The organism is Sphingomonas sp. (genome assembly GCF_003248515.1).
Classification (GTDB): domain Bacteria; phylum Pseudomonadota; class Alphaproteobacteria; order Sphingomonadales; family Sphingomonadaceae; genus Sphingomonas_I.
In genome coordinates, this window is record NZ_QFOB01000022.1 from 1 (window position 1) to 43,143 (window position 43,143).

At 62.1% G+C, this 43,143-nt stretch carries 40 protein-coding genes; 11 read left to right on the top strand and 29 right to left on the bottom strand.

What is annotated here, in order from left to right; all coding sequences use genetic code 11:
• Window positions 1–18 precede the first annotated feature (18 nt).
• The 7 genes from DI605_RS20410 to DI605_RS20440 all read right to left on the bottom strand — a co-directional run bounded on the left by DI605_RS20410 (window position 19) and on the right by DI605_RS20440 (window position 4,324).
• Complete coding sequence (locus tag DI605_RS20410) at window positions 19–729, bottom strand: hypothetical protein (RefSeq protein ID WP_293977479.1); 711 nt, start codon at window positions 727–729, stop codon at window positions 19–21.
• Window positions 730–797: 68 nt separating this feature from the next.
• Window positions 798–1,154, bottom strand: coding sequence for a hypothetical protein (locus tag DI605_RS20415; RefSeq protein ID WP_293977481.1), 357 nt, complete (start codon window positions 1,152–1,154; stop codon window positions 798–800).
• 53 nt (window positions 1,155–1,207) lie between these two features.
• Window positions 1,208–1,414, bottom strand: coding sequence for a hypothetical protein (locus DI605_RS20420; protein ID WP_293977482.1), 207 nt, complete (start codon window positions 1,412–1,414; stop codon window positions 1,208–1,210).
• Window positions 1,411–1,758 (bottom strand): hypothetical protein, encoded by a 348-nt coding sequence (locus DI605_RS20425; protein WP_293977483.1) that lies wholly within the window; start codon window positions 1,756–1,758, stop codon window positions 1,411–1,413. The genes DI605_RS20420 and DI605_RS20425 overlap by 4 nt, the downstream gene beginning before the upstream one ends.
• A gap of 49 nt (window positions 1,759–1,807) precedes the next feature.
• Window positions 1,808–3,475, bottom strand: coding sequence for an ATP-binding protein (locus DI605_RS20430; protein ID WP_293977484.1), 1,668 nt, complete (start codon window positions 3,473–3,475; stop codon window positions 1,808–1,810).
• Window positions 3,472–3,873 carry a hypothetical protein gene (locus DI605_RS20435; protein ID WP_293977485.1) on the bottom strand — a complete coding sequence of 134 codons (402 nt, stop codon included), beginning with the start codon at window positions 3,871–3,873 and terminating at the stop codon, window positions 3,472–3,474. The genes DI605_RS20430 and DI605_RS20435 overlap by 4 nt, the downstream gene beginning before the upstream one ends.
• Window positions 3,863–4,324 (bottom strand): hypothetical protein, encoded by a 462-nt coding sequence (locus DI605_RS20440; protein WP_293977486.1) that lies wholly within the window; start codon window positions 4,322–4,324, stop codon window positions 3,863–3,865. Before DI605_RS20440 ends, DI605_RS20435 begins: the two co-directional genes overlap by 11 nt.
• Window positions 4,325–4,650: 326 nt before the next feature.
• On the opposite strand from DI605_RS20440, the gene DI605_RS20445 reads away from it, so the two are divergent.
• A complete protein-coding gene (locus tag DI605_RS20445; protein WP_293977487.1) occupies window positions 4,651–5,802 on the top strand; it encodes a helix-turn-helix transcriptional regulator in 1,152 nt (383 codons plus the stop codon).
• Between the two features lie 54 nt (window positions 5,803–5,856).
• Here the strand turns inward: DI605_RS20445 and DI605_RS20450 are convergent, their stop codons facing one another.
• The 14 genes from DI605_RS20450 to DI605_RS20515 all read right to left on the bottom strand — a co-directional run bounded on the left by DI605_RS20450 (window position 5,857) and on the right by DI605_RS20515 (window position 18,159).
• Complete coding sequence (locus DI605_RS20450; RefSeq protein ID WP_293977489.1) at window positions 5,857–6,318, bottom strand: nuclear transport factor 2 family protein; 462 nt, start codon at window positions 6,316–6,318, stop codon at window positions 5,857–5,859.
• A gap of 50 nt (window positions 6,319–6,368) precedes the next feature.
• Window positions 6,369–7,187 (bottom strand): DUF6065 family protein, encoded by an 819-nt coding sequence (locus tag DI605_RS20455; protein ID WP_293977491.1) that lies wholly within the window; start codon window positions 7,185–7,187, stop codon window positions 6,369–6,371.
• 90 nt (window positions 7,188–7,277) lie between these two features.
• Window positions 7,278–7,877 carry a DUF1772 domain-containing protein gene (locus DI605_RS20460; protein ID WP_293977493.1) on the bottom strand — a complete coding sequence of 200 codons (600 nt, stop codon included), beginning with the start codon at window positions 7,875–7,877 and terminating at the stop codon, window positions 7,278–7,280.
• Window positions 7,878–7,920: 43 nt separating this feature from the next.
• Window positions 7,921–8,373 (bottom strand): nuclear transport factor 2 family protein, encoded by a 453-nt coding sequence (locus DI605_RS20465; protein WP_293977495.1) that lies wholly within the window; start codon window positions 8,371–8,373, stop codon window positions 7,921–7,923.
• A 38-nt stretch (window positions 8,374–8,411) separates the two neighbouring features.
• The gene (locus tag DI605_RS20470) at window positions 8,412–12,023 is read right to left on the bottom strand and encodes an autotransporter outer membrane beta-barrel domain-containing protein (RefSeq protein WP_293977497.1); all 3,612 of its coding nucleotides are present in this window, start codon (window positions 12,021–12,023) and stop codon (window positions 8,412–8,414) included.
• A 233-nt stretch (window positions 12,024–12,256) separates the two neighbouring features.
• Window positions 12,257–12,448, bottom strand: coding sequence for a hypothetical protein (locus DI605_RS20475; RefSeq protein ID WP_293977499.1), 192 nt, complete (start codon window positions 12,446–12,448; stop codon window positions 12,257–12,259).
• Window positions 12,449–12,512: 64 nt separating this feature from the next.
• Window positions 12,513–13,031, bottom strand: a complete 519-nt coding sequence (locus tag DI605_RS20480) for a hypothetical protein (protein WP_293977501.1) — start codon at window positions 13,029–13,031, stop codon at window positions 12,513–12,515.
• Window positions 13,032–13,043: 12 nt separating this feature from the next.
• Complete coding sequence (locus DI605_RS20485; protein WP_293977503.1) at window positions 13,044–13,730, bottom strand: hypothetical protein; 687 nt, start codon at window positions 13,728–13,730, stop codon at window positions 13,044–13,046.
• A gap of 73 nt (window positions 13,731–13,803) precedes the next feature.
• The gene (locus DI605_RS20490) at window positions 13,804–14,301 is read right to left on the bottom strand and encodes a sigma factor-like helix-turn-helix DNA-binding protein (protein WP_293977505.1); all 498 of its coding nucleotides are present in this window, start codon (window positions 14,299–14,301) and stop codon (window positions 13,804–13,806) included.
• An 85-nt stretch (window positions 14,302–14,386) separates the two neighbouring features.
• Window positions 14,387–15,259 (bottom strand): hypothetical protein, encoded by an 873-nt coding sequence (locus DI605_RS20495; protein WP_293977506.1) that lies wholly within the window; start codon window positions 15,257–15,259, stop codon window positions 14,387–14,389.
• Between the two features lie 74 nt (window positions 15,260–15,333).
• The gene (locus DI605_RS20500) at window positions 15,334–15,540 is read right to left on the bottom strand and encodes a hypothetical protein (RefSeq protein WP_293977508.1); all 207 of its coding nucleotides are present in this window, start codon (window positions 15,538–15,540) and stop codon (window positions 15,334–15,336) included.
• Between the two features lie 91 nt (window positions 15,541–15,631).
• Window positions 15,632–16,243 carry a hypothetical protein gene (locus DI605_RS20505; protein ID WP_293977510.1) on the bottom strand — a complete coding sequence of 204 codons (612 nt, stop codon included), beginning with the start codon at window positions 16,241–16,243 and terminating at the stop codon, window positions 15,632–15,634.
• Window positions 16,244–16,253: 10 nt separating this feature from the next.
• Window positions 16,254–17,450: a DUF932 domain-containing protein gene (locus tag DI605_RS20510; RefSeq protein ID WP_293977512.1), complete on the bottom strand. Its 1,197-nt coding sequence runs from the start codon at window positions 17,448–17,450 to the stop codon at window positions 16,254–16,256.
• Between the two features lie 241 nt (window positions 17,451–17,691).
• Window positions 17,692–18,159 carry a MarR family transcriptional regulator gene (locus DI605_RS20515; RefSeq protein WP_293977514.1) on the bottom strand — a complete coding sequence of 156 codons (468 nt, stop codon included), beginning with the start codon at window positions 18,157–18,159 and terminating at the stop codon, window positions 17,692–17,694.
• A gap of 61 nt (window positions 18,160–18,220) precedes the next feature.
• Here DI605_RS20515 and DI605_RS20520 point away from each other — a divergent pair, with 61 nt between their 5' ends.
• Window positions 18,221–19,723 carry an FAD-dependent oxidoreductase gene (locus tag DI605_RS20520; RefSeq protein ID WP_293977515.1) on the top strand — a complete coding sequence of 501 codons (1,503 nt, stop codon included), beginning with the start codon at window positions 18,221–18,223 and terminating at the stop codon, window positions 19,721–19,723.
• A gap of 451 nt (window positions 19,724–20,174) precedes the next feature.
• On the opposite strand, the gene DI605_RS20525 is transcribed toward DI605_RS20520, so the two are convergent.
• Together DI605_RS20525 and DI605_RS20530 are read right to left on the bottom strand one after the other, a co-directional pair.
• Window positions 20,175–20,879 carry a hypothetical protein gene (locus DI605_RS20525; protein ID WP_293977516.1) on the bottom strand — a complete coding sequence of 235 codons (705 nt, stop codon included), beginning with the start codon at window positions 20,877–20,879 and terminating at the stop codon, window positions 20,175–20,177.
• Between the two features lie 48 nt (window positions 20,880–20,927).
• Window positions 20,928–21,587 (bottom strand): hypothetical protein, encoded by a 660-nt coding sequence (locus DI605_RS20530; RefSeq protein ID WP_293977517.1) that lies wholly within the window; start codon window positions 21,585–21,587, stop codon window positions 20,928–20,930.
• Between the two features lie 167 nt (window positions 21,588–21,754).
• Between DI605_RS20530 and DI605_RS20535 the strand changes: the two genes are divergently transcribed.
• Window positions 21,755–22,717, top strand: a complete 963-nt coding sequence (locus DI605_RS20535) for a MucR family transcriptional regulator (protein WP_293977518.1) — start codon at window positions 21,755–21,757, stop codon at window positions 22,715–22,717.
• Window positions 22,718–22,773: 56 nt separating this feature from the next.
• Here DI605_RS20535 and DI605_RS20540 read toward each other — a convergent pair whose 3' ends face one another.
• The 5 genes from DI605_RS20540 to DI605_RS20560 form a co-directional block, all read right to left on the bottom strand.
• Window positions 22,774–27,066, bottom strand: coding sequence for a strawberry notch-like NTP hydrolase domain-containing protein (locus tag DI605_RS20540; protein WP_293977519.1), 4,293 nt, complete (start codon window positions 27,064–27,066; stop codon window positions 22,774–22,776).
• A gap of 133 nt (window positions 27,067–27,199) precedes the next feature.
• The gene (locus DI605_RS20545) at window positions 27,200–27,589 is read right to left on the bottom strand and encodes a hypothetical protein (protein ID WP_293977520.1); all 390 of its coding nucleotides are present in this window, start codon (window positions 27,587–27,589) and stop codon (window positions 27,200–27,202) included.
• A gap of 100 nt (window positions 27,590–27,689) precedes the next feature.
• The gene (locus tag DI605_RS20550) at window positions 27,690–29,834 is read right to left on the bottom strand and encodes a ParB/RepB/Spo0J family partition protein (protein ID WP_293977521.1); all 2,145 of its coding nucleotides are present in this window, start codon (window positions 29,832–29,834) and stop codon (window positions 27,690–27,692) included.
• Window positions 29,716–30,720 (bottom strand): toprim domain-containing protein, encoded by a 1,005-nt coding sequence (locus DI605_RS20555; protein WP_293977522.1) that lies wholly within the window; start codon window positions 30,718–30,720, stop codon window positions 29,716–29,718. Before DI605_RS20555 ends, DI605_RS20550 begins: the two co-directional genes overlap by 119 nt.
• Window positions 30,721–31,007: 287 nt before the next feature.
• Window positions 31,008–31,616, bottom strand: coding sequence for a TetR/AcrR family transcriptional regulator (locus DI605_RS20560; protein ID WP_293977524.1), 609 nt, complete (start codon window positions 31,614–31,616; stop codon window positions 31,008–31,010).
• Window positions 31,617–31,722: 106 nt separating this feature from the next.
• Here DI605_RS20560 and DI605_RS20565 point away from each other — a divergent pair, with 106 nt between their 5' ends.
• The 8 genes from DI605_RS20565 (at window position 31,723) to DI605_RS20600 (ending at window position 42,089) form a co-directional block, all read left to right on the top strand.
• On the top strand, window positions 31,723–32,442 hold the full coding sequence (locus DI605_RS20565; protein WP_293977526.1) for an SDR family oxidoreductase: 720 nt from the start codon (window positions 31,723–31,725) through the stop codon (window positions 32,440–32,442).
• Window positions 32,443–32,565: 123 nt separating this feature from the next.
• On the top strand, window positions 32,566–33,867 hold the full coding sequence (locus DI605_RS20570) for a carotenoid oxygenase family protein (RefSeq protein ID WP_293977528.1): 1,302 nt from the start codon (window positions 32,566–32,568) through the stop codon (window positions 33,865–33,867).
• A gap of 71 nt (window positions 33,868–33,938) precedes the next feature.
• Window positions 33,939–34,709, top strand: coding sequence for an alpha/beta hydrolase (locus tag DI605_RS20575; RefSeq protein WP_293977529.1), 771 nt, complete (start codon window positions 33,939–33,941; stop codon window positions 34,707–34,709).
• A gap of 411 nt (window positions 34,710–35,120) precedes the next feature.
• Window positions 35,121–35,471 (top strand): hypothetical protein, encoded by a 351-nt coding sequence (locus DI605_RS20580; protein ID WP_293977531.1) that lies wholly within the window; start codon window positions 35,121–35,123, stop codon window positions 35,469–35,471.
• A gap of 166 nt (window positions 35,472–35,637) precedes the next feature.
• The gene (locus tag DI605_RS20585) at window positions 35,638–36,294 is read left to right on the top strand and encodes a sigma-70 family RNA polymerase sigma factor (RefSeq protein ID WP_293977532.1); all 657 of its coding nucleotides are present in this window, start codon (window positions 35,638–35,640) and stop codon (window positions 36,292–36,294) included.
• A complete protein-coding gene (locus tag DI605_RS20590; RefSeq protein WP_293977533.1) occupies window positions 36,287–37,348 on the top strand; it encodes a FecR family protein in 1,062 nt (353 codons plus the stop codon). The genes DI605_RS20585 and DI605_RS20590 overlap by 8 nt, the downstream gene beginning before the upstream one ends.
• A 98-nt stretch (window positions 37,349–37,446) precedes the next feature.
• Window positions 37,447–40,044: a TonB-dependent receptor gene (locus DI605_RS20595; protein ID WP_293977535.1), complete on the top strand. Its 2,598-nt coding sequence runs from the start codon at window positions 37,447–37,449 to the stop codon at window positions 40,042–40,044.
• Complete coding sequence (locus tag DI605_RS20600; RefSeq protein WP_293977537.1) at window positions 40,044–42,089, top strand: Atxe2 family lasso peptide isopeptidase; 2,046 nt, start codon at window positions 40,044–40,046, stop codon at window positions 42,087–42,089. The genes DI605_RS20595 and DI605_RS20600 overlap by 1 nt, the downstream gene beginning before the upstream one ends.
• A gap of 20 nt (window positions 42,090–42,109) precedes the next feature.
• Here DI605_RS20600 and DI605_RS20605 read toward each other — a convergent pair whose 3' ends face one another.
• Window positions 42,110–43,012 (bottom strand): asparagine synthase-related protein, encoded by a 903-nt coding sequence (locus tag DI605_RS20605; protein ID WP_293977539.1) that lies wholly within the window; start codon window positions 43,010–43,012, stop codon window positions 42,110–42,112.
• Between the last annotated feature and the right edge of the window lie 131 nt (window positions 43,013–43,143).

A 43,143-nucleotide genomic window follows, 5' to 3' on the forward strand; every position in this document is an offset into this window, starting at 1 on the left:
CAATGGCCTCGGATCGTCTCAAACGGCGGATAATTTTGTAGCCCATAAATAAAGGGTTGCGGTGAGACGAGACACCATCTGCAAACATAACAGCCAGCAAGCTGATTTTATCGGCACCGGCAACCCTTCGGCACGGATACGGGCGATGCAGGCTTCCCGGTCCCATTCCCATTCGCGCAAAGGATAGCGATAATCGTACAGGTCGCTGACATGGCCTTCGCGATGGGCATAGCGGCGGCTGTCGGCAGGCGAATTGTCATAGCCGATGAGCTTGACAACCCGCCCACCGCGAGCCCATATTTCCTGTGCTGGAGACCAACTGGCAACCCATTGATCTTGCGGCTGAATTTTCCATTTTTGACTGCATGAATGGCGCCCGAAACTGATCGAGGGCAGCGTTGCATTGGTGAGGCAGTTCTCGAGCAGTGAAAAGTAGGGCGGCCAGTGCTTGAAGCGCTTGGGCACATAGCGCACGATATGATGTTCGATATGATGTCGGTCCATCCAGCGCTGGAAGATCGGCTGATAGGCATAGGTTTCCTCGCGCTCGATGCCCGTGTCCGCGGTCAAGACGGCCGACAGGGGCAGGCCTCGGCTGACCCATTCGATGATCATCGCTGTGCTGTCGACGCCCATGCCCCAGGCGGCGACCACTGGAACGCCGAACAGGCCGGAACGGCAGGCATCGTCGTTCGCGGGCGCTGGCGACGTGCGCATCAGTGCAGACATGGTCGTTCTCCGGAAGAGGTTGCCCGAAGGATTTGCCGGACGCTGGCGCGTGTAACGGCAAAGGGGGTTCAGGGGTCGAGCGGGACGCTGACGGTCATGTTCGAGGGGCAGCACCGCTCGGTCACGAGGTAGCCGAGACGATTGACGACATGCATGCCGTCCGTGATCTCCAGGCCGTCGTCACCCTCGACGATCGTCCAGACCCTTGCGGGAGGCTGCACGCGGATGAAAGCGAGTTCGGCGCCCGAGGCCTCGAACAGGCACCCGCCTTCCCCGAAATCGAACCCGGCCGTGTCCGAAAGAGGATTCGGAACCGGACGAAAGCGATCGAGGAATTCGTCTTCGGCAAGCTCGAGATAGGACACGTCCTTCGGTGCCGGTGGCTCGGTCCCCGCGCTGGACGGAGACGGGTCGCTGTGGATCATTTGCTGTTCCTCTCTGGCTGTGGCGGAGCCGGTGGCAGCGTGGAGCTCTTCCATCAGGCAATGAGGGTCATCAGCGACTGGTCCCGCTTCGGCCCGGTGGCGGAGACCCGGAAGGGCTGGAGCGCATCGCCGGTGCGCAGCACGAATTGGGGCCGTCCGGTTTCGCGCCGCTTCTGAACCGCGACCGCATAGGCACGGTCATAGGTCGCGAGCGTTGCTGGCGTGGATGATCGGCTCGGTGTCGGGGTGGCGGCGATCATGACAGATGCTCCTCGCGTGTTTCGGGATCAGGAAAGACAGGAAGTGCGGGCGACACAGGCTCGTCGCGATCGAACAGGACCCAGGAGATGTCGCTATCGAATGCCGTTGCGAGTATCGCCCAGAATTCGGGACTGATGTCGTCGGTTCGTTCGGCACCGCATCCCACCACACAGGTGTGGACGAAGAAGCCATAGGCGTAGGGCTCGATCACGAGATCAGGATGGCCGACATCGATACGCCCGTCCTCACCGCGGGATGCGGTGGCGATCAGGTGATCGATATGGTCACGCTCAGCCGCCGGCAGGTGGGCGGACGAACAGACAAGGAGCGCGGAACGGCGCATGGTAATTCTCCCTTGGTGACGGGCGAAGAGGCGTTGCGCGGTGATCGCCTCAGGCGGCTTGGGCGAGGGTGAGCGAGAGGGCGTTGCGGTCTGCGCTGACCGTCAGGGAGCGCCCTGCCGGGATAAGCCACTGGACATGTTCGAAGACCGCCGCGCGCAACTGGGCAAGGAGTGCTTCGTCCTCGCCGAGCAACAGTTCATTGGCGAGGTTGAGGGCCTGCCGCTGGAATGCAAGCGACTGCGTGTCCCAGCTGTCACTCTCATGATCATCGGAGTCGCAAAAGAGGCTCGCATAGATCAGGTCGGCGAGTGCCCCCGGCTGAACGTCCGCTGAGCTGTCGAAGAGGATGGTCGCCTCGTCGAGTGACCATGCGGCATTATTACAGGCCAGCATCTCGGCCGGCAGACTATGGACGATGGCCTGGGAGGCGCCGACGGCACCGGGATGCAGAACGATCTCTGCGGTCAGCGCGTCGACCGGCCCGGACAGGAAATCCTCAGGCAAGGCGACATCGTCGGCATAGCGATATGAAACGCCGTCGCGATTCATGACGAAGGCGCAGGAGACGAGACGTGGAAGGGCATCATACCAGCGATAACCTTCTAGACCGCGTTCCTCATGAACGAGCACGGCGCCAAGAGGAGACTGCTTCTTGAGCGCGTGATCGAGTGCCTGCTCAACATCCGGCTCATGCTCGGCCATGATGATCATCGGCCCCGATCGAACCGGTTCGCCCATATATCTGTTGTCCGTATCGGCGACGTTCGGTTGCCAGGCGCGGAGCCAGCACTCGGCTTCGCGAAGGTCTACGCCGAGATCACGGGCACGCGCCCAGGCCTTATAGGGAAGGCGGTGAGAGGCCTCGAGCGCCACCGCCCGGTAAAGAGCGGTCTCGGCTGCTTCTCTGAGACGGCACAGCGCCTCATTTTCCACCATTTCCTTGCGGGCAGGCAGTACAAGCTGCAGGGCTGGTGCCTCGCCGATATCGACCCGCACCCGCCAGTTATGGGGATCGCCGATTTCGCTCAGGGTGGGAAGCTGGCAAGGCACTGTCACGCCGTGGAAATTGATCCGGTGACTGTGCGTGGCCTCATGGGTGCCGTCATGGAAGACACCGATGCGGCAGCCTTCCCAATCCTCGATCCGGCAGGCGCCGGCAAGAAAATCCGCGCGCGGCAATTCGCCGCCGGCATAGTGGACGGGCAGCGGGAAGAAATGGGCGGCGGTTCGCAGCGCTGCGTCGAGTTGCTTCTCCCAGGCAGGTGGCAGCTGGATCTGAAACTCGGTGCCGCGGACAATGCCACAAGGCTCGATCGCAAGCGGCACGGCTCCTTCCCAGCCATCGGCCGGGATATGAATCGCCCATCCCCGCCCGGCGTCGGGCGACCAGGAGCGGACCCGAACATCCCGGCCGGCAAGGCTGAAGACGCCCATGCCGGCGGGATCTTCCCGGTCCAGAATATCGGCGTTCCAGCCCGAGTCGCCGAGCGTCAGCAGTTTGACTGGGTCGTTTATGCCACGGCCATCGTCATAGACGGATAGCGCCGGACCTTCGGGCAGATTGTAAACGGCGACATGAATGCCTTTGGCTCCGGCGCGGCGTGCATTCTGGAACAATTCGTGGAGCACGTCGGCCACCGTTCCGTTGTAGAGGCGCGAGACCTTGGAGATCAGCGTCTGGCCGACTGCCGGGCGGATGGTAGATGGAAAGATCATGGGAGCAGCTCCTGTTCGGCGGAGGGCCATTCCGCCGCCGCGCCTGCATCCCTTCCCCCTCCCCTCGACAGGATGGCCGGCATCATCGGGCTGGACCAGTCGACATGGTCGATGATCCAGCCGGGAACGAAATCCCAGTCGAAGCAGAGGGCATAGTCATCCTCGACGTCCCGCCAGGCAGCCTCGACCGCTTGCGTCCAGCGTACGACCATCAGCCGTAGCGAGGCGGTGCCCAACGCATCGCATGCCTTTCGGATCATCAGGGCCAAACCGATTGAATCGGGATCGGAGCGTGGATTGTCACGCAGGTCGAGAACGGCCTCCCACAGGCAGGCGGCGGTTTCGAGGCTGGCTTCGCCGTAGGCGGTCGCGTGCGCCTCAGCGGGATCACGCGACATGGCGGTCAAAGCCCTGGAAGAGACCGAGATCCGCTGCCATCAGTGTGTCGATGCCGGGCGCGAAGCGATCGAAGCAGGCGTTGAGGTCGGCGATCGCGATCCGGTAGCTCGCCTCGCCCGGATCATGATCCAAAGCGAAGGAAAGAGGCGGTAAGTAGCTGGTCATCTCCGGGAAAACCGAACGAATGACCAGCGCCTCGATGCGCTTTGCGACCAAGGTGAGACGGCCTGCCAATCCGCAGGGGATAGCGAGATTGCGCTCGAACCAGGTGTCGGGCGCGATGACATCTGCGAAGCGTGTCGCGGGCACCCGCACGGTGCCCAGCATCGCACGAAGGATGACACAGCGCTGGCGCCTTTCGAGGGCCACCTCGCTCAACGGCACCAGTCCGCGATAGTGATAGAAGGGGATGGTTCCCGCGATGCGGGACCGGGAGACGATGACGTCCATTGCGATATCCTTGAAGTCGGAAGGGGATGGGCCGCGCGCATTGAACCGCAGCGGCGCGCCAGACCCTGCCCGGCGCGACCGTCTCCCTCCCCCTTCCCTCCGGTCAGGGCGTCACGCAGGAAGTGGAGAATAGGACGTCGCGGTGGACGGAACTCTCAGGCGTGGGGAGAGTCAGCGAATGCTAAACGACGGATGCGTCGCCATTCCCCGAGCAATAGACAGAAACATATGACATGGTGGCGTCTGGCTCGCGTCCATCAACTGGTGGAAACGTTCGGGACTATTGTGCGTCACGGTTCTTGCGGCTGAAGCCAGGGAGTATTTGCGTGATTCCTTCCGTTACGACTGCGGCGTTTTCCGAGCTGGTAGGACTGATCTACGACGCGGCGATCGATCCGGGTCGGTGGCGGGAAAGCATCGAGGCAATCCGCATTTCACTTCGATTCGAGAACGCGGTGTTTGGACTGCAATCGCTTCCCAGAGGTGACGTGCTCGTCAACGTCGCCACCAATATTCCCGCCGAATATGTGATGCGGATGCCGGACTATGGTTCCGATATCGTGGAGCTCGTCGGAACCCCCGCGGAGATCCAGGCGCTTCCAATGGACGAACCCATCGTGCTGAGCCGGATCAATCCACGAATGGTGAATCCTGCGACGAGTACGAACCGTTATGTCCTTGAATGGGCGCGTCCCCAGGGACTGGCCGACGCCATGACGCTCGCGCTGGCGCGCGATGAGCGCGCGGTGGGATCATTGTCGCTTGGCCGGCATCTCGAGGCTGGGCCTATCGGCGACGCGGAGGTCGAGGCGGCTCGATTGCTGTTGCCGCATCTGCAACGCGCAGCGACCATCAATCGGTTGCTCGATATGGCGGCAGTAGAGAAATCCACGTTCGCCGGAGCATTGGACAGCCTGACCGTGCCCGTTTTCCTCGTAACCTCGGCTCTGGGCGTCGTGCATGCCAATCCGGCAGCGGTCGACCTGATGGCTGCGGATGATCTGCTCCGTGTGCAGGATGGAAAGCTGGAGAGTCGCGTGGCACCCGTGTCGCGAGCCCTGGCGGTCGCCGTCGAACAGGCTATCCGGGATGAAGCGACAATGGGACGAAAGGGGCTTGGGATTCCCGTCCGGCGCGATACCGCCCCTCCCGGAGCGCTGCATGTCCTGCCACTGAGATCCGGACGCTATTCGGCGGGCGTCGGTCCGATGGCGGCGATTTTCGTCGCCAGATCTGACACGCCGTTCGTGGCGCCTACCAGACTGGCGGCTGCCCTGTTCGCGTTCACGCCGGCCGAGGCGCGCGTGTTCGAGCAAATTGCTATCGGTCGCACGGTGACGGAAGCTTCAGAAGCTCTGGACGTAGAGCGCAGCACCGTTCGCACGCATCTCCTGCGCCTGTTCGAGAAGACCGGGACAAAGCGGCAGGCCGAACTGATCCAACTCGCCGCATCGCTGAGCATGCCCATCGCGTCCTGATATCAAGCAGCTCGGACGCACCGATGGGCGCAGTGCCGCCGCAAAGCCAGTACCTCAGGGAACCAGCGATTCGTGCGCAAGGACGATCCGCCATCCCTCGGGAAGCTTCCTCCAGACCGATGTGATGACCAACAGGGCCGGCTTGCCGCCCTCGCTCCTGTTCCCGACGGTCATCCACTGAATGGAGGTGACGACATCGGTCCCTTGCGCGACGATTTCGGCTGGTCGTTGCTCGGAAAAGCTGATGCCGGCGTTCTTGTCGCGCCACCACTCCCGCTGTTGATCGAGGATATGCTGCCAACCCCGCATCGTTTGACCATCAAAGGTTATCGTGAGCGTGGGAGAATTGCTGTACCAGATCATGAACCGGTCGGCGTCCAGGTTATCCGCCGCGTCTTTCATATCAGCGATCGCCATACGCACCTGAGCCTCGGCGGGCTGCGACGGCGATTCGGCAGCATGTGCAATGCTCGAAGCCGATAGCAGAAGAATAATCGCGGCGGTTGTAGATCTCATGGGGGTCTCCTCATTCTATGCTTTCAGGCCTGGCTTACTTGCCTGAGGCGCTACCGCGGCCTGCCAGGCGGGCTGGGGGACCGGGCGTTGATCGGGCAACCTGTCGACGGAGCTGCTCCGGCGGGATCCGCGCGGTCGACGAACTGTTGCGGGCGGAGCTTTATCTGGTGGTCGCTCGCGCCCGGCTGCCCATCAGGTTGTATGCCACGGTAGTAAAGCTTCTGCCATTTCTCGGCCGGATCTTGCGGCGGGGTTTCCCGCATCTGCCGATGAAAGGCGTCCCGCGAGATGCTCCAGGCCTCGAACATCGCCTTGAGTTCAGGCGCGTCCTCGATCGCGTGGAAACTGGGCTCGGTGGCTTCGATCGCTCTGCGCGAAACCAGGAAGAAGAAGGCGATCGCCTCATCCGGCTCAAATCTGACCCAGTGGCCGGGCCGGGTGAAACGCCAGTTCATCGTGAAGCTGTAAGGCGACCAGTCCGTCTCGATGATGCCGGACAACGGGGCGATCCCATCCTTCGCCTGGTTGGGCGGACCGCCGATCCAGAGGTTCCAGCCCGGTTCGGTCCGGAACAGGCCGGCGACGTGGAAGGTCAGCGTCCCCTGCCCGAACAGCGACACGGGCGCCTCGACGACAGTGTGACCGGGATCGTCGAGCACGATCTCCACGTCGGTCACATCACGTCCCCCGTTCCAGCGTGCGGAGAAACCGACGGCGTTGCCGATCTCCCAGCCATGAGCATTGGCGATCGCCAGCGGCAGGCAGCGATAGGCAAAGGACTCGGGCGTCTCGTCCATCCATTCCCGGCGACGGGACGCCGGGCGGATGCGGGGGCGCCAGCCGGGGTAGAGGAAGCATTCAAGTTTCATCGCATATCATCCGGACAGCCCATGCGTCGGGGATGGTGGAGGCCCATATTTTCTGCCGAGGCTGAAGGCGGGGGAACATCTTGCGGCGCCCTACAGTTTCGACACGAACCACAGGACGAAGACCGTCACGCACGCCAGGACGAGACCGAGGATCGCCCGCACGATGGGAGGGTCTTTGGGCGCGACCTCGTCGGGCCAGGGAAGCGTCAGAGCGCCTAGGGATGCCACGAAAGCGGCGGCGGCACCCGCGACCCTCAACCAATCAAGCTGGACCCGGTGCCGGACCATCACGATCGATTGCGCGTCGGTTATGGTATCCTTCGGCGAACCCACACCGTGATAGTAGAGCGCCGCGTTCATCGGCCAGAACGAGATCACCGTCAGCACGAGCAGCGTGAGAATACCGAGAGAGGGGATGAAGAGAAGCCAGCGGTAGCGCCACGGCGTCCGCCATCCGGCGATCAGCGCTCCAAAGCCGGCGATCAACATCCCCGCCGAAAAAGGGATGAAGAACACGCCCGTATCCACGGGCCATGCCTTGCCGTAGGGCATCATGGCCAGCGACCCTGGCGGATTGGCGCCCCATGCCCCCACGAGCACAACCAGATCGAACAGCTTGGCGCCGAGCAGGGGGCCGCCGACCAATGCGGCCAACCAGAGAAATGCCCGGGTGATGCGTGCTCCGCTCATATCGTCCCGATCGTTTGAGAGGACGTCCAACCCATGGTTCCGATTAGTGTTCGGCCGCGATCGTCGCCTGCCTGGCGATGAGCATCCAGGCACCGGCACGCTTCATCCAGAAGTCCGTGAAGGGACGCATCACATGCTTGCCGGCCCCTGGTCCCTTTAGCGGCACCATCGTGTCATATCCCATCACGATCACGACATCGGGATGCTCTCCGACATAGGTGATGTGCTTCCTGAAGTCCTTGTAGTCGAGCAGGTCGCCTTCCATCGCCGCGATCACCTCGTCCCTGCGCAGGACCGTATTGTTTGGCGAATTGACGACGAAGTCCTCCGCCCACACCGTCTTCACGCCGGCTGCGTCGTGGGACTGGATCGCTCTGCCCAGGCGGCCATAGGCAGCGCCGATGTCCGCCGGAACACGCACGTCCGGTGCCGGCTGGGCGAGGGCCGGCGAGACGATCAGGATGGAAAGCGCCATCACAGGTCTGAGTAAGAACATTGCAATGTCTCCTTGCCGATTTGCAGCACCGGCCGGCATCAGAACGCCCACCGCAAGCCGAGCCGACCGCTATGATCGGTCCAGCCGTCCGCCACCTGCGCACGGTAGGTGATGAAGGCTGTCCAGCCGCCTTTGTGTGCGCTGAGGCTCGCACCGGCCCTCACGACATTCCTGTCGAGGCTGGCGCGGTTGCCGGCAAAGCGGGTCCCGTCCTCCGAGACGAGAATGGTGTCCATGGTTCCCGCCGCCTGACTATGGCGATAGCCGATCTCGGCGTCGGGCACCCAGGTGATGCCGCTTTGGCTCGTGAAGGCTTGGGACCATCCAAGCGAGAAGAAGGGCGTGACAAAGGAGCGCTTTCCGTCGAGCCCAGAGACCGCGAAGCCCGGCAGCCCGCCTCCGGTCTCACGGAAGGCATCGGCCTCGACATGGGACGCGATAAATCCGATCGCGGGCGTGAGCAGTGCGCCGCGCACCGCGATCGGCGCGGATAGCTGCACGGCACCGGTCAGGGCCGTGACGTCCCGGTCGGCCGAAGCGATGCCCAGGCCGGTGGGGCGGCGGGTGCTGTTCCAGGCGCGCGAATAGGTGAATGCCGCCGAGATGCCTATCGGACCGATCGGCTGCGCCCCATAGAGGCTGGCGTGGATCTCGTCGCCGCGACCGCTTCCTCCGGCACCGCCATCCAGCCAGGATCGAGCATAGGCCAAGGCGACTCCGATCCTCCCCGATCTACCCACCGTGAGGTCTCCGCCTGCCTGCAGGCCGGCCGTGCTCGCCCGGAAACCCGCACCGAGGGTTTGACCGGCTCCCTCCATCCATATGCGAGCGCGACGTCCCTCGCCGATTTCGGGATTATAGAAACTGTTGCCGCCGCCGTCGGGCTGGGTCCGGCCCAGCAGTTCAAGCGCCCTGGTTTCGTTCCCTACGAGAAAGCCCGCGAGTTGTTCGCCGAACAGATGCGAGGCGTTGGGCGCGATCACTGTCGGCGGGGTCGGCGTTGGTGTCGGCGTGGGAGTGGGCGTCGGGGTGGGCGTTGGTGTCGGCGTGGGCGTCGGAGTCGGTGTTGGCGTAGGAGTTGGTGTCGGTGTTGGTGTCGGCGTAGGGGTTGGTGTCGGCGTCGGCGTCGGCGTAGGGGTTGGGGTGGGGGTCGGCGTTGCCGTTCCGATCACCAGATTTGCGCTCGTGCTCGAATATTCGAGCGACACAGGCGTGCCATCGGGCGCGGTCGTCCCCGGCGCCGCGCCGATGCTTGCGAAGGTACCGGACAAGGCGGTGGCGGTGAGGAAGGTGCGCGACGAGGCGGTGTAGGTGCCCGGCGCCCATGCCAGCAGCAGCTTGCCAGCAATCGTTGCGTCCGACTGCACCTTGACCTGGTCGATCGCGGTCGGTGACACGCCGACTACAAGTGTTCCACTCTCGGTCTGGACGTAGCGGCCGTTGATCGTGGTGAACTTGCCGGGGGCACCGCCAGCAGCGAGGTCGAGCGTCCCGGCATTGGTGACCACAAGGCCGAACGACGTGCCGTTCCCGTTGCCGCGGTTGCCGATTTGCCAGGCTTCCACGGGATCCGTCACCCCGACGGTCGCGAGCGTCGAGGTCGCGTCGATGTTAATCGCGCTCGCCTTGTCGATTTCCGTGGTGGAGCGGGTGTAAAGGTTGCCGCTGAGGGTCAGCTTCGAGCCGTTGGTGAGGTTGTAGGTGGCGAACCCCCCGGCGTTGTCGGTGCCGAAGCTGACGCCTTTCGTCGTATCGTTGGCGAAGGTGCCGCCGCGGATATCGACGCCGTCGAGTGTCAAAATATCGCCCGACGTTGCAAGACCGTGCACATGCGTGAGTGCACTGATGTCCGCGCCTCCATGAATGGTGACGTTGTTGCCCGACAGCGATCCCGCGTTAGCGGGCGGCGATGACCAGGTGAGGCTGATACCGCCGACCAGTTTGCCGCCTGTCCAATCGATCGTCGTCGGCCCTTGGGAGAAGTCTTCAGCATTTACCAGTATATCGCCGGTCACCGTACCGCCCAGCAGGTCGATCCTGCTGTTGGGTCCATGAAGCTCAAGGGCTGGCTGACCGCTGGTTGCGGTAATCGTGCCGGTGTTGGTGAATGTCGTCGTCGGGCGCGAGAAGATCGTTTGCGTGATGGTGCCCGCATTGTCGATGGCGAAGCTGCCGCCCGCATTGATTCCGACAAGGCGGTTGACCATTACCTGCCCGTCGACGGTTCCGCCGGGGCCGACGGTGAGCGATCCCTGCTGGCCGGAACTTACTTCGGCGTGAATTGCGACCGGTCCGTTGCCGAAGATGTCATTCGGCGCATGGCCGATCACCCTGCCGTCGATCGTGATCGCGCTCGCCTTCCCCAACTGGTAGATCGCATAGCCGGCATCAACGGTGACGCCGGACGCCACGGTAATCCGCGACTGGCCCGAACCGCCGCTGGCGTAGATGCCCGCCACCAGCCCGCTACGATCCATGATATCGGAGTTGGCGTTGATGACGATGGCGCCGGGATCGGTCCCGGTCTGCATCGCGGTGATGACGCCGGTAATGCCGGTGGACGATCCGTTCGCGTTGGTACGGGTGAGCGAGCCGTCATTGGTGATGGTGATCGTGCCGCTGCCTGCGCTGGCGGCATAGATGGCCCGGTTGGTGGAGGTGACGCTGCCGGTGCGGGCGATATGGATGTCGATCGGGCCGCCGGGGCCATAGGTGTACGGGTTGGCAGAGGCATAGATGGCGTCGGAATTAGCGCCGATGGCCGAGTTCGGCGGATTGTCGGTCACGACCGCGCCGGTTACCGTCACGGCTATGGAGCCGGTTTGTGTCAGCACGTTGATGGCCCTGGAAGTGCCCGAGACATCGTGGACGTTCACCGTGGCGTTGCCGCTGCCCCGGCGGGACCCGTTTCCGAACACGACATCCAGGGTACTGTCGCCGACGCCGGTCAGTTTGCCGGTCGATGTCACACTTATATCGCCGGTGCCGTTGCTGCTGGCAAAGATTGCGCGGTTTTCGGCGGTCACGTCGGCGACGTTGATCGTGATCGAGCCCGTGGAAGAGTCCTGGTTCAACCGCGCCAGTATGGCTTGCTGGGCCTCAGGGAGGGCGCCGTGAGTCTGCGTCACAAGGTCGCTGGTGGTGATCGCGATATTTCCGGTTATCCCGAAGGACAGGGCCGAGATGACGTTGTTCCTGCCGGTTACCCTGGCGGCGTTGATCGTGACATCGCCGTTGTTCGTGGCACTGATCGCGAAGTCCGTACGCCCGGTAATATTGCCGTTGCTGATCAGGCTGATGGCACCAGCGCCGCTGTTGTTTGCGAAGTTAATGCCGTATGTCGCGCCAGTGATATCGGCTTGATTGCTGTCGGTGAAGCTGCCCGGACCCGTAATATTGAAGCCCCCCCCGCTGCTGGTATCGACGGAAAATGTCGAATCGGTCGTCACGCTGGTCCTGGTGCCGTCGAGACTGATGTTCTGCTGCGCGGTCGCCGCGCCGGAGCAGATATAGGTCGCACCGTCCGATTGGAGCACGCACCCCGCCGGCGCGCTCTGGGCATGAGCCCGGTCATACCCTCCGATGAAAGCGACGGCGGCGGAAACGCCCGCTGCAATTTGTGCGCGCACCACTCTGCCATTTCTGGTCATCATGCCCTCTTCAGCTTCCCGGAATCCCGACAGCCCTCGTTGCCAGGACAAAGGTGTGTATGTGGTTGGCTGCCGACCGCCGCCCACAAGCAATTATTCAACCCCTGACAGGATTGAATAATTACGAAATCAGCGCGCCTATGCTGATTTTGGTGTGTCGCGGCGAAGTCAGAACCCAAACCGTTCGACGCCTCTTCCCCTAAGGAGTGACGTGCTGCTTCCTGTAATCCTGCTTAGCGCCATCCTTTCAGCGGCGCTTCCACCAACTGGTGGAGGCCCGATCTCAGCTTGCCTCTTGAATGCTGCGCTACAACTTGCAAATCAGGATTGATCTGGCGCTGTCTGTTATGGATGTCGTCGATCCACAGCGCCGTTAATTGGCTGGGGTGCAGGGCTATTGAACGGGCGCGGGAAAGGTAGCCCATGCCTGTTTTTTGAACTGCCGAGATGGAAGACTGACAACCACAGCCTGAACCCGCCTGGATGGCGTCAGACTAGATCCGCCCGCTCCGTCCGGTTGTCGTAGAGAGGAACGTCGCCGGGCTGCCATTCGCCGACCGGCCAGATGCGCCCGTTATAGCTGATGCGGCCCACGGGCACGCGTTCGAGCAGGACGGTTGCGTCGGGGAATATGGAAGCGCCCTCCCCAACCGCGTCGCGCCGTTCGCAGTAGAGACGCGATGCCTCCGCCCAATCGGACGCGGCTATGTCCGGAAAGCCCTTCTGAGCGATTCTGAATGGCTTGCGGGACAGCCGCCGCCGCCCCTCAAAGGCGAGGATACGTGCAATATGGCCGGCATAGACGGCGACCGTTGCCCAGTAGGCTGCGAGGAAGGCCTTGCGCTTCTCCCAACTGGTGCGCGCACGACAGCGCGCATCCTTGGCAAGGTCGAACAGCAGAATGGCGAGCAGCACCCGAGTGTCTTCGGGAATTGCACGCAGGAGACGCGCGGACGGGAGACCCAGCACCGGGTTGCGAACCTCGGCTCGGCGAGAGCGGTGATCCATGTCGGCCTCCCATCACCAGTCGAAAGTCTCAAGTCCGTCGGTACAATCGGCATCGCGGTCGAGGAGCAGCCACCGACAGCCATGCAGCCGTGCAAAGTCGATGACGGAGCGCAGCTCTAGCGGCACCATGTCCAGTAAGGCTTCGTCGATGGGATCGGCGAGGACGAACCAGCCATAGCCCGTTTCGGCGACGCACAACGGCCGGCCGTCGGGGAGCATCGGTGCCCATTGGTCGAGCAGGCTGGCCGTCGATGGCCTTATGTGGCTGGTGCTGATCACCATATGGCGCCTGATACGGAGGGGAGCGACCGGCTCCGGCAAGACGCCCTCTACGGCGATGCGCTCGGTCCAGAGATATTCGTCTTCGTGACGTTCGAAATAGATCTGCACGAGTTGTTCGTCGTCGAACGTGGCAGGATCGCGCTTGTCGCGGATTTCTGGCCACCATTCACGGCAAAATCCCGCGATCTCGGCCATGAGCGTCTCGCGCGCGAGGGCCGCATGGAGGTTACCGCCCTCGCGGTGATCGATGAAGGCGACATGGACCTCAACGGCCAGTCGCGAGGAATTCGCATCGAGCCACCATTCGGCCTGTTGCAGGTCAGCAAGCAGGTCGGGGGCGGCTGTCTGCGTCCCGGCCAGGGCAACGCGAACGCGCGCCAGAATGCTGGAAAGCTGGTTATGTGTAAGCGCGGTCATGATGATCTCCTCGGATCTGGAGGCATGCGTGGGAGCGGCGATGGTCGAAGAGCGTCGAGCCTGACGACGTCGGTCAGTCCGTGCCAATTGCGCGCGCGATAGCCGCCAGGGCGTCGGCCAGATGCCGTTCGACCTGGCTCGTGGTGATGGCCAAGCGTTCGGCGATCTGGGTGATGCTTTGGCCGTCCTGCTGATGCGCGAGCAGGACGGATCGATCGGACTCCGGCAAGGCGGCGACGGTCTGGCGATATCGCTGGGCCGTTACAGGATCGATCACGGCCGGCAGCGCCGGTTCGATCCGGAGCCAGGCCCGAACCCACTCGCCCTGTTCATCCCGCGCGATGATGTTCTCGTCGTCATCGATCCGCAGAAAATCGCTGGACGACCAGCGATCGCGCGCTTGTGCGATTGCGGGATCGGTAGTGGCGGCCCGAGGAGACAAATATTTCTCAATGCGCGAGGCCAGTTCGTAGCTGTCCCGCCGCCGGTCCCGCCGCAGGCTGAAGCGCGGATGATCGTTGAAAAAGTCGAGCGCTTCGGCAAGGAGCGCGCGGGCGTGATGTTCGGGCATGAAAAATCTCCGGTTCGCCGATCCTCTTGATCGGCACCCCGCCCACACCCCCTTCCCTCCCGGGTCACCCGGTCGCTCGGGTCAATCATGCGGCCATGCGCAGCAGTGGGAGCGCGGTGACATCGCCCGCCAACGCCGAGCGATCGAGCACCGGATAAGGGAGGTCGGGAAGGCCGTGGGCCGCAATCTTCGCTGCCCGGGTTAGTGGGAAGAGGTAGACGTGGTTACCCGGATGGCGCTGGCGCCGCAGGAAACCCGCATGTTCAAGGTCAGCGAGCCAAGCTACCCGATCTTCGCCAGCCAGCGGTGCCCGCGCACCGGCCTGCAGCAATTGCTCCACGGCATAGCGCTGTCCGCTTTCGGCATTGCGAATTTTGGAAATCGCACGGCTGGATATGGGCTGGCCGTTGGGGAGGATGAGATCAACGCGGGGCGACGATCGCCCAGTGTATCGGCTACCCATAACCGAATAGAGTGTACCGACATGGCCAGGCATGAAAACCTGGCCATGTTGATCGATCCGACGGATCGGATCCGCGTAGGAAATAACCGAGATGATCTCGGGCTTCTCCTGCCGGAGAAGCTTGAAAGCGCGCGACAGCATCCAGGTCTCGGCGTTGCCGCCGGTATCGTCGAACAGGACGAGGCGGCCCAAATCGCAGGCGCTGCGCGGATTGTTGAGCCCGGCCGACTTGGGCACGCTCGCATTGTTGACGGGATGGGCGAAGATGCAAACGCCCACGAGTTCCGAATGGCCGCCCGCGCCGTTACGAAACAGGCCCACAGACAGGCGCGTTACCGGCATCGAAGCGGCATAGTGGTGTTGGCGTACGAAGGGCGCCGCTTGCGTGACGGTGTCGATCACATCGACGGCAAATCTTCTGGGATCGATTTCGCTGGCGGCGGGCACCCAGCTGCTACGTCTGTCTCGCCAGCGCTGGCTTCTGGTGGTGATCATGATCAGCAACTCGCCTTGGACAGGCCACGCCAGTCCTTCACGTTCGTGAGGGGAGAACCGGCGTGGAGTTGTGGCTATCGACCGATCACGCGGCGCGTGAGGTCCGGGATGCGGCTGTTATCGTAGGGACTGCACACCGACATCTCGATCGCGTCGCGCTGGGCACGGTACCAGTCGGTAGCGTCGACCGTATAGCGTTCGGTGGCGAAGGGCTCGCCGCCGCTCGAGAACTCGACGTCGATCGTGAAGGTCTGAAGGACGACCTGGAAGGAAGCGTTCATGATGGAATCCTTTCGATATGAAAAGGGCGGCTCCGACGAAGGTCGAGGCCGCCACGAAGGGGATGGGTTGGTGAAGTCGGCGTGGTAGTCGTCAGCCCGGAGCCCGGTTGCGCCAGCTGGCTGCGGCCTGTTCGGCGGTCAGATTGTTCCGATTGTCCCGGCAGAAGAATTGGAACTCGGTGTCGTTGGCCAGCTTGGGGGCCTGCAGTTCTTCGATCACGTCCCAGATAAACGCACCGGTCGAACCCGGGGCGGCAAGCGGGACCCACTCAACCAGATGATTGCTGTCCGCGCCGCAGCGCTCGCAGGTCTGGCTGTCATAGGTAGCAAGCAGCACCCAGGCCTGTGCATCCTCGTCCCAACAGGCGTTGGCATCCCGGCTGATCCGTCCACTGCCGCAATGGCGGCATCGCGGCATCATGGGTGCAGGGACCGGCCGATCGTTGCTACTCGCGTCCGACGATGCCGATTCTTGCGCGAAGCACGGAGGTACCGGCAGCGCCGCCACGGCATAGGCGGTGTCGATTCCAGGCCAGGCGCCGGTCAGATAGGTCGATCCGGCGCTTTCATGGTCATGCTTCTGGCCGTGCCAATCATCATCGGCCATGGCGAGTTGACAGGCTGCTTCAAGCGTCGGCGCCTCATAGGAGCGGTGCCGAAAGACCGGGAGTCGATATGTGCTTTCGATCGTGAAATTCGGCATGGCGCCCTCCTTAGCTCGCCTTGGCGAAGAGCTTGCGCGCCTTGCCTTCGATCTCGAGCCGCGTGTCCTGATTGGACTTCGCTCTGGCATGGGCGGTGATCCCTTGGACGAAATCGAACAGGCTTGCGGGCGGATGGCCTTCCTCCGACATCACCGACTGGATGATCTTCGCAGTATCTGCCTTGGAGAAGCCGCTTTTCCGCAGGAAGGAATCACGGTCCTCATCGGTCCGTGCGACGATACGAGCGCGGGCGGCCTTGACGCCTTCGATGAAGCTCATCGCCGAGGAGTCGGCGAAATTCTCGAGCGCCGGTGCAGCTTCATGAGCGAAGCGGTTGGCAGCAAACTTGGAGTGCCGGATGGAGATTTCCTCGAAATTTTCGACGCCCCAAAGATTGCGATTCATACACACGGCCCGAAGGTAAAATGTCGCGATTCCCAGTGTTTTAGAGCCAACTTCCGAGTTCCAGCAGTAGAACCCGCGGAAGAAGAGATCAGGTTCGCCATTGGGCAGTTTGCCCGCCTCGATCGGATGGGTGTCGTCGACCAGAAACAGGAAGACATCGCGATCGGATGCGTAGAGCGTGGTCGTGTCGCGGGTCACGTCGACATAGGGGTTATAGCGCATCGAACCCCAGTCGAGCACGCCGGGAACTTTCCAGCGCGTGTCCGAAACGCCGTTACCGGCAATCTTCATGACGGCCGCGACCAGTTCGTGGTCCCAGATACGGCCATAGTCGGGGCCGGTCACGGCGCGTAGTTCGGCGCGGCCCTCGTGGGTCTTCAAGAGCTTCACCTGTTCGCCGCGATGGCTGAGCAGGCCGTGCTGAAGGTTGATGCCGGCGAGCGCGGCGGGCAGGTTACGCAGATAGGAAGCGGGTGCACCAACGAGGCTCGACAACTGGCCGAAGGACCAGTTTGTCGGCGCAATGGGCTCGGCCTCGCCTGGGACGATCAGGCTGAGGCGCTCGGCATTGTCCATGCTGGCCTCGACACGCACGTCGCGGCTTTCGACGATGCGGGTTCGGGCACGGTCCGCGCGGGCGCGCACGCTGTCATAGAGGTCGTCGAGCGACAGGAACTTCTCGTCGTCGGGCCGGGAATACCATTCGGACGAAACGCGACCGATATTGCGGCCTCGGGAGATATCGACCTTGTAGGCGCCGGAGACCTGGGGCGCATGGGTTGGAGAGGCGAGCGTTGCCATGGGGAATCTCCTTGGAATGGGCCCGATCCACCTCGGACCGGCCACTCCTTCCCTTCCCCCTTCCCTCCATGGCTTGCTGCGCAATCGATTGAGATCCGTCCGCAGCAGGTGGTGACAGACATCGGCATCTATGCTGAACCGTTGGGTGCTTCCGGTCCATGCGAGCTTCGCCCGCCTTGGGGCGCTCGCGCACAAGGTCGAGAACAGGCTTTCAGCTATTCAATTGGTGGCCAGCCGGTTTTCACATGTCTGGAATATCGGGGCCGATCTCATCCGCGAACCTGCGAGTCAGTCGAACAAGATCGTCGAAATCGCGTTGGCTCCAACTCGCGAAAATCGCCAGCGCCATTCGCTCACGCGCACGGTCAATCCGGTCGGTCATCGCCTTGCCCTTAGACGTGATCGTCGCTTCACGGATGCGTCGGTCACTCGCGTTTCCTTGGCGATCGACCAGGCCGAGACTTTCGAGCTTTGCGATCTGACGGCTGACGGTGGTGTAGTCCCGGCCGACCCGATCGGCGAGATCCACTACTCCGATCGGTCCGAGCCGCTCGATCATGACCAGCAATGGGAACAGCGCCCGATCGAGGGAAATTCCTGCCTGACGCACCATGGCTTCGTCGCGCTGCGGACGGTTCATCACACTCACAATGTCGAGAAATGCACCATGGAGTTCCCGCAGCCGCGCACCGATATGTGTATTATGCACTTTTAAATTGACTCCATTTAGCCCGCCAGATTATATGCATATTACACATATGGAGATGGCGATGACAGGGCGATTTACTGCCGACGTGCTGATTTGCGGCGCCGGTGCGGCCGGCCTGACGCTCGCGATCGAACTCGCGCGGCGGGGCGTTTCGTTCCGATTGATCGAGAAGCTGGACGATCCGTTTCGCGGTTCGCGCGGAAAAGGCATTCAGCCGCGCACCCAGGAGGTATTCGAGGATATCGGTATTTTGGATCGCGTGGTCGCCGTCGGCGGCTTCTATTCCCCGCAGCGCGAGTACCACGACGATGGCAGCTTTACTGATTCCGATATCGTTGAGCATGTCGAGCCGACGCTGGCGGAACCCTATCATCTTCCGCTGATGGTGCCGCAATTCCTGACCGAGGCGGTGATGCGCGAGCGTCTGGTCGAGCTTGGTCACGTGCCCGTGTTCGGCTGCGAACTGATCGGCCTCGAGGAGGATCCCGATGGCGTGACGGTTCAGCTGTTCAGCAAGGCGGGCAAGCAAAGCGCTCGGGTGCGCTGGCTTGTGGGCGCCGATGGCGGCCGCAGTTTCATACGCCACATCCTCGACATCGGTTTCCCTGGCAAGACGCTTGGCGTCCGCGCCATCGTTGCCGATGTCTCGCTGACAGGCCTCGCACGCGATGTTTGGCACCGGTTCGCGGAAGGGGACATGGCGCGACAAATCTCGCTCTGCCCACTCGCGGGCACCGACATGTTCCAGTTGCAGGGGCCTATTCCACGTGACGGCGAGGTGGATCTGTCCGCCGAAGGCTTAACTGCCCTGCTGGCGGAACGCACCGGCCGCAACGACATCCTCATCCACTCGGTGTCCTGGGCGTCGGCCTTTCAGATGAACGCCCGCCTCGCGGAGCGCTATCGCGTCGGTCGCATATTCCTTGTGGGCGATGCCGCTCACATCCATCCGCCGACCGGCGGGCAAGGCCTCAACACGAGTGTGCAGGACGCGTATAATCTGGGATGGAAGCTGGCCTCTGTAGTGCGCGGCGCACCGGATGCGTTACTCGACACCTACGAGGAGGAGCGTCGTCCAGTCGCCGCCAACATGCTTGGCCTCGCCACCAGGCTTCTCGAGTCGGCCAAACGAGGCGATATGCGGCGCGGTCGTGAGGTGCACCAGCTCGACATCGGTTATCCGGAATCGGGGCTCGCGCTCGAAAAACCGGAGCGACGCGGCGGTCTACTCGCGGGAGACCGCGCACCCGACGCACCAATTCGTGGCTCCGCAGGTCAACCCATTCGCCTGTTCGAGTTGCTCAAAGGCCCGCATTGGACGCTTATCGGCTATGACGTAGCGCGGGAGGATGTACCTGCTCGCCGAGGGCTTCACATACATATTTTCGGGCAACGCGGCGACCTTGAGGATGACGCTGGCAACTTCAGGAGCGCCTATGGGATTGGGCCTGGCGACTGGGTACTTGTTCGTCCGGACGGTTATGTCGGTGCCATCGTCTCTTCGGCGACGATCGCGGCCTTGGAACCTTACCTGCAATCGGTAGGCCTCGCTCGCACAGAATGATAGCCCGTACTTCCGGCCATCACCTCATGCTTTGACCGAAGCAGGTCACTCCTCTCGTCGAGATCGTGAGCCGCAGCGACAGCATCCTCGGACTCGTTCAGGCGATGAAATCCGGTATCGGCATCGCGCCCCTTGCCGCGCCGAGCGCTGAAGAAGCTGGCCTGGTTGTGGTGCTGGGCCAGGTCCTCTCTTGGCCCGAACCGGGAAGTTCCTGCCTCATCTCGCGCTGCGCAATGCGCCCAGGATCACGGCGTTCTTCGATTTCATCGGCCGCGAAAAGCAGGCGATGCGGAGGATCTTCGGGTGATCTTATAGATCGAAAATGGATTGCCACGCGTCGAAGTGGCGGCGGATTTTTTCCACTCGGGCGGCTATGGTGGTACCATCATCCCTTCGGCAACGATCGCGGCTTTGAGCCCTGCATAAAATGGGGCCGGGCGGCGGCGAGATTTCAGCCAGTCTTTTGTTGCCGCCATTCATAGAGGAGATGCGCGTCAGGATCATATTCCGACCCGATGGAAATGCGGACAAACCGGCCATCGCATGCAAAGGCGGACGCACGTGGGAAGCTGAGATAGGATTTGCCTTCCAGGATCAAGTCGCCCGAACGTACCTTGATGATAGCCCTCGTGGTGCCCCGCGCCCGGTGCCCGGATGGAGCAGCGACCAGCGTCAACGCGTCGCCGGCCTTTACCTGCTTTTTGAATGCCGCCAGGGACATTACCGTATCGACCGGATTCTGCAGTCCGTTTCGTTTGGCAAGTGCTGCCCAGTAAGACTGCCCTATACGAGCTTCGCAATAGAAGGAGCAGGACCAGAAGTCCTGCAGAGGATTGGTGCGGGTGAAGCCGAAGCGTTCCATCTGATCCCGGATCGCCACCTGTACGCTTTCCTGGGAGTCTCTATCGGTGAGGTCCTCCGGCCAGTTGAGGATTTCGGCAATGATCTTGCGTCCCCCTGCGAACTTCTCAGTACGGATTGCAAAGGAAGCATTGGGAAAACAGCCCGCGAGATGCGGCTCGATGCGTGCAGCGAGCGTGGCGAGATTTTCCCCAGGCCGATAGAGATCGCCCTGATAGTGGAAATTGCCGCGATCGTCATACGGGGTTTGGCTATACAGGCGCGCGGGCGCGCCCGACGAAGTGACGTCGGTCATTTCAAGTCTCCTTGGATATTGGTTTCCGCCCTTCGCGGGCGGGACGTGTCAGGCGACTGGAACAGACGCCTCGATATCGGTCGCGAGCGACCGCCGGGCTTCGACCCAGTCGAGATATCCCAACCGGGTGTCGTCATTGGCGACCTCGATCTTCCAGTCGTCGACCGGATAAGCGGGATCGTCACCCCAGGGATCCGCCCGGATCATGAGATTTGCGCCTGCGAGCGCCTTGGACAGCGCCTCGCGCGTCGTCTCGATGATAATCCGGTCGGCGAAGACCACGCCCCAGCCACCACCGAAACTGTCGCGATAAGGTCGGCTACAGCTGAGACTCCATTCGAACCCGATCGCGCTATCGCCAAGCGAAACCGCGCAACAACGCTGGATCAGCGCAGCGATCGGGGCCGGCTGGAAGTCGGTCGTGCTGAAGATGCTGACCGTACAGATCCTCGGATCATCAGCCGAATTCGCAACGCGCAGATCGGCGCCAAAGTCGGGAAAGGCGGCATCGTCAAAGATCGACCTGAAGCCGCTGGACAGATCATCCTGTGTTTTCGGCGGGAAGATTGCGCGGAACTCGGGGCTGACCGAGCTGGGCTCGAAGCCAGCAGATAGATCGGCGGAGAGTTGCCAGGCTTCCTCGATCAGCGCAGCTTCGTCGATTGAGCAGATGAAGGCGAAGGAGCCCTGAACGTAGCTATCGGCCATAGATTTTCTCCATGAGGGAATTGCGCGGGCCAATCACCGCGCCCTCCATCGGCGCTCTCCCTCCCCTCCCTTTGACTTGCGCAGCGAATACGGGCACTCGTTCGTTTACGCTTGCGCAAGCAGGCATGGTTCAAGACCACTATCTCCAGCCAGAAGAAGGAAGTTGAATGGCCGAGACCGAACAATCGGGCGTCATGTCTTTGACCGTGACGCTGCTCAGCGCCTATTTCGCCAACAACACCGTGCCGAGCAGTGAATTACCCGCATTGGTCGAAGGGACACGCAAGGCATTGCTGGGGGATGCGACCAGCGTTGCCGTCCCCGACGAGGCGCAGGTCGAAGCCGCGCCAGCTGAAACACCCGCTCCAGCAGCACCAAACGAAGAAACAGCGGCTGCTGAGCCAGAGTTCAAACCTGTCGTATCGATCGACGAAAGTCTGGCATCAACTGATCATATTCTGAGCCTGATCGACGGCAAGCCCTACAAGGCGTTGAAGCGCCATCTGTCGACCCACGGTCTTACGCCCGCCGAATACAGGAAGCGCTATAATCTTCCTTCGGATTATCCGCTGGTTGCGCCGGGCTATTCCGCGGCGCGCCGCGAAGTGGCTCTGAAGCTTGGCCTTGGCGGCAAGCGCAAGGCTGGTGCCGCAGAACCTGAGGCAACCCCGGAGGATAATTCGGCGTCAGTACCAGCACCTGCTCCAGTTGAAGTAGCCGCCGAAAAGCCTGCGCCCGTTCGCAAGGCGCGCACGAAAGCCACAAAAGCGTCTGCTACGGCGAAGAAGACAAAGCCCAAGACCGCAGATGGCACTGACAAGCCTATCGTCGCCGCAGGACCGGTAGTAGCGTCGCCGAGTGAGCCAGCGCCGGTAGTCGAACCGGTTGCCACCAAAGCGGTGCCAGAGAAGAAAGCCTCCACTGGCGGCGCCCGTGCCAAAGCTGCTGCGGCAAAGGCACCGCCAAAGACGTCGAAGGCCAAGAACACGAACAACAAGCCCAAACCTGCTCCGACCGATGCTGTCGTCAAGCCCAAGCGTGTTCGCGCGAAGAAAGTCGAGCCGGCATCGGCAGCGCCGCCTGAAACAGCCTCTCTCGAAGCAACTCCCGCCGAGGCACCTGCTGAGTGAGGCACCGATCCGGGCGCGAGATCGTGCCCGGATCGTCCTCTGCTCGTCAATGTTGGTCAGATCCGTGTCATGGTGAGCACGGCCTCGACGATTTCTTGCGTACGGTCGGCGGGGATAAACAGCCTGGTCTTGTAGGCGATGACCTCGCTGAACACGCCGCGGGCCTTCAGTCGCTCGCGATCTTCGGGTCGATAATTACGGATTTCGAGCCGACGCGTGCCGTTGACCAGTGCTGTCGCGAGCATCGCCCCTCCCAGCCCCGGTATCGCGATCCCCGAACCCTTCTGTGCAGCAGCGCATAATTCTGCTGCCGATAGTTCGACCATTCCGTCCAGCCCGAAAGCCGCTTCCAGTTCGGGCATCGCTGCAGGCGGAATCAAACGGCCCAGGATCGACATGCCCTCGCCATCATCGATCCGCCAGACGCGCACATCGTCTTGCGGAAGCCTATGCCAGACCGGCAGGAGGAGACCGGTCGCCACACTTACCGTCTCGATATCGACCTTGGTCTCGGCCTCGGTCGCCTCGGCCTCCCAGAGGGGACCGAACTCCTCGCGATCGATCCGCTCCCAATGACTGTTCCACAGCGCTGTCTCATGCATCCGGGAGGAACCGGTCGGGCGGATGAGCTGACACATCGGGATGATGCGGCCTTCCTCGTCCGTGATCGACCAGGACGGTACCTGCAGGGCGATGCGCTTCGAGCGCCGGTTTCGGAGGAAAGCGATCTCGCGCGTTCCCTCCCAGATCTGCATCAGCCTGTTCCAGCGGGTGACCGAGGGGCGCAGGTGAAGCTCAAGCCGTAGCATCTTTGTCTCGGCGGCCGTGATCGGATCCGTGCGCAGGACGTGCTCGGACTTCACGACGATCCGCTCGGCACGGATTGTCTCGACGCCTACATCCAGCGTCCCCGCCTCGCGTGCTGCGTCGACGCGCGCCTGGATAAGGCCCATATATTCGTCGAAAATGGCATTCTGGGTGACGATCCGGAGAGCGAGGATCCGATTCAGCCAGCGCTGGATGGGCGGGAGTTTTTCGAGCAGCGCCCCATTTTCGTCGGTGAGCTTAAGACCGGTCATGCCCTGGAAATCGCCGAGGTTGACGCTGGACAGCTTGCTCGCGTGGAGAAGGTGATACCATTGCGTCAGGGCCTCGCGTGCGTAGTCGCTTTCCAAATTGTCGGCGGGATCAAAGAGATTTTGCCCTCCGGTCTGGCGCTGTCCGCGAGTCAGTGCCCCCAGACTGTCAAGGCGGCGAGCGATGGTCGAGATGAACCGTCGCTCACCCTTGCAGTTGGTTGTGACCGGTCGGAAAACGGGCGGCACGCTCTGGTTGGTACGATGTGTTCGTCCCAACCCCTGGATTGCGACGTCGGCACGCCAACCCGGCTCGAGCAGAAAATGGACCCGGCGCTTGTCGGCCGTCTTACAGCCGAGATCGGCATGGTAGGAACGGCCCGTGCCACCGGCGTCCGAAAATACGAGGATCGGCTTGCGTCCATCCATGAACGCCTGGGTTTCGGCGATGTTCGCGCGCGCGCCCCGGCGTTCAAGCTTCTGACATCCGTCGCTGCCGATCACGATGCGACGCGATCGGCCCGTGACTTCCGCCACCCGTGCCGTTCCAAAATGTGCGAGCAGCGCGTCGAGCGCGGCCGGCACCCGGGGCATCGCACAAAGCTCCTCGATCAACGCATCGCGGGCGGCAATGGCTTCTGCACATTCGACCATATTGCCTGCTGCGTCCCGCATGGGTTCGGACCGAAGCGATCCGTCGCTGGTCGCAAGCACCCGCATCTGCTGTGTGGGGAACGCGTTCTTGAGATAGTCGATGAGGGTTGCACGGGGAGATAGTTCTAAATCGAGGTGCGCGCGCTCTTCAGCCGAGAGTTCAGCCAGGCGTCGGTCAAGGATGGCCTCGGCTGTGCTGACCAATTGAATGACGGCAACATTGCCGGCAGCGAGTTCGACCTCGATCGCTTCGAAAACGGTCGGCATCTTCATCGAGATCAGGAGCGCCGACCAGAAGCGTTGCTTTGAACTTTCGAACCGGCTGAGTGCCGAGCCCTTGGCCATGGCGTTAAGCGTCCGCCCAGATGCGCGATCGACGATATTGGCGGCCTCGAGCGCAGCGGTCAGGTTACGGTGCACGATGGCCCAGGCGTCGGCGTAGGCATCATAGACCTCAATCTGGGCGGCTGTCAGCCTGTGCTCGAGCGGGTCATATTCTACGCCTGCAAAGCTCAATGCACGCGCAGTGTAGAGGCCCATTGCCTTGGTGTCGCGCGCGACGATCTCCATCGCGGCAATGCCGCCTTCATCCATGGCGCAAAGAAAAGCGTCGCGATCCTGGAAGGCGGTCCCCGGCCCCCACAGGCCCAGCCGGGCAGTGTAGCTCAGATTTTCCGGCTTGGTCGCGCCGGTGGCAGACACATAGATGATGCGGGCGCGTGGCAGCGCGATCTGCAGGCGAACTCCGGCCAGCCCCTGTTCCGATCCCTTTGCCGCACCAAATTCGGTTTCCGTGCCGGCAGCATTGCCGAGAGCATGGGATTCATCGAGCAGGATCACGCCTTCGAAATCGGGGCCCGCCCAGTCGAGCAGTTGCTGCAGGCGTGACGCGCGGTCATGACGCTGGGAGCGCAGCGTTGCATAGGTGAGGAACAGGATGCCGCTGTCCATGCTGACCTGCTCGCCAAGCGGAAAGGCGTCGAGTGGCTGGATGTCGATCGGCACACCGCCCAGCGCGCTCCAGTCCCGGCGCGCGTCCTCGATCAGGGCTGAACTACGGGAAATCCAGATCGCCTGGCGTCGACCCCGATTCCACTGATCGAGAATGATGCCGGCACCTTCGCGCCCCTTTCCGACGCCGGTGCCGTCAGCGATGAAGAAGCCAGTCCGATAAACCGCGCCTTCGGGATCCTCATGAAGTTGGTCACCCGCTTTGTTGGGTGCGAAGGTGCCCGGCAGATCGCGTTCGCAGGCTTCCCCAGCATGGATGATCGTTTCCAGCTGGGCGTCTGATAGCGCCGCGAGTGCATGGTCCCGCAGCATCGGACGGTAGGTCGGCGCCGGTAGGAGAACCGAGGCCATGGCGACGGATTCGACAAGCTGGTCGGGGTGGGGTTTGGCGCTCTCAATCTCGATCCTGGCCGGACGCCAAGGCGCATAATGGCCAACCGGGTCACCCGGCGGCAGCGGCGTATCGCGGACGGCATAGTCGAGCGGTCTGGCGCTGCTGTCCGCCGCAATCCTGTCAGGCTTGACCAGTATGCGCTTCTGCAGCCCGCCGAATATCGCCGACGGCGATAGCTGGGCCTGTTTGCGTGGCCTGAGCGGAACGACAGCGGGTGCGGGCGGCTCCGGGTCCGGGAACGGGAGACGTGGCGGAATGCGGCTTACAAATCCTGCCGCTTCTTCGATCGATTGCATGGTGTGGCGCTCGGTGGTGCCCGCCCATCCCTTGTCGAAGAGGACCAGGCGAACCGCGATGCTGGTGCCATGTTTGGCATAGGGATTGCCCAGGATGGTGATCTCGACGCGTGGCATCACGGTCTCGCAGACCATCGTGTAGCCGCTGGCCGCTGTGCCGTCGGCCGCGAAGCTCGGCGGCATGATCGCCACACAGCGGCCGCCGGGCGCGAGACGAAGCAGCGCGGAACGCAGATGCCGCGCCCCGGCGAAACGGTCCTTGCCCCGCCCGTCGCTTCGGCTGAAGGGTGGATTCATCAGCACGACAGTCGGCGCAACGGGCCCGGGCAGCAGATCGTGGATGAACTCCGCGTCGTGCATCGTGACGGCCTTGCCAAGAAGCTGGCCTAGCAGCGCCGCGCGTCCGGGATCACGTTCGTTGAGTGTCAGTCCGGCAGCGACGAGCTGCGCATGGACCGCCAGCATGCCGGTGCCGGCGGAGGGTTCCAGAACATGATCGTCCTTGCCGATCCGGGCTGCCTGCGCGGCGATCCAGGCGAGTGAAATCGGGGTACTGAATTGCTGCATCTCGACCTGGTGCTCGCTGCGATAGGTCTGGGTGGGCAGCGCACGCTCGAATCGGCGGAGCGTCGCGAACGCATCGTTGCCGGCGATATCGAGACGGGCCATGCCTGAGGACGAACTCAGCATCAGGACCTGAGCGGCTTCAAGCGCGTCGTAGGCATCGCGCATCGACCAGACGCCGGTTGCGTCGGATGCCGAAAAGGCTTCTTCCATGAGGCGTTTGAGGTCCTGGCGTCGGACCGAACGGCCATGGCCGATCATTTCGGCGAGCCGGATTGCAACTGAGTGCAGATGAGCGGTCTTGTGGTTTTGCGGCTCGCCGGGTTGGGCGAGCGCAAGTAGCGGAAGAGACATGGCGGAACTCCGATCTGGATCAGGACCATCGCGGCCCGCCAATTCCCTCCCCCTTCCCTCCCATGGTGGGCGGGCACAAAAATAGGGCCATGGCGTCGAGCCAGGCCCCATGAGGTTGGCGATATCGGTTGCGTCAGGCGAGCGTGTCGCAACCTTTTGGCTCACCGAGCAGGATCACCGCGATCGACGGCTTGTCGTCAGTTGGATGCTTGCGGCTGTCATAGGCATGGCGCCCTCCGCGCCCGATGGTCAGCATGTCGAAGGTCGGCGACAGGTCGCCCTTCGCATTGGCGATCGTCGTCCGATTGTCGTGATATTGAACGTCGACGAAGCTCGGCGGCCTGCCTCGCCGATACTCGCCGAAGAAGAAGGTGATCCGGCGCCCGTCGGAGGTCCGCGCGCTGATCGTGAAGTTGCCGTCCGGAATATCGATGGGCAGCGTAGGTACATCATTGAAGCGGGCAAAACCGATCGCCTCGGCATCGCTCGCGGTCATGACGGGGAGTTGGGTGACGTCAGCCATGGGGTCTCTCCCGATACAGCGGGAACCGCGAATAATGTGGCCCGCAAAGGAAAAAGGGGGCCGCGACGCATGGCCGCGACCCCGCAGGCTTCGGATCAGTTCACGCAGCCTGAGCCAGTTTATCCTCGCCGCCCGGCACGGACAGATCGTTCGCGGGCTGCGCTTCGATCTGGATGTCAGGCCGGGTGAACCGCATGACATCCGGCACCCAGGTGAGAGCAGCCTCCCGAAGGTCGGCCTCGATCGGCACGCTACCGGCGAAGATCTTTTCGGCCGAGGTCGCAAGATCATGCTTCTTCGACGCGCCGTAGCGGCTCGACAACTCCTTGCCACCGATCTCTTCGAGATGAGCGAGGATCGCGGCCTTGCTGCTCAAGCGGTCGAAATAGTTGTTCGCGGTCGGCCGCCACCAGGCCGCGACATCGATTTCGAGCTTGGTGCCGAGATGATCGATGAAGTCCTCGCCATCACGACCGGCGACGACGGCGTGGAGCGTGCGGGCAATCGCCCAGGCAAGCCATGCCGCGCGCGCCTCATCGGGGAGAGCGCAGAAGGCATCGTAGCGCGCGCAGGCGTCACCTGCCTCGATCCAGTTGCGGTCGAGCGCCTCGTCAATCTTGCTCCATTCCTCGGCCGCCTGGGTGACGCTCTGGAAGCCGGTGAGCGCGGACCAGGGTTTGTCGGCCTTCAGTTCGGTCGCGAGGTCCGAGCCGCCATAGCGACGGGTCGCCTTGTCGACCATCCAGAAGGTGCCGAGGTCGAGCGCGAAGCCGGGGTCGCTGGCGATGTGAACCCGCACCAGTTCGCTCTTCATTTCGGCCAGTTCCTGAGAAAGGCGCTGGCTGTAGGCCGGCTTGCCCGAGGTGATGACCGGATCGCCCGAGTCGTCCCCGTCTTCGCCGTCGTCGTCCGGCTCGTGCGTTTCGTCCTGCTCGACCGGTGCGACATAGAGCTGCTCATGCAGACGCGGCTCTCCGTCATGGCCTATGACGACATAGGCGAGAGCGCCCGCCTTCTGTTCGTCGGTCAGGACCGGAACGGGCTTCTCGATCGCGCGATATTCCGCTTCGAGCGCTTCGACACGATTGGCGATCTCGGTCGCGTTCTCTTCCTCGGCCTCTTCATAGGCTTCGTTGGCCGCTTCGAGTTCGACCTCGATCTCCTCAAGCCGGGCCTGCTGCTGCTCCGTGAGCGGCGGGGTTTCGCCCCTGAGCGGGCGCAGATCCCAGGTATCGTTGTAGGTGACGTGCGTGGACGGGAGCACCCGGATCTCGGCGAAGCCCTCACGCTCACGCATTGCCTCGGCAGCAACCGCCATCTTGTCGGCGACGAGGCGATTGAGGATATCGCCATCGATCCAGCGTTCGGTGGTCGAGTCGGTAAAGAGGTCGAGATCGACCCGACCGCCCGCTTCGATATAGGCGGCACGGCCGACGAGAAGCGCCTTGGGATCGTTGCCGACATAGGTGTGTTCGGCAAGCTGCCGCCGGATCTCGTTCACGTTGGCGCGATAGTAGCCGTCCTTGAGAAGTTCGAAGGTCTCGGCTTGGCGAGCCCGATCGCTGCTGCTGGCATAGGCGACAGCGATGTCGAGCGTGATCTCGCCATTGCGCAGCGCCTCGAAGACCGGTTCGGCAAGATCTGCCAGGCGCAGCCGGCTACGAACGAACCGTTCGGTAAGCCCGAACCGCTTCGCAACATCCTCGGGGGTCTTGCCTTCGCTCTCGATGATGTCCTGGAAGGCCCGGCAGGTGTCGGCCGGGTTCATCGTGAGATTGAAGAAATTCTCCTCGAGGCTCGTCTCGATCGCATCCTTGGCGTTACCGAGGACGAGAACCGCGAGCTGATAGTCGTCACCGAAGACGCCCTTGTCGATAAGGCGATGTACCGCATCCAGGCGGCGGCCGCCGGCGATGATGCGATAGTGGCCCTTCTTGCGCGAGACGGGCACACCGATGAGGTTCTGCCGCACGCCCTTGGCGGCGATGTTCGCCTCGAGCTGCGCGTCGGCGACCGCATCACTGACAGTGCGGACGTTACTGGGCGACTTGGTGAGGTTCGCCGCAGCAACGAGGATGGGAAGTTGGGTCATGTCGGATATTCTCCTGGCGGGGACAGCCTGACCGTCAGGCCACTTGCCGCCACCAATCCCCCACTCCCTCCCCTCCCTCACGCAGCACGTCGTTCCAGTCCTTGAAGCCCATCGGTGGGAATTCGATGGCGATGTCGCGCCCCGGCCGCGCATAGGTTTCGAGCGCATTGGCTGCGCCAATCTCACCGGCGACGTCATTGTCGGGAAAAAGAACAAGCCGGGTCACGCGATCGGGTATTGCGATCTGGTGCAGCCGCTCGCTGCCCAAGGTCGCCCAGACGGGAATGCCGAAGAGGATCATGGCCGAGAGTGCCGTTTCGACACCTTCGGCAAGTCCGAGGACAGAGGTCGCCGGGCCGAGCATGACGGCGGCGCAGTCGGGGCGTCCGAGGGTCATTCGTGGATCGGACAGATCGCGGGCGCGACGGGCATCGCCCCGATCGAAAAAGGTCCGCTGGATCGCGACGAATCGCCCTTCTTCGTGAAGGCCGCCATCGTGGAGCGCCGCGATCATTGCGGGCCTGAAGTCGACCGCTCCGCTTTGGCCGAGGGGTGTCCGCGGATGAAAGCGTAGCGCACGTGGCAGCAGCGCAATTCGCCTGCGGCGCAGATAGATTTCGGCGGCTGTGCCAGTGATCGGCCGTGCCTCATCCCAGATGCGCAATGCTTGCTGGCGCCGCCAAAGATCGGTCGGCATCCTGGCAGTCGGCAGGGATCCGCCATCCGAATGGCGCAACGCATGTTCGTCGAGGCGAAGGATTTCGCGAATGACGTCACGCGAATCACAGCCGGCAAAGCATTTGAACAAGAGCGCATGGTCGCCGACACGGACCGAGAGACTCGGGCTGCGATCTGCATGGGCCGGGCAAAGGCACATGGCGCCGCCGGGCTTCCAGACCCCACCCAGGCGTTTGACGATATCGGAACCGATCGCTTCAAGTTCCGGATTATGTTTGTTGGCAAGGCGAGCCATGGGTTGTCCCCCAGTAGGCTGCCGATCTCCGACCCTGTGCAGTGAAGCGTGAACGGAGGCTGGCAAGCAAGCATGTGACCGGCGACCCGAAGATCGCCCAACGGCCTTCTTCCCACTCCCCTCCCCGTATGCGGCTCAAACAATTGCGTGTTTCGAAGGCGCAAGTTGCAAGCCAGCAATGCCGCGCAGTCCCAGTCCGGGCGCGCCGCGACCTTTCGGCCCAGCGTCGCGGCTCCGCACACGGGCAATTCGCCGGCAAGTCTTTGCGTGCGACGCCTGATCTGCACGAGCGCGCGGGCGATCGTCCCAACGGCTGACGATTGTCCGGCAAACCAGACAGGTTGACCACGGCGTTACTTGTGCTGCTCCAGCCCTTCGAGGAGGACCAGCAGGGCCGCGTCGGAGGCACGGTCTGACCCGACCACATCGGGTCCCAAAAGACCGTCGAGCGTCAGGAGCGTGACGCCATGCAGATGTGCCCAGGCTGCGCCGACCTGTTCGACTACCTCCCCTTTGCGCAACCAGCCCAGACGCTGCCCCTCCTCAATTAGGTCGACAAGAACGGCAAGTGCAGCGACGCCGTGCTCCTTGAGCCGGCCACTCGCAGATTCCCGCGCATCCGCGCTGAACATGAGGCGATAAAGATTGGGGTTCTCCGTTCCGAACCGCACATAGGCGCGCGACATCTCGATAAATTGATTCCGCAACGTGACGGCCTCTGAAGGGCGCGCTGCCAGCAGGGCTGTGCGCAGTCGGTCCATCCCGATCAACGCCAGCTCCGCAAGCAGCGCCGCCTTGTCGGGAAAGTGTTTGTAGGAGGCGGTGTGGCTGACGCCGGCGCGGCGCGCGAGCTCGCGCAAAGTGAACTGCCAACCATTCTCTTCGGTCAGCATTGCCAAGGCGGTGTCGAGCATCGTCCGCCGCAGGTCACCATGGTGGTAGCGTTTGGGTTCGTCGTTCATGGCGCAAAGTTACCACGGGAAACTTATGTTGACAATGGTAACTTGCAAGCGTAGTTCGAGTCGAAGTGACCAATGGTCACATTCTCGAAAATGAAAGGAATGACCCATGCGACTGAACAACAAAATCGTGCTCGTCACTGGTGCCGCCAGCGGCATCGGCTACGCCATCACGGAGCTCTTCGCAGAGCAGGGCGCAACCGTCTTCGCCAGCGATATCAAGGCACCGCTCAAACCCTATGCTGAAGGCGTGGAGGCGCTCGACCTCGACGTGACCAGCGAAGCGGCGTGGAAGGAAGCGGTCGATGCAGTCGTCGGCAAGGCTGGCCGGCTCGATGTGCTGATCAACAATGCCGGCATCATCGCCTATGAGCCGCTGGACGAGCTTGGTATCGAGGCATGGAACCGGATGATCGCGGTCGACCAGACCGGCGTGTTCCTGGGCATGCGTGAGGCGGTGCGGGTGATGCGCCCGCAGCAGTCGGGCTCGATCATCAACATCTCCTCGATCTGGGGCAGCGCGGCGGTCGGCGGCGCGCACAGCTACCACGCCGCCAAGGGCGCGGTGCGCAACATGTCGAAGAATGCTGCGATCACCTATGTCGGCGACGGCATTCGCGTGAATTCGGTGCATCCGGGCTTCATCGCCACGCCGCTGACCGATGCACAAGCAGCCGACCTCAACGAGGCGACCATCGGCGCCACGCCGATGAAGCGCGCCGGCCGGCCGGAAGAGATCGCCTATGGCGCGCTGTTCCTGGCCTCCGACGAGTCCAGCTACGTCACCGGCACCGAACTGGTGATCGACGGCGGATATCTCGCGCAGTGACCTTGAAGCGCCCTGGCTGCCGGCGGCCGGGCCGCTTCAAACATCCGCTCATTCCCTGGACGCCGAAAGGACATCGCCATGTTTCGCGAGCCCAAGACAATCGCCAATCCCTTCCTCGCCGGCGTGCACACGCCGATGCAGGAGGAACTCACGATCGAGGATCTCGCCGTCACCGGCACGATCCCTCCCGCGCTCGACGGGCGCTATTTGCGCATGGGTCCCAACCCCATGTCCACTGCCAAGCCGGCAAAGCATCACTGGTTCGCCGGTGACGGCATGATCCATGGCCTGCGCATCGAACATGGCCGGGCACTCTGGTATCGCAACCGGTGGATCCGTTCGGACGCTGTGACCAAGGCACTCGGCGAGTCCCGCACGCCCGGCCCGCGGCACCTGTTCGACACGGTCAATACCAATGCGCTGGGATTTGCGGGCAAGACGCTCGGCCTCATTGAAGCAGGCGGCACGCCGGTCGAGATCGGCGAGACGCTGGAGACGCTGCGCTACACCGATTTCGACGGCGGCCTGCATGGCGGCTTTGCCGCGCACCCGCATGTCGATCCGGTCACCGGCGAAATGCTGGCGGTCTGCTACGACGCCAAGCAGTGGGGCGAACTGCGCTATGTTGTGGTGACACCCACGGGCGAGGTGCGGCGCGAGGTGAATATCCCGGTCAAGCATGGCCCGATGATCCACGACTTCGCATTCACGCGGCGCTTCGCCATCATTCTCGACTTGCCGGTGACCTTCTCGCTGAAGGCAGCGATCAGCGGCTACAGCTTCCCCTATCGCTGGAATGAGGGGCATAAGCCTCGCCTTGGTCTCCTGCCGCGTGAGGGCGAGGCAAAGGACATTGTCTGGATCCCGGTCGATCCCTGCTTCGTCTTCCACGCAGTCAATGCCTATGATCGTGCCGACGGCACGCTGGTGCTCGACCTCGTCGTCCATGACCGCATGTTCGCAACGAGCAGGGTCGGGCCCGATTCGAAACATTGCGCACTGGAGCGTTGGTTGGTCGATCCGGCCGGCGGCAGCGTCGAACGGCTCGTCCTCGACGACACGCCGCAGGAATTCCCGCGCGCCGACGAGCGGCACCTCGGACAACCCTATCGCTATGCCTACACCATGGCGATGGTCGGTGACTTCCTGGGCGCTGGCCTGTTCAAGCACGATCTCCAAGCTGGCACGCGGCAGGTGCACGAATTCGGGCCGGATCGGCACCCTTGCGAGTTTGTTTTCGTGCCCGCTCATAAGGAGGCGGAAGAGGACGAAGGCTGGCTGATCGGTCTCGTCATCGATGCCGGGGCCGCGACGACGGATCTCGTCATCCTCAATGCCGGTGACTTCGAGGGTGAACCCCAGGCCAGCATACGCCTGCCGCACATCGTACCGCCCGGCTTCCACGGCAACTGGGTGGCAAACTGATCATCGACCGCTGCCGGGACGGTCCTTCGAATTTCGGCATTCCCTCGACCTGATGAACAAGGAGAATAGACGTGAAGAAAGTTGCTACCGCCCTTGCGGCGCTTTCGCTGGGCTCGGCACCAACGGCCGTTTTGGCCGCGCCGGATAATCCGCGCCCGGCCATCCTTCTGGTCCACGGAGCCTTCGTCGACGGATCGGGATGGGCCGGTGTCCATCGCATCCTGCGCAACGCCGGGCACGAGGTCGTGGTCGTCCAAAATCCCACGACCTCGTTCGCTGAGGACGTCGCCGCAACCAGGCGCGCAATCGCTGCGACCGGCGGGCGGGTCATTCTGGTCGGTCACAGCTATGGCGGCGTGGTCATCACCGAGGCCGGAAATGATCCGAAGGTGGCGGCGCTCGTCTATGTCGCGGCATTCGCGCCTGACCAGGGCGAATCCGTGGCATCACTGGTTCCGCCACCCGCACCCGACGCGCCGCCCTCCCCGATCCTGGCGCCGGTCGACGGCTTCCTGTCGATCGACCGGACGGCGTTTTCCTCGGCCTTTGCCGCCGATGTCGACCCCCAAGTCGCGCGGTTTATGGCGGATTCCCAAGTCCCTTGGGGCGTGCAGGCATTCACCGGTCAGATCACAGCTCCCGCCTGGAAAACCAAGCCAAGTTGGTATCTGATACCTGCCGGTGACCAGATCATCCCGCCGGTTGCGCAGCGCGCAATGGCAGCACGAGCGGGCGCAACGATCCAGAGCGTCAGCGGCAGCCACGCCGTCTATGTCGCTAATCCCGATGCGACTGCCGCTATAATCGAGGCAGCGGCAAATAGCATCGAGCAGCAACACTGAGTTGGTGCGATTGTGCGGCGCGGATTGGACAGCGGCGGAGCCGTGACGACTGACGGCTTCGCCGCTTCGACAATCATCGAGGCGCCCTTCCGCCATCGACTGACCGATACTCAGGAACCTTCGAGACTACCGATCATAGTCGCGATCGCCAAACACTGAGTTCGCAAACATCGACTGCCGCGCAAAATGATATTCCTCCAAAACGGAGGATTGTTGGCACCCGGCATTTACACGCAAAAACTTACAATATCCACGGCCGCACAACGGGTTTCCTTCTCGCATGAGAAAGGAGCAATCCATGATCGTTCCAACATTATTGAAACCGCACCTTTTTCGAATGCCCCTAGCAGAGACGGGAGGCGCAAGATGATAGAAGGGCCCAGTATAACGACGACGGTGAACCGATGCAGCATGATCGGATTGACCGAAGAGGTTCAGAGGCTGCGGGCGGTCGAGTTCGGCAAGGAGCTTTTCACCATCCCGGCATTCGAAATGCTCCTTGACCTCTATTCCGGCAGAAACGTCCAACCACGCTCGCTTACATCTTTGACAGGCGCCTCCAGCGCGTCGGAGCGAAACTCCCAGCGGATCGTCCACCGGCTCGCTGAACGCGGTTTCGTCGACCTCTATCGGGACCCTTCCGACGGACGCCGGATCATCGTCGAACTCAAGGAGGAGACGACGGCGATGCTCGATCGCTTCTTCGACAGGCTTGTGGAACTGACGGGAGAATTGCCGATGTATCAACGCCGCCAGAAATGACGGCTTGGCTCCAAAGCCGCATCACGAAGGCGCCTGCTATCCACGCCTTGCATGGGGCAAGAATTCAAGGCACACTTCTCCTGCAGCGCGTGAAATGGCCGGGGTCCGCGCGCAGGATAATCCTTCCAGGCATGATGATGGGCTCATCCGTCGCAGTTGAGCGCAGTTGTTGGACAATGCCCGCCACCTTTGGGTGGTTCAGTCATGCTATGTCTTGTTCAAATCCGCTGCGGCGCTTTTGCATGTTCAGATCTCTTCCGGTGCGGCTGATCCCATGTATCAGGCGCAAGAAAGCGACGGCGCGTGCGCGCGCGTACCTGCCCTATATGACGAGCACGAGTTCGAAGCCGTCTACCGCCAGGAAGCACCGAAGCTGCTGTCTTTTCTCCGACGGCGGATATGGCTCGAGGATGATCGGCACGACATGGTGCAGGAGGCCTTCACGCGGCTTGCAGCATCCCGGTCCGCCTCCGCCTGGAGCAATCCTGGAGCCTATCTCCATGGGATTGTGCGGCACCTCCTGGCGGATCGCGTGCGGGCATGGGCGAAGGCCCGGTCCTGGGATCCGGTGATCCATGCGACCGAGCAGGAAATCCCGGGGCCGGATGCTGCGGTGGAGTTGAACGAAATGCGGGAGCGATATCGCCTGGCAGTTGACGGTCTCCCGCCAAGGACGAAAGAGGTATATTTGTTACACCGTGCTGAAGATCTCGGATATAGACAGATAGCGACGCAGCTGGACATCAGTATCCGAACCGTGGAGTGGCATGTGGCGGAGGCCATTGTGCGCATCGGCAAGAGCATTGGGAATGCCAATGACTAAGAACGAGCCGCCGGAGGGTATGCCGCGAATGGATCAGTTGATGCGCGAGGCTTCGTTGTGGTTTGCTCGGATGCGAGGTCCTGATGCCAAGGCCTATCAGTCCGACTTCGAGCATTGGCTCTCGCTCGGCGCCTCGCATCGCGACGCCTATGAGCGTGCTGGCGAAGTATTCGCAATGGGGCGGTTTCTGGCCGCCCAGAGGGAAGAGATCGAGGCGCAGGCCAACGATAACGAACCGGCCCGGCACCGCTGGACGTGGGCTGCCATCGCCGCCAGTCTGTTGCTCGTACTCGGGGCCGGAGGCTGGTTTGCAACTGAACGTCGCGGCCCAGCGGGTGGTGTAACGCAGGTAGCCCAGTTGTCCAAAGGCCCAGCTGTCGAGCAGGCGCGATACGACACGGTCGTCGGCGGTCGGCGGAACGTCCGGCTGGGAGACGGTTCGGTCATCGAGCTTGACGAAGGCAGCGAACTATCGACCAATTTCGGCGCGACGAGGCGGGAACTCAGGCTTGAACGCGGGCGCGTCCGGTTCGAGGTGGCGCACGAAAGTCGCCCATTCATCGTGTTCGCCGGTGGCGGGAGCGTCACGGCGCGGGGAACAGTGTTCGACGTCATACTGGGGACCGATAGGCGGGTAACCGTCAGGCTGCTTCAGGGAGCGGTCGACGTGGAGCGGCCGGAGGGGCCCAGGGGCAGCAGCGGCGCTGCTGCCGTAGCCCGGCTCGAGCCGGGCGAAGTCTTGAGCTATGCCGCGATAACACCTGCTGCGCTGCCGGGTCTTACGGGCAAGACCACGGTCGAGCCGACAACGCCCAAGCCGGACCAACCATTGATCCGGGAATATGAGCGCACCCCGCTGTCCGCTGTCATTGCCGAAGCCAACCGGGACTCCTCGACGTCCATCAGACTTGGAGATCCGGGTATCGGTGCACTGAGGGTCAGCGGTCGGTTCCGCGTGGACAATGCCGATCAGGTCGCCGATCGGCTTGCGGTGCTGTTCGACCTGGATGTCGAACGAACCAAATCGGACGAAATTACCCTTCGAAAGAGATAGCAGGAGTTTTTTTCACCCCCTACCCCGTAGATTGCGGTTTTGTTGCGATGCTCTCTGAGAATCCCGCCAGACTGTCGGGAATATCAAAGGGGGCAAGAATGGTTCGAATGCGGTCTCGGTTTCGTGGTGTGCTCCTGGCTGCGGTGGCGATCGGTACTCTGGCGCCGCTTGCTCCGGCGTACGCACAGGCACAGCACCGCATCGAATACAACATTGCCGCCGGCGATCTGGGCGAAGCGCTCAAAACCGTGAGCCGTCAGTCGGGTAAGGAAATCATCTTCACTTCCGAAGCGGTGCTGGAGCGGCCCGCGCCGGCGCTCCAGGGAACCTATAGCGCCGACGAGGCCGTCCGTTTGCTGCTGAGGGGATCAGATCTCGTGGCGCAGTTCCGGAGGGACGTCATCATCATCCGGGGGCGATCGGAGCCGTCGGGCGATCTAGCTGATCACTCGGCGGCCCAAGCGGACATCATCGTTACGGGAAGCCACATCCGTGGTAGCGAGGGGACCTCGCCGATTGTCGTCTTCACCAAGAGCGCCATCGAGAAGCGCGGAATAAGCGATCTAGGAACCTTCGCCCGCAGCCTCGTCCAGAACTATTCAGGGGGACAGAATCCGGGGGTGGCCGCCGGGGGACAGGGCGGCTCCGAGAATGTCACCTCCTCATCGGCGCTGAATTTGAGGGGTCTGGGTCCCGATGCCACGCTGACTCTCTTTAACGGCCATCGGGTGGCATATGACGCCATCAGCCAAGGTGTCGATATTTCGGCGATACCGCTTGCCGCGGTCGAGCGGGTCGAAGTGGTGACCGATGGATCGTCGGCGCTCTACGGATCAGACGCCGTTGGCGGCGTCGCGAACGTCATTCTGCGTCGCGACTATGACGGGACGACGATATCGGCGCGGCTGGGAGGCGCTACCGACGGCGGCGACTTTGAGCAGCAGTACGATGTCGTAACGGGAAGACGATGGGAGACAGGTGGCTTCATGGCTGCCCTTAACTATCGTCATACCACGCCCATCCGCGCCGGAGATCGGTCGTACACCCGGTCGAACCATCCCTCCGAAACGCTGCTGGCCGGTATGACGCAATACAGCCTCGCAGTCGCGGGTCATCAGCGAATTTCCGACGGCGTCAGCCTCGAACTGGATGGCCAGTATAGTAAGCGCGACAGCGCTTTGTGCGTAAACTACACCGCCACGGACGGCTGCCGTGCCTCGGGTACCGACATCGACGTAGACACACAGTCTTGGACTATCGCTCCAACGCTCAAGGTCGCAGTCGGCACGTCTTGGGAATTGCGGCTGGGAGCAGTCATTGGCGAAAGCCGCGTCAACCAGAACGCGGACGTCTCCTTTGATGGAACACTTTTACTGACCCAGAAGGGAATCTACACGAATCGCATTCGCTCCCTCGAGATCGGGGCAGAAGGACCATTGTTCCAACTCCCCGGCGGGGACGCTCGCGTTGCGGTCGGCGGAGGAGTCCGGGACACAAAGTTCATTGTCGATGTCGTGACTATCGAAGGCGGCAGGACCGATCCAGCACTCGCCTTCAAGAGGAGCCGACCCGTATATTATGGCTTCGGCGAGGTCTCGCTGCCGATCATTTCGCCTTCCAATGACATATCATTTATAGATCGGTTGAGCCTGAACGCCGCCATTCGCTATGAAGATGTCGGAAAAATCGGCGACGTCGCGACGCCGAAGCTGGGGCTCGTATACTCCCCCGTCAGAGACATCGCGTTCAAGTTCAGTTGGGGAAAGTCGTTCAAAGCGCCAACCCTCTATCAGTCCGGACAGCCCAGGCAGGGCGCTTCTCAGGTTGGCGCAACTTTCTTCTTGCCGCCAAGCCCTGTACCCGGGGCCGTGCTCTATCTCATCGGTGGAAATTCAGAGCTGAAACCTGAGCGGGCGTCGAACTGGACCGCCACGACGACATTGACCCCAAGCTTCATCGAAGGGCTGACTGTCGACGTGAGCTACTTCCGGATCAAATACAGGGATCGCGCCGTCTCGCCCATCCCTCTTAACTCGTTGGCTTTCTCTCCGATCTACAGCGCTTATGTCACTTTGAATCCCACGCGCGATCAAGTCTTGGCGGCTTTGTCGGGCCTGTCTGCCGTCTTTGACCAGGGAGGGGGCGACCCGAGAACAACGAACGTGGGCGCCATCGTCACCAACTATCTCCAGAACGCCGCCCGTCAAAAAATCGAGGGTGTCGATATCGCAATCGACTACGCCTTCGAACTGAGCGAGAGTGATCATTTTCATTTAACGGGTGCCGCAAGCTACCTCAAAAGCAGGCAGCAGCTTTCGGCTGATCAGCCCACGGTCCAACTCGCGGGGATTCTCTTCAGGCAGCCTCACTGGCGAGCGTCATCGACGCTTGAGTGGCAGCGGGATCGCTTTTCGCTGTCTGGCGTGCTGTCCTATATCGGCGGTTCGCTCGATAATCGCGTTGAGCCCTTCGACCGTGTCAGCTCTTTCAAGACGGTTGATCTCATCGCGCGTTTCGAAACCGGAAACGCAGGCGGTCCGTTCGCGAATATGACGTTTCTCGCCTCTGCCCTCAATATTTTCAATAAGAAGCCCCCGTACATCCGGACGATCAGCCCCATCGGCTACAATTATGACTCAAATAACTTCCCGAGCGTCGGGCGCTTCCTAAGTCTATCGGTTGCCAAGAGCTTCTAATGCGTATCCTCGTTTTGGGGCGCGCGGCTGCGCTAGCCTGTCTATGCGCTTGCCCGCCGTCGATCAGCGCAGAAAGACTGAGCGCGCCGACAGCGGCACCCTCGATGGATAAACCGAAGTCTCTCGCCGCAGGAGATCTCGTTCGGCTGACGGATATCGGACCAGCTTACCCTGAACCTGGGCAGAGTGTATTCAGCGTAGCGCCGGGCGGAAAGAAGATCGCTTTTCAGGTCAGAAGGGCTGATCCGGATTCGAACCGATATGATCTCGCCGTTCTCGTCGTTGATGTGGATGGCGGGAGCCAGCCAATGACGATCGATGCAGGCGGAGAGTTCATACCGCAAATCGTCCAGGGCATCGGAGGGGCCACCGTAAGCACTGGCTACGCGGCCGCGATCCCGATCGTCTGGTCCGATGACGGAAGATGGATCTACTATCTGAAAAAATCGGATGGGATAGTCCAGGTTTGGCGCGGATCGCTGGACGGCAGCGCCAGCGAGCGCCAGACTTCAGAGGCAAGGGACGTAAAGGATTTTGTTCTGTCTTCCGATGGGAAGCGGGTCGTATACTCCACCAGCGCCCCCGATCTGATCAAGGAAAGGCTCCGACGTGAGGAGTCCCTCAGAGGATACCGGTATGATGAGCGGTTTATACCGCTGTTTGCCAGCGGGCCCGAAGCATTCCCGACCGACACGATTTCGATTCGAAGCGTCGATCTCGAAACGAGAGCGGCGGGTCCTGCGTCGGCAGATGATGTAGCGTCGCTTCTCGCCAAGGGCACCGCCAGCATTTCGCTTGAGGCTAGGTCCGCGCAGGGGCGTGTAGCGTCTGCAAGTTCGGAGACCAAGCCGGGAAGGACGGAACCGACGGAAATTTCTGTCCGCGGTCCAGGCCGAGAAACTACGCTTTGCGCTGATATCCATTGCAGCGGGGCGACGCTTCTGTGGTGGGCGGAGGGTGGCCGCCGCTTGCGCTATATTCGACGGGAAGGCTGGGGCCGAGAGGAGACAGCTGTCTATGAATGGCAGCCCGGTCGAACACCGCCGAAACGCCTATATGTCACAACGGACTTGCTGGTTGGTTGCCAGCCTATCGAGGATAACCTCCTGTGTGCCCGCGAGGAATCCCACGCGCCGCGACATCTCATTGCGCTTGATCCCGCCAGCGGGGTCGTCAGGGTGGTCTATGATCCCAATCCGGACTTCAGCAGATTCACACTTGGTCGGGTCGAACGCCTGAGATGGCGTAACGATTTCGGCATCGAGACCTTCGGCGACCTGGTATATCCCACTGGCTATGAACGCGGGCGCGCATACCCCCTGATCGTCGTTCAATACACCTCCCGCGGGTTTCTGCGGGGCGGCGTCGGTGATGAATTTCCAATTCAGGCATTCGCCAACAGGGGCTACGCGGTGCTCAGCGTACAGCGGCCTGACGGGCGGAACCTTGTGCCGTTATCAGCGACGATGGCGGGGTATGAGCGCGAGCTGATTTCCGGATTCAAGGACCGGCGCAGCGTGTTGTCTTCGATAGAAGTCGCAGTGCGGTTCTTGGTGAACCGGGGTATCGTCGACCCTGAGAGCGTCGGGATTACTGGCCTTAGCGACGGGTCGTCGACGGTCCAGTTTGCGGCGGTCAACAGTAAGACGTTCAAGGCTGGGTCGGTAAGCGGCTGCTGCTGGGAACCGTTCCAGGACGCCTTTATCGGCCCCGGTGCTGCTCAGGCGTTTCACGAAATTGGTTGGCCGCAGCTGGTCGACTATGATGCGGAATTCTGGTCCCACATATCGCTCATTCACAATGCCAGACGGATGTCGATGCCACTACTGATGCAGCAGTCGGACGACGAGTTCCGCGCCGCTATCGCCAGCTACACCGCCATGAAGCAGGCGGGGAAACCGGTTTCACTTTTCGTTTTTCCTGGCGAGCATCATGTGAAATGGCAACCCTCCCATCGTCTAGCCGCCTATGAACGCAATTTGCGGTGGTTTGATTATTGGCTCAAAGGCGTTGGTAGCGCAAAGGAGTGGGGGCTCGACAACTGACTACGTCGAGCCGCTCGGTCCTATTCAGGAGGGTGGGTTCGTATCTTATCTCTCGATCTCCAATGATCAACCCATGCTTCGGTATCGACGAACATGAGCAATCTCATGATCTCGTCGCCAGTGGTTTGATGGCTCGGTCGTAAAGCGCGCTCTAATGCGGTCCGTTCGATGATGCCATTGGTTGCCAGGAAACCCTCGAGCAGCCTCTCCCTGACCTCGTCGCGACGTTGGTGGAATATCTCGAACATGAACCCTTGGGGGCTTCCCTTCACTCTCCGTTCGAGGACCGATGCAGGGAGCGATTGCCGGAATGCCTTGCGCGCGACAGCCCTGTCGTAACCACCGTCGCATTGGTACCATGTCGGTATTCGAAGACAGAGCTCCAATATTGGCTGCGAGGCGAGCGGATGCAACACTGGAACGCCTCCCCGCTCGCCATATGCATCAAGCGAGTAATGCATTCGCAGAATCATTGCTACGTGCGCTGCCTTTCCGGGCAGCTTGATGCCTTGGGGAATGGCGAGCCAAGGATGGTCGATGGGCGTTTTCGAAAGTGTTTCGAGCGCGTCGCTCGCGATGAAGCTTGCTTCTTCTCGCCAGATGTATCCGGTCGCGGCGTTGCGCCAGGCCGCAACGCCTTGTGAAATTGCTTGCAGGGCGGTTGCACCGGTCAAGCTGCAGATGTCCCGAAGTGTCCCCAGCAGGCCCGTTGAAAGCCCGTTCACTGAGTAGCGATCGGCGAGAGAGCGTGCGGAACGGCTCATGTGAAAGACGTTATCGCCCCCATTGCCCGTGAAGATTGCGGTTGCGCCGACGTCGGTGGCGACCTTCACCGCGGTCGCATCAAAGGACTGGGCGTCCACACGCCCGCCCGGGGTAGGAAGATGGCTTACAGAGGATTTGTTGAGATCGATGTGTTTCAAGGAGTAGCACTCTTCAAACACGGGTTTGCCCAGTGACGTGCTCCCCTGAAACTCCGCCAGTTTGAGCTAGAGTCCGGCTTCGTGAGGAGACGGACGTGAAGAAGACCAGGTTCAGCGAGGAGCAGATCATC

Bases quoted from the DNA above. Each gene is read 5' to 3' on its own strand.
- DI605_RS20500 (WP_293977508.1), bottom strand. From the start codon at position 15,540: ATGAACGCTTCCTTCCAGGTCGTCCTTCAGACCTTCACGATCGACGTC.
- DI605_RS20590 (WP_293977533.1), top strand. From the start codon at position 36,287: ATGACTAAGAACGAGCCGCCGGAGGGTATGCCGCGAATGGATCAGTTG.
- DI605_RS20440 (WP_293977486.1), bottom strand. From the start codon at position 4,324: ATGGACGTCATCGTCTCCCGGTCCCGCATCGCGGGAACCATCCCCTTC.
- DI605_RS20470 (WP_293977497.1), bottom strand. From the start codon at position 12,023: ATGACCAGAAATGGCAGAGTGGTGCGCGCACAAATTGCAGCGGGCGTT.
- DI605_RS20465 (WP_293977495.1), bottom strand. From the start codon at position 8,373: ATGTTCTTACTCAGACCTGTGATGGCGCTTTCCATCCTGATCGTCTCG.
- DI605_RS20485 (WP_293977503.1), bottom strand. From the start codon at position 13,730: ATGACCGCGCTTACACATAACCAGCTTTCCAGCATTCTGGCGCGCGTT.
- DI605_RS20510 (WP_293977512.1), bottom strand. From the start codon at position 17,450: ATGGCAACGCTCGCCTCTCCAACCCATGCGCCCCAGGTCTCCGGCGCC.
- DI605_RS20450 (WP_293977489.1), bottom strand. From the start codon at position 6,318: ATGAGATCTACAACCGCCGCGATTATTCTTCTGCTATCGGCTTCGAGC.
- DI605_RS20595 (WP_293977535.1), top strand. From the start codon at position 37,447: ATGGTTCGAATGCGGTCTCGGTTTCGTGGTGTGCTCCTGGCTGCGGTG.
- DI605_RS20420 (WP_293977482.1), bottom strand. From the start codon at position 1,414: ATGATCGCCGCCACCCCGACACCGAGCCGATCATCCACGCCAGCAACG.
- DI605_RS20490 (WP_293977505.1), bottom strand. From the start codon at position 14,301: ATGCCCGAACATCACGCCCGCGCGCTCCTTGCCGAAGCGCTCGACTTT.
- DI605_RS20425 (WP_293977483.1), bottom strand. From the start codon at position 1,758: ATGCGCCGTTCCGCGCTCCTTGTCTGTTCGTCCGCCCACCTGCCGGCG.
- DI605_RS20580 (WP_293977531.1), top strand. From the start codon at position 35,121: ATGATCGGATTGACCGAAGAGGTTCAGAGGCTGCGGGCGGTCGAGTTC.
- DI605_RS20430 (WP_293977484.1), bottom strand. From the start codon at position 3,475: ATGATCTTTCCATCTACCATCCGCCCGGCAGTCGGCCAGACGCTGATC.
- DI605_RS20455 (WP_293977491.1), bottom strand. From the start codon at position 7,187: ATGAAACTTGAATGCTTCCTCTACCCCGGCTGGCGCCCCCGCATCCGC.
- DI605_RS20535 (WP_293977518.1), top strand. From the start codon at position 21,755: ATGGCCGAGACCGAACAATCGGGCGTCATGTCTTTGACCGTGACGCTG.
- DI605_RS20415 (WP_293977481.1), bottom strand. From the start codon at position 1,154: ATGATCCACAGCGACCCGTCTCCGTCCAGCGCGGGGACCGAGCCACCG.
- DI605_RS20545 (WP_293977520.1), bottom strand. From the start codon at position 27,589: ATGGCTGACGTCACCCAACTCCCCGTCATGACCGCGAGCGATGCCGAG.
- DI605_RS20410 (WP_293977479.1), bottom strand. From the start codon at position 729: ATGTCTGCACTGATGCGCACGTCGCCAGCGCCCGCGAACGACGATGCC.
- DI605_RS20550 (WP_293977521.1), bottom strand. From the start codon at position 29,834: ATGCGCGGCCGGGGCGCGACATCGCCATCGAATTCCCACCGATGGGCT.
- DI605_RS20505 (WP_293977510.1), bottom strand. From the start codon at position 16,243: ATGCCGAATTTCACGATCGAAAGCACATATCGACTCCCGGTCTTTCGG.
- DI605_RS20495 (WP_293977506.1), bottom strand. From the start codon at position 15,259: ATGATCACCACCAGAAGCCAGCGCTGGCGAGACAGACGTAGCAGCTGG.
- DI605_RS20520 (WP_293977515.1), top strand. From the start codon at position 18,221: ATGACAGGGCGATTTACTGCCGACGTGCTGATTTGCGGCGCCGGTGCG.
- DI605_RS20530 (WP_293977517.1), bottom strand. From the start codon at position 21,587: ATGGCCGATAGCTACGTTCAGGGCTCCTTCGCCTTCATCTGCTCAATC.
- DI605_RS20540 (WP_293977519.1), bottom strand. From the start codon at position 27,066: ATGTCTCTTCCGCTACTTGCGCTCGCCCAACCCGGCGAGCCGCAAAAC.
- DI605_RS20525 (WP_293977516.1), bottom strand. From the start codon at position 20,879: ATGACCGACGTCACTTCGTCGGGCGCGCCCGCGCGCCTGTATAGCCAA.
- DI605_RS20600 (WP_293977537.1), top strand. From the start codon at position 40,044: ATGCGTATCCTCGTTTTGGGGCGCGCGGCTGCGCTAGCCTGTCTATGC.
- DI605_RS20565 (WP_293977526.1), top strand. From the start codon at position 31,723: ATGCGACTGAACAACAAAATCGTGCTCGTCACTGGTGCCGCCAGCGGC.
- DI605_RS20480 (WP_293977501.1), bottom strand. From the start codon at position 13,031: ATGGATCACCGCTCTCGCCGAGCCGAGGTTCGCAACCCGGTGCTGGGT.
- DI605_RS20435 (WP_293977485.1), bottom strand. From the start codon at position 3,873: ATGTCGCGTGATCCCGCTGAGGCGCACGCGACCGCCTACGGCGAAGCC.
- DI605_RS20475 (WP_293977499.1), bottom strand. From the start codon at position 12,448: ATGGGCTACCTTTCCCGCGCCCGTTCAATAGCCCTGCACCCCAGCCAA.
- DI605_RS20560 (WP_293977524.1), bottom strand. From the start codon at position 31,616: ATGAACGACGAACCCAAACGCTACCACCATGGTGACCTGCGGCGGACG.
- DI605_RS20460 (WP_293977493.1), bottom strand. From the start codon at position 7,877: ATGAGCGGAGCACGCATCACCCGGGCATTTCTCTGGTTGGCCGCATTG.